We start from the raw sequence: 56485 nt of genomic DNA, 5'->3' as shown, positions 1-56485 counted from the left end.
CCGCGCTGGACGCGGTGGTAGAGGTCCTGAAGCACGTCCCGCGCGGTGGCGACCTGTTCCGCGGTTCCCTCTAGCCCGACCTTGTTGCCCCGGGCGGTGATGTAGACGCCCAAGCGATTTTCCAGTGCCACCAGATTCTGGTCGTATTGGCCGAACAACCGCGCGAGCAGCTGAGGCTTGTCGAACAAAACCTCAACCCGCGAACGCTGGCCGGATTGGGCGGGGACTGGCTTACGGCTCATGCGATCCTTTCGGTGGCGGTGATGACCTCGCGACGCGGCGATCCTCGTCGGTTGCCGATCCTTATCAGGTGAGGGGTCGAGGCGCTCGCTTCAAGCCGCGGCGCAGCGGCCGGGCGGGTCAGGAGTGAGTCGCGCGAGCGAAGCGTCATCGACGACGATTGTGGCAGGCTCGCGCGTCGGAAGACAGCGGTTTCTACCATCGCGTCGCAGTAACGGCCATCATCGGCCTGTTCTAAGCCTTGTTCGGCAATAGTACTGCTATATGTACAGATCGTTGGAAAGCGAGGTCGAAGATGCAGGTCGTCACGTACACCGAAGCCCGTGCTAGATTGAAGGACGTGATGGAGCGGGTCGTCGACGATCATGAGGAAGTCGTCGTTACGCGAAAAAACGGAAAGCCGGTCGTGATGGTGTCGCTGGAGGCCTGGAACGCGATCCGGGAGACGATGCACCTGCTGTCGACGCCTGCGAACGCCCGCGCGCTCCGCGAGTCCATCGCACAACTCGATGCCGGTGAGGGGGTCGAACGCGAACTGGTCAAGATCGCCGCCGCGTGAAGCTGATCTTTTCGGAAATGGCGTGGGAGCAATATGGCCACTGGATCGACACCGACGCCAAGGTGCTGAGCAAATTGAACGACCTGCTGGAAGAATGTCGGCGAACGCCGTTCAAGGGCAGGGGAAAGCCTGAGCCTCTCAAAGGCGATCTGGCCGGGTGGTGGTCTCGACGACTCACCCAGGATGATCGGCTGGTCTATCGCCTATCGGGAAAGGCGCCGGACCAACACCTCGAAATCGCACAATGCCGATTCCACTACTGATCCGTTAGGCCAGGCGCGCCAGCCCAGCCGCCTCGATCCGGTTGCCGATGCTCAAGCCGCCGCCATCACCCGTTCCACGCCCGACAGCGAGTTGGGATCGGCGCGGACCAGATCGACCTCGACGAGATCGCCGATCGCGGCGGCGGTCAGCAGGTGGACCGATTGCAGCCAGGGCGACTTGCCGAGCATCTGCCCCGGCAGCTTGCCGCGACGTTCGATCAGGACCTGGCAGCGACGGCCGACCGTCCCTGCGTTGAATGCCTGCTGATCGCGGTTGAGCGCCGCCTGGAGGCGTTGCAGCCGGTCGTCCATGACGTCCGCGGGGATCTGCGCGGCCATGTCGGCGGCGGGTGTGCCGGGGCGGGGGGAGTATTTGAAGCTATAGGCCTGCGCATAGCCGACCTGGTCGCACAGCCGCACGGTGTCCTGGAACTCTGCATCGGTCTCGCCGGGGAAGCCGACGATGAAGTCGCCGGAAAGCGCGATGTCGGGGCGGGCGGCGCGAACGCGGTCGAGGATGCGCAGATAGCTGTCGCGGCTATGGCTGCGGTTCATCGCGCGAAGCACCCGGTCATTGCCCGACTGCACCGGCAGATGCAGGAACGGCATCAGCGATTCGACGTCGCGGTGCGCGTCGATCAGCCCTTGGGTCATGTCGTTGGGATGGCTGGTGGTGTAGCGGATCCGCGCCAGCCCGGACACGCGATCGAGCGCGCGGATCAGATCGTGGAGACCGTAGTCGCCATCGGTCCACGCGTTCACGTTCTGCCCGAGCAGCGTGATCTCGCGCGCGCCGGCATCGACCAGCGCGCGAGCCTCGTCGACGATCGCGGCGAACGGCCGGCTGACCTCGGCGCCGCGGGTATAGGGCACCACGCAATAGGTGCAGAACTTGTCGCACCCTTCCTGCACGGTGAGGAAGGCGGAGGGCGTGGCGCGGCGGCGGGCGGGCAGCGCCCCGAACTTCGACAACACCGGCATGTCGGTATCGAGCGCCGTCTCCCCTGCGACTGCCCGGGCGACCAGCCCCGGCAAATTATGATAGGCTTGCGGCCCGACGACGATGTCGACCTTGGCCCGCGCCACGATCTCGGCGCCCTCGGCCTGAGCCACGCAGCCCGCGACCGCGATCATCGGGTCCTTGCCGCCCTTTCGCAGGCGCCCGATGTCGGAATAGACCTTGTCGGTCGCGCGTTCGCGGATGTGGCAGGTGTTGAGCACCACCAGATCCGCCGACGCCGCGTCTACGGCCGGCACCAGGCCGTCCGCTGTCATCAATTCGGCCATGCGATCGCCGTCGTAGACGTTCATCTGGCAGCCGAAGGATTTGACGTGAAAGGTTTTCGGGGCGGGCTTCATCCGCGCCCTATAGCGACATGGGGCCGCTACGGGGAGGTCGTAGTTCGCCATCCTGTCACGCTGTCTCGATCCGTTGTCGCGCCTCCGCCGCGATCGCCTTGCGGCCGGGGTGATCGAGCGGGTCGAACGGCTCGAGGAAGGTCAGCGTCGCGACGAAGCTGCCCCGCCGGCGCAGGACGCGCAACGCGTGCGCCTGGCCATGCTCGTCGCCGACCCAGGCGAGCTCGTCGGTAGCCGCGCCGTAATCGATCCGCACCGGCTGGACGCGCGTGCCCGGCGGCGGCGGATCGAGAACCGCGAGCAGCGCCGCCTTGAACGGCAGCAGAACATGGCCGTCGCCGGTGGTGCCTTCGGGGAAGATCGTCACCGGCCACGCCGCGGTCAGCGCGGCGCGGATCCGGTCGATCTGGTCAGCGACCCGCAGCCGATCCTCGCGGCTGACGAAGATGGTGTGGTTGAGCGTGCACAGCCAGCCGACCACCGGCACCCCCCGCAGCTCCGCCTTGGCGACGAACGCGCTGCCGCTCGCCCCGGCGAGGAGCAGGATGTCGATCCAGCTGAGGTGATTCGACACGAACACCACGTCGCGGCGGCGCGGCACACCGACGATCCGCGCGCGCGCGCCGACGATCCGCGCGACGGTGCCGAGGAAGATCCGCGGCCAGGGGGACGGCGCGCGGACGAGGCGCCAGAAACCGTGGAGGGGAAGCGCGGCAAGCAGGGCCGCGACGATCGCGAGGAGGCGGAGGGTCAGGCGGAGGTGGGGCATCGCTTAACCCGTGCTCCCGCGAAGGCGGCCCAGTACTGGGTCACCGCCTTCGCGGGGACACATGAAGCAGGATGGGCCACGCCATTTCCGAACGTCTTGCGGCTGGCCGACATCAACGTGCGAACCCGCTCGCTCAAACCTTGCGGTCGAGGCTGACTCCGTAGAGCTCCATCCGGTGATCGACCAGGCGGAAGCCGAGCTTTTCCGCGATCGATTTCTGCAGCTGTTCCAACTCGGGATCGACGAACTCGATCACCTTGCCGGTCTCGACGTCGATCAGATGATCGTGATGCGCCTCGGGCGAGGGTTCGTAGCGGGCACGACCGTCGCCGAAATCGTGGCGATCGAGGATCCCCGCCTCCTCGAACAGGCGGACGGTGCGATATACCGTCGCGATCGAGATGCCGGGATCGATCGACGAGGCGCGCTCGTACACCTTTTCGACGTCGGGATGATCCTCCGCTTCGGACAGCACGCGTGCGATCACCCGCCGCTGTTCGGTGATGCGAAGGCCCTTTTCGTTGCAAAGGGCCTCGAGGTCGATCTTGCGTGCCATCGGGCAAGCCTAGTCGCTTCCGCTTGTTGCGAAAAGCGAAACCGACTCGCAACAAGCGTTCGGCTTGCTAGAGTGCTCGACGATAGGTGTGCGCATCGTACACTTGGCCGGTATTACCGCGATAATAGCCGCGGCGTTCGCCGACCTTGGCGAAGCCGTGCGCGGTGTAGAGCCTGACCGCGTCGTTGCCGGCGCGGACCTCCAGATGCAGATCGGCGACCCCGCTTGCGCGCCCGTCGTCGACGATCCCGCGGAGCAGCGCGGTGGCGACGCCGCGGCGGCGATACCGCGGATCGACCGCGAGCAGCAGCAGTTCGGCCTCGTCGACGACGCTGCGAACCAGCGCGAAGCCGGCGGGCTCGTCGTCGATCAGCGCCAGCGTCAGGCGGACGCCGGGCATCGCCATCACACCGAGGCTCTGGCTGCGGGTCCATGCCTCGCCGAACCGCGGCTCGAAGGCGGTCGCCATCAGCGCGTCGACCAGCGCGATGTCGCGGGCGTCGCCGGTGCGCAGAAGGATCGAGCGGGTCGCCATCACACCGCCGGCTTGGCGTCGGGCGCGCGGCCATAGATCGGGCGCGGCGGCAGCGCGCAGAGCGCGGGCGGCAGCAGCACCACGTCGGCGGCATCGGGCAGCGCGTCGCGCAGTTCCTGCGCGGGGTGGATCGCCTGGATCCAGCGGAGACCGTTACCGATAGCTGGGCGCCCGTCGATCGCCAGCACGGCGGCCTCGGGCCTGAGCGAGGCGAGGTCGGCGATCGGTGCCGGGCCGGGCGCGAACGACTGCATGAAGACCTCGCCATGCCCGCCTTCGATCACGACCGCAAGATCGTCGGTGGGGCGGTCCGCGAAGCCACGCGCGGCGATCAGCGCGAGCGAGGAAAAACCAGCGACGTCAGCGTCCCAGCCGAGCGCCAGGCCCCGCGCGGCGGCGATCCCGACCCGCAATCCGGTGAAGCTGCCGGGCCCGACATCGACGAGGATCCGATCCGCGCGGCCGCCGTCCGGCAGCGCCGCGATCATCGGCACCAGTCGCTCGGCATGACCGCGGCCGACCACTTGGTGCGCCCGCGCGACCACGGCGCCATCCTCGATCAGCGCGATCGAGCAGGCTGCGGTCGCAGTATCGATGACCAGCGTACGCACGCGATCAGGCGATCCGGTTGAACTTTTCGAACGCCGGCCGCGGGCTGCGCGGGTAGATCGATCCGGGATCGCCATGGCCGAGGGTGGAGATGAAGTTGGTCTTCACGCTCGGCGTGTCGGAGAAAAACGCAGCGTCGACTTTAGCGGCGTCAAACCCCGACATCGGCCCGGTGTCGAGCCCGAGCGCGCGCGCAGCCATGATGAAATAGGCGCCCTGCAGCGACGAATTACGCATTGCCGATTCGCGGCGCAGCGGTTCGTTGCCGGTGAACCACGACTTGGCGTCGGCATGGGGAAACAGTTCGGGAAGATATTCGTGGAAGTCGATGTCCATGCCGATCACCACCGACACCGGTGCGGCGAGGATCTTCGGCTTGTTCTGTGCGGAGCAGGCATCGGCGAGCGTCGCCTTGGCCTCGTCCGACACGCACCAGACGAGCCTGCCGGGAAGCTGGTTCGCGGAAGTCGGTCCCCACTTCATCAGTTCCCAGATCGCATGGAGCCGATCCACGCCCACCGGCTCGTCGGTATAGCCGTTATAGGTGCGCGCGGTGCGGAACAGCGTGTCGAGCGCGCCGTCGTCGAGAGGGTTTGCCATGAGAGACTTTCGCGTGGGGAGCGGCGAGGCGGTCAGACCGCGCGGACTTCGGTGACCTCGGGAACGTAGTATTTCAGCAGCTGTTCGATGCCGTTCTTCAGCGTCGCGGTCGACGACGGACAGCCCGAGCACGCGCCTTGCATCGCCAGGAACACCTTGCCCTTGTCGAACCCGCGATAAACGATGTCGCCGCCGTCGTTCGCCACCGCCGGGCGGACGCGGGTGTCGATCAGCTCGCGGATCTGCGCGACGATGTCGGCATCGGCGGGATCGTCGGTCGGGATCGGATCGTCGCTGCCGACGCTGAACGAGGCGCTGCCCTGGCGGAACAACGGCATGTTGGCGGAGAAATGATCGAGCAGGATCGCGAGCACGTCGGGCTTCAGCGACGACCATTCGGTGCCGGGCGCCGCCGTCACCGAGACGAAATCGCGCCCGAAGAACACGCCTGTTACATCGCCCAGCGAGAAGATCGCCTCGGCGAGCGGACTGACCTCGGCTTCCTCAGGTGTCGCGAAGTCGCGGGTGCCCGCATCCATCACGGTGCGGCCGGGGAGGAACTTGAGCGTTGCCGGGTTGGGCGTGGGTTCGGTCTCGATCAACATGCCCCAGCATGTGGCGCGGGGGAGGGGGCGGCGCAAGGTTTTCGGGGGAAAGGGAGGGTTTCCGGGAGCGAAGGTGAGCTGCGGCCCTCCCCTCTACCTCCGTCAGCCTTGCGCAAACGGGAATGACGGAGAGTTAGAAGCGTCAAGCGTCAAGCAGCTTCACCGCCGCATTCCACTGCGCGATGTTCGAGCGCGCCTCCTGCACGAAGGCCGATCGGCGGACGATCCGCAGGAACAGGTCCGCGATCCACTTGCCCGGGTTGCGCAACGGCCGCTCGAACTGGACGAGCAGCACCACCCGCGTTTCCTCGGTCTCGTTCCACACCTCGTGGCGGTAGGTATCGTCGAATACCAGCGTCTCGCCCTCCGCCCATCGGACCACGCGGTCGTGGACGCGCATGCGCAGATCGCCCGTGCGCGGCACGATCAGGCCGAGATGGCAGGTGATCAGCCCCTTGGTGACGCCACGATGCTCGGGGATGTGCGTGCCCGGCGCGAGGATCGAGAAGAAGGCGCTGTTGAGGCCGGGGATGCGCTCGACAATGTCGCGAGTTTTTGGACAGCGCGCGAGGTTGTCGTCGATCGGGTAGCCATAGCCCCAAAGGAAGAAGGACCGCCATTTGCCGACCTCCGCGATTGCGCGGTGATCGGGGGAGATGGTGGCGAGGCTGGGCGCGGTCTGGCCGTCGAGCGCCACCGCGGCCGCCTCGTCGCGGATCGCCTGCCAATGATCGCGCAGCATCGCGGTCCAGGCGAAATGCCGGACGTCGAGCACCGGATCGTTGGCGACGATCGACGACGCGGCAATGAGCCGGTCGAAGGTGCCGCGCAAATGCTTGCCGAGCCGGATGATCAGCGGCCGATCGGGGTCCGCGGCGAGAGTCGCCACGGCCTGCGCCGGCCCAGCGAACGCCCTGTCTTCCACTCCGACCGTCATCTTCACACCCATCGGCGGAGATCGCCCGCATGCGACCGGTAAGCCGCGTTTTGGTCGAAAACATGGCGATCGCATGGACATGGCGTGATCGCTGGCGGCAGCGCGCTTCCGCCGCTACAAGGCGGGCCATGGCGTTTCCCACCCGCGTACTCGCGTCCGTCCTAGCTTTATCGCTGACCTTCCCCGCCGCCGGCCCCGCGACCGGCCAGGTTCGCAAGCCGCGGCCCGCGCGCCCGGCAAAGCCGGTGCCCGCGCCAGTCGTCGCGACCCCAAAGGTCGACACCACGCCTTGGCTCTACAAGGGCAGCGATCTGCCGCCCGATCCGGCGTGGAGCTTCGGCGCGCTGCCAAATGGCCTGCGTTTCGCGGTCCGTCGCAACCAGGTGCCGCCGGGGCAGGTGTCGATCCGGGTACGGATCGACGCGGGCTCGCTGTACGAGAACGACAACGAACGCGGCTATGCGCATTTCATCGAGCATCTTTCGTTCCGTGGATCGAAATACGTGCCCGACGGCGAGGCCAAGCGGGTGTGGCAGCGCTTCGGCGCGACCTTCGGATCCGATTCGAATGCGTCGACCACGCCGACCCAGACGCTCTACAAGCTCGACCTGCCTTCCGCGACCGAGACCACGGTAGACGAGAGCCTGAAGATCCTGTCGGGGATGATGGAAAGCCCGGTCCTGACCGAGGCGAGCGTCGCGTCCGAACGGCCGATCGTGCTCGCCGAACAACGCGAGCAGCCGGGGGCGCAGGTGCGGCTCGGCGATGCGGTCAACGCGACCTTCTTCGCCGGCCAGCCGCTCGCCGATCGCTCACCGATCGGCACGATCAAGATGCTCGAGGCGGCGACAGGCGCGAGCGTGAAGGCGTTCCACGATCGCTGGTACCGTCCTAGCCGCGCGGTGGTGATCGTCTCCGGCGACATGGATGCGGCGGTGCTGGCGAAGCTCGTCGTCCGCAATTTCGCCGGGTGGCAAGGCGTCGGCCCGGCGCAACCGGCGCCCGATTTCGGCAAGCCCGATCCGACTCAGCCGACCGTCGGGACGCTGGTCGAGCCCGGCCTGCCGCCGCTGGTGATGCTGACGACGCTGCGGCCCTGGGTGTTCAACAACGACACCCGCATCTTCAACCAGAAGCGGATGGTCGACACGCTGGCGACGCGGGTGATCAGCCGGCGGCTCGAGCGCCGTGCGCGGGCCGGAGGCACGTTCCTCCAGGCCGATGTCTCGCTCGACGATCGGTCGCAATCCGCCAACATGACGACGGTCACGGTGCTGCCGGTCGGCGACAATTGGGAAGCGGCGTTGAAGGACGTCCGCGCAGTGATCGCCGACGCCCAGGCGACCCCGCCGACCCAGGCCGAGGTCGACCGCGAATATGCCGATTACGACGCCGCGCTGCGCAACTCCGCCGAGACCGCGCGGGTCGAGGCGAGCGCCAAGCAGGCCGACGACATGGCCGGCGCGCTCGACATCCGCGAGACGGTGACCGCGCCCGACAACCAATACCAGGTGCTGAAGGACGCCAAGGCTGCGGGGATGTTCACGCCCGAGACGGTGTTCGCGTCGACCAAGCGGATCTTCGAAGGCGTCACGACGCGGGCATTCATCAACACGCGCGTCGCCGATGCGGGCGTCGCGGCGAAGCTGACTGCGGCACTCAAGACCGACGTCACCGGGCTGGCGGGCAAGCGCCTCGCGCAGGCCGCGGTCGATTTCACGCGGCTGCCCAAGCTCGGCGCGCCGGGCAAGATCGACAAGCACGTCCAGATCGTCGGGTTGCCGGTCGAAAAGGTGGAGTTCGCGAACGGCGTCAAGATGCTGCTGTTCTCGAACCCCGACGATACCGGGCGGGTGTTCGTCCGGGTGCGGTTCGGGGCGGGGTACAACGCCATCCCCGCCAGCAAGCCGAGCCCGGCCTGGGCGGGCGATCTCGCGCTGATGGAGGGCGGGATCGGCGAGCTCGGCCAGGACGATATCGACCAGCTGGTCGCGGGCCGGCAGATGGGGCTCGACTTCGGGATCGACGACGACGCCTTCTCGATCGCGGCGTTGACCAGCCCGCGCGACTATGCCGACCAGCTGACGCTGATGGCGACCAAGCTCGCCGCGCCGCGTTGGGACCCGGCGCCGGTGCTGCGCGCCAAGGTGGCGGCACGATCGGCGATCCCGGGCTATGTGGCGTCGGCGGACGGCGTGCTGTCGCGCGATCTCGAAGGGCTGCTCCACGACGGCGACCAGCGCTGGGTGACGCCCGACGAGACCAAGATCGCGGCGCTCACGCCGAAGAACTTCAAGTCCTTCTGGAAGCCGCTGATCGAGAGCGGACCGATCGAGATCGACATCTTCGGCGACGTGAAGCCCGACGAGGCGATCGCAGCGGTCGCGCGCAGCTTCGGGGCACTGCCGCCGCGCAAGGCAGCGCGCAACGCGCCGCCCCCGGTCCGCTTCCCCGCGCACGTGACCACGCCGGTGATGCGCACCCACGAAGGCGCCGCGAACCAGGCCGCGGCGGTGATCGCGTGGCCGACCGGCGGCGGCAGCCGCGACCTGGCCGAGAGCCGCAAGCTCGAGGTGCTGGCGCAGGTGTTCAGCGACCGGCTGTTCGAAAAGATGCGCCAGGCGGCGGGTGCGAGCTACAGCCCCGGCGTCGCGAGTTCCTGGCCAAAGGGACTGGCTGGCGGCGGGCGGCTGGCCGCGATCAGCCAGATCGCGCCCGACAAGGTCGACCTGTTCTTCCGCATGTCGCGCGAGATCGCGGCCGACCTCGTCAAGAACCCGGTGTCGGACGACGAGCTGCAGCGTGTGAAGGGGCCGTTACAGGAACTGTACCAGCGCGCCTCCACGTCGAGCCTGTTCTGGCTGCGCGAGCTTTCCGGCGGCGCCTATGACGACAACCGGATCGACGCGACCCGGCGCATCGGCCGCGATTATGGCGCGGTCACGCCGGCGACGCTGCAGGCGACCGCGGCGAAGTATCTGGTGCCGGAGAAGGACTGGACGATGGCGGTGGTGCCGAAGGCGAAGTGAGGGGGCAACGCGCTCGCGTCTTCTTCTACTACCCCGGCGGAGGCCGGGGCCCAGGTGGGAGAGGGTCGTGATGATGGGCACCCTTCCGTTACCACGCGCTCGCACCTGGGCCCCGGCTTCGCCAGGGTGTATGGAGGAAAACCGGCTCACCCCTTGTACAGCGCGTCCAGCCTTTCCCCATAAGCCTGCTTCAGCACGTGCCGGCGGATCTTGAGCGAGGGCGTCAGCTGTTCGTTCTCGATCGTGAACGGGCCGTCGGCGAGGACGAAGCGGCGGATGCGTTCGGTGACCGACAGGTCCTTGTTGACCCGGTCGATCGCGGCCGAAAGCGCGGCGCGGTATTCGGGGTGGGCGGCGAGCGACGCGAAGTCGCATCGATTGCCGAGGCGGGCGCACCATTCCTGGGTCCATTCCGGATCGGGCACGATCAGCGCGACCATATAGGGGCGGCGATCGCCCGCGATCATCGCCTGAACGATCTCGGGCTGCAGGGTGAGCATCCCCTCGACCTTCTGCGGGGCGATGTTGTCGCCCTTGTCGTTGATGATCAGGTCCTTCTTGCGGTCGGTGATCGCGATCCGCCCTGCGGCGTCGATGTCGCCGATGTCGCCGGTGTGGAGCCAGCCGTCCTGCAACACCCGCGCCGTCTCGGCGTCGTTGCGCCAATAGCCGTGCATCACGAGCTCGCCGCGGACCAGGATTTCGCCGTCGTCCGCGATCCGCACCTCGGTATCGATCAGCGGCGGGCCGACCGAATCCATCCGCAACCCGACCTTGGGCCGGTTGCACGAGATCACCGGCCCGGCCTCGGTCTGGCCATAGCCTTGCAGGAAGGTCAGGCCGAGCGCCTGGAAGAACATGCCGACATCGACGTTGAGCGGCGCGCCGCCCGACACCATCGCCTTCAGCCGACCGCCGAACTTGCGCGCGATCTTGGGCTTGAACAGCGCACGTATCGCGAGCTGCTTCGGCCGGTCGATCAGGCGGACGCGGCCCTCATATTCGCGGACGCCGATGTCGAGCGCCTGATCGAGCAGATAGGCGGATGCGCCGCCCTGTTTCTCGATCGTCTTGATGATCCGGGCGCGCAGCACCTCGAACAGCCGCGGCACCACGAACATGATCGTCGGGCGGGTCTCCTCGATATTGGCGGCGAGCTTGTCGAGGCTTTCGGCGTAATAGATCTGGCCGCCGAGGCCGATCGGGAAATGCTGGCCACCGGTGTGTTCATAGGCGTGGCTGAGCGGCAGGAACGACAGGAAGACCTCGTCATCCCAGCCGAAATCCTCCGAGATCACGTTGGCGCAGCCAGCGGCATTGTGGAGGATCGCGCCGTGATGCTGCATCACCCCGCGCGGCGCGCCTCCGGTGCCGCTGGTGTAGATGATGCAGGCGAGGTCCTCGCGCTTGAAATCGGCCTCGGCGGCGGCGGCCTCCGGGCTGGTGGGGTGGTCCGCGATCAGCTTGTGCCAGCTATGGAAATCGAGCCCGGCGGAGGGCGCGCGCATGTCGTCGATGCCGATCACGGTCTGGGTGCGGCTCGACCCCAGCACCGCGGGCAGCAGCGTCTTGGCGAGCTTGGCGGTCGACACGATCACCGCGCTGGCGCCCGAATTCTCGATGATGTGGCGGTGATCGCGTTCGGTGTTGGTGATGTAGGTCGGCACCGTTACCGCGCCTGCGGCCATGATCGCGAGATCGCTCAGGCACCATTCGGGCCGGTTCTCGCTGACCAGCATCACCCGGTCGCCGCGTTGGATACCGATCGCCTTCAGCCCCGCCGCCAGCGACGCGACCTGCCGCGCCGCGTCCGCCCAGCTGGTCGCCCGCCAGCCGCCCTCCCGCTTGATCCACAGAAAGGGCGCGTCCCCCTTCTCGCGCGCCCGCACGAAGAACATCGTGACGAGGTTCGGGAAATATTCGAGCCTGCGCATTGGTCTCTCCTGTTCCCCTTCTTACCCGGCGGCGGAACAGATGCTCGACGGCTGCTCCAGACGAACGGACGAGGGTGTTCTTATTCGGTCAGTGCGGTGCCGACGCTGCGCGGATCCGCAGCACCAACCCAGCCCTTCGCGGTCCTCTCCGCGGCATTGGCTTTCAGCGGCAGGCGGCTGGCGGATACCTTGTGGCCGAGCTTTTCCAGCGCGGGGATCATCGCTTCGAGCCGAGTGCCCTGTTCGACGACCAGCCCGTCGCGATTATAATAGATCACCGGTTCGGCCAGCGCATCGCGGGCCGACAGGCCCCAGTCGAGATGCGCGATGAGCGTCTTGGTGACCTGCATCGGGATCGTCCGCCCGCCGGCGGCGCCGACCGCGAACACCGGCTTGCCCTTCAGGTACACGATCGTCGGCGCCATCGACGACAGCGGCCGCTTGCCGCCCTGCACCCGATTTGCGACCGGCATGCCGTCGCGTTCGGGGGCGAAGGTGAAGTCGGTCAGCTCGTTGTTGAGGACGTAGCCGCCGGCCAGCAGCTGGCTGCCGAACGGACCTTCGACCGTCGAGGTCATCGTCACCACGTCGCCATTGCGATCGGCGGCGATGAAGTGGGTGGTCGCGGGCACCTCCGACGAGGGGGCGCCGGTCCGCGCGGGGGCGCCCGGAGGAGATCCCGCCGCATAGGCCGAGAGCGACGCGTCGGTGCGTAGCGCAGCACTGCGGGTCTTGAGATAGGCGCGATCGGTCAGTCCGGCGACGGGCACGTCGATGAAGTCGGCATCGGCCATGTATTTGTCGCGATCGGCATAGACCTGCTGCATCGCCTCGCCGATCAGGTGCCAGGCGACGGGCGAGTTGCGGCCGAGCTTCTTCATGTCGAAGCGTTCGAGCATCGTCAGCACGCCGATCACCGTGGTGGCGCCGGCGGAGGGCGGGCCCATCCCGCAAATCCGGTATTGACGATAGGCGCCGCACACCGCGGGGCGTTCCTTCGCGCGATAGGCGGCGAGATCGGCGGCGGTCATGTCGCTCGGCGCGACCTTGCTGCCGGTCGCCGCGGCGAGCAGGACCCGCGCATTCTCGCCCGAATAGAAGGCGTCGGCGCCCTGATCCGCGATCATCCGCAGCGTCTTGGCGAGTGCGGGGTTGCGGACCGTGGTGCCCACCGACAGCGGCTTGCCGTCGGCGCTGTACTGCTGGCGGATCGCAGGAAAGTCGCCCCAGAGCGGCGAGGTGGCGTTGGTCGCGTTCGCCATCGGCGGGGTGACGGCGTAGCCGTTCTCGGCCAGCGCGATCGCGGGGGCGAACAGCGCCTTCCACGGCAGCTTGCCCCATTTGCTGGTGGCGAGCGCCATCAGGCGGATGTTGCCCGGCACCCCGACCGACTTGCCGCCTGGAAACGCGTCACGAAACGACAGCGGCTGGCCGGCGGCATCGACCCAGCGGCGATCCGTCGCCGCCATCGGCGCCTTTTCGCGGCCGTCGATCGTGTCGATGCGGTTGGTCTTGCCGTCGTTGTGGACGAGGAAGCCGCCGCCGCCGATCCCGCTCGATTGCGGCTCCACCACGGTCAGCGCCAGCATCATCGCCATGGCGGCGTCGGTGGCGCTGCCGCCCTGCCGGAGGATTGTCCGGCCAGCCTCGGTCGCGCGCGGATCGGCGGAGGTGACCATGCCGGGCGTTCCGGCCGGCGCTTTCGCCGCAGCGATCGTCGGGGCGGCGAGCGGAATCGTGAGCGCGAGCAGCGCGTTGAGCATCTTCATCGCGATCGACCCTAACGGGCTTTGCCGGGCGGGCAAGACGCTACGTCAACCGGCTCCCACCGCGTCGGCGACCTGCGCGAAGCCGTCGCGGGCGAGCAGCGCGTCGAGCTCGCGGATCATCCGCGCAGGTAGACCGGGGCCTTCGTAGGCGAGTGCCGAATAGAGCTGTACCAGGCTCGCCCCGGCGCGAATGCGGGCATAGGCCTCGGCGGCGTCGCCGATCCCGCCCACCGCGATCAGCGGCAGTACGCCGCCGGTCGCGGAGCGGAACTCCGCCAGCTTCTGCCGGGCGAGCGCGGCGAGGGGAGCGCCCGACAGGCCGCCGGCTTGCGACGCGTTGCACGAGACCAGCGTCGCGGGCCGGCCGATCGTGGTGTTGCCGATGATGATCGCGTCGACCCCCGCGTCGATCGCGGCGCGGGCGACCTCGTCGATCGCGGTGGCGTCGAGATCGGGAGCGACCTTCAGGAACAGCGGCGTCGCGCCGCGGACCTCGATACAGGCCGCGAGCAGGTCGGCGAGCGCTGCACCGTGTTGCAGATCGCGCAGCCCCGGGGTGTTGGGCGAACTGACGTTGATCGTCAGGTAATTAGCGTGCGGCGCGGCGGTGCGGACGCCGTGGACGTAATCGGCGACGCGGTCGGCAGCATCCTTGTTGGCGCCGACGTTGATGCCGAGCACGCCGCGCCGTCGCGCCGCGATCGCACGGGGCATAGCGGCGGCAAGGCCGCCATTGTTGAAGCCCATGCGATTGACGATCGCGTCGTCCTCCGGAAGACGGAACAGCCGCGGGGTCGGATTGCCCGGCTGAGCGAGCGGGGTCAGCGTACCGATCTCGACGCTGCCGAAGCCCAGGCCGAACAGCCCGTCGATCGCGCGTCCGTCCTTGTCGACGCCCGCCGCGAGCCCGACCGGGTTGGCGAAGTCGATGCCCGCGACTCGGGTGGCGAGTCGCGGATACGCGTCGGGTGCGTGGGAAAAGGCCGAACCGGTCCGTGCCCAGGCGCCGAGTGCGACGATCGTCATCCGATGCGCTTTTTCCGCATCGATCGCAAAGAGTAAGGGGCGCAACGGGAAGGGCATGGCGGCTCCAATCGCACCACGAGCGCGACACGTCAAAGCGCCCGGTCCGGCCAAATACGTCGCTTCCATGCAATACGTATGCGCAAGGATGCGCGTAATTAGTGCTGCGACCCAGGAAGCGACCTTCGGGAAGCTTTCACCTACGGCCCGGCCCCTACGGCCGGGCCGCTTTTTCCAACGCGGATAATACGCTATGGACATCGTCGACGGGGGTCGGCGACATGGGTGGCATTCAACTCGACTATGTTATTCCGGGAGCCGATCTGGCGCCCTACGTCACCCTGTTCTACCGCTTCCGCGCCGATATCCCGCGGTTCGACGATACCGAGCGGGCCGATCATGCGCAGCTTCGCTTCCGGTTGTCGGGCGGCGAGGCGGGCTATCTGTTCCCCGACGGATCCGACCAGATCGCGGGCAACAACCATATCCTCGGCCCGACCACCGGCGCGGTCCGGACCCGTGCCGACGGGCCGGTGCATGTGTTCGGCATGGGGCTGACCCCGCTCGGCTGGGCGACGATGATCGGCAACAATGCCTCGGTTATGGCGAACCGCGTGCTCGATGCCGATGCGCTGTTCGGGCCGGTGGTGATGCGCACCGCGATGGCGCTGCAGGAGGCGGAGGATGCCGACGCTATGGCAGCGGCGGTGGCGCCGTTGCTGCACATGCTGATCGGCGGGCATGGGCACCAGCCCGCGCTCGCCTTCGTCCGTGCAGTAGACGCCTGGCTGGCGGGCGCCTTTTCGCCCGAGATCGACGACCTGTCCGACCAGACCGGGCTGTCGCGGCGGCAGGTCGAGCGGCGGTGCAATGCGGTATATGGCGCGCCGCCCAAGCTGCTCGCGCGCAAATACCGGGCGTTGCGCGCGGCGGTGGCGCTGGCCTCGCACGATGCCGATATCGACGCGCTGATCGTCGAGGGGTTCTACGATCAGAGCCACATGATCCGCGAAATCAAGCACTTCACCGGGCTCACCCCCGGGCAGGTGCGGGCCGAGATCGCGCCACTGACTCAGCTGACGATGGGCGGGCGCCGGGCGCTCGGCGGGATGGTGCATCCGATCATCAGCGAGACCTGATACGGCAGGCTGCTGCCGCAGCGCAGCAGGTTGACGAAAGGGGCTCGCGCGCCCATCTACAATCGGACTGATCCGATCCGATTGGAACCCATGCGTCTTTCGAGCCTTGCCGACTATGCCGTCGTGATGATGTCAGCCGCCGCTCGCCACTGCGGCGGGCATGCGCGTCTGAACGCGACGTTGCTGGCGGTCGAGACGGGGGTGCCGCTGCCGACCGCGCAGAAGCTGGTCAGCCGATTGTCCGCGGCCGGGCTGCTGGAGAGCGCGCGCGGCACCGGCGGCGGGTTTCGCCTCGCGCGGCCACCGGCGACGATCACACTGGCCGACATCATCGAGGCGGTCGAGGGGCCGATCGCGCTCACTTCCTGCGTCGATGAAGCCAATCACGATTGCGCGATCAATGGCAGCTGCCGGGTCAAGCCGCATTGGAGCGTCGTCAACACCGCGGTGCGCGGCGCGCTTGCCGGGGTTACCCTGGCGAGCCTGTCGTCGGCACCCACGCCGGCCGGCACCCACCTGACACCAGTACACAGGACCCCCGCCTTCGCGGGGGATCGAGGATAATATGGCCACCCGCAACGCCGAAGCCTATGCCGCCGCGAACAAGACCTATGAATGGGGCTTCTCCTCGGACATCGAACAGGAGTTCGCGCCCAAGGGATTGAGCGAGGACACCGTCCGCTACATCTCCGCCAAGAAGGGCGAGCCGCAGTGGATGCTCGACTGGCGGCTGAAGGCGTTCGCGCTGTGGCAGACGATGGAGGCGCCCGACTGGGCCAAGCTCAACGTGCCGCCGATCGATTATCAGGACGCCTATTATTACGCCGAGCCCAAGGCCAAGCCGAAGCTCGGCAGTCTGGACGAGGTCGATCCCGAGATCCTGCGCGTGTACGAGAAGCTCGGCATCCCGATCTCGGAGCAGAAGATGCTCGCGGGCGTGGTCGATCCGGATGCGCCGCCGCCGCGCCGTGTCGCGGTCGACGCGGTGTTCGACAGCGTGTCGGTGGCAACGACGTTCCGCAAGGAGCTGGAGGCCGCGGGCGTAATTTTCCGGTCGATTTCGGAGGCGATCAAGGAGTATCCCGATCTCGTCCGCAAATGGCTGGGCAAGGTCGTGCCGCAGCGCGACAACTACTTTGCGACGCTCAACAGCGCTGTCTTTTCCGACGGCACCTTTGTCTACATCCCCGAGGGCGTCCGCTGCCCGATGGAGCTGTCGACCTATTTCCGCATCAATGCCGAGAATACCGGGCAGTTCGAACGCACGCTGATCGTCGCCGACAAGGGCGCCTATGTCAGCTATCTCGAAGGCTGCACCGCGCCGATGCGCGACGAGAACCAGCTCCACGCCGCGGTGGTGGAACTGGTCGCGCTCGACGATGCCGAGATCAAATATTCGACGGTGCAGAACTGGTATCCCGGCGACGAGAACGGCGTCGGCGGGATCTACAATTTCGTCACCAAGCGTGCGCTCTGCCAGGGCAAGAACAGCAAGGTGTCGTGGACCCAGGTCGAGACCGGCAGCGCGATCACGTGGAAATATCCGTCGTGCGTGCTGGCGGGCGAGAACAGCGTCGGTGAATTCTACTCGGTGGCGGTGACCAACAACCGACAGCAGGCCGACACCGGCACCAAGATGATCCATCTCGGCAAGGGATCGCGCTCGACGATCGTGTCGAAGGGCATCTCGGCGGGGCGCAGCGACAACACCTATCGCGGGCTGGTGCGCGTCGCGCCGAGCGCGGAGGGCGTGCGCAACTTCACCCAGTGCGATTCGCTGCTGCTCGGCGACCAGTGCGGCGCGCATACCGTGCCGTATATCGAGGTTCGCAACCCGTCCGCGCAGATCGAGCACGAGGCGACGACGTCGAAGATCAGCGAGGACCAGATGTTCTACGCGATGTCGCGCGGGCTGGATTCGGAGGCCGCGGTGGCGCTGATTGTCAACGGCTTCGCGCGCGAGGTCCTGCAGCAACTGCCGATGGAGTTCGCGGTCGAGGCGCAGAAGCTGCTGGGGATTTCGTTGGAGGGGTCGGTCGGGTGAGGCCGCAGGACGAAGATCGACGCCTCAACTCCCCTCCCCTTCAGGGGAGGGGTCGGGGGTGGGGACTCTCCGCGGAACGCCTTGCGCTGTTGCATGACCGCGCGGCCGCGATGCGACGTAATCCCACTGAGCCGGAGAAGCGCCTGTGGCGGGTTCTGTCGAGTGCGCAACTCGGCGGTCACAAGTTTCGTCGCCAGTCCGTGGTCGGTCCATTCATTGCGGACTTCCTCTGTCCACAACGGGCACTGATCGTGGAGGTCGATGGCGACACGCATGACGAAGCCAAGGATCGCCTTCGTGACGACGATCTGGCCGGACGCGGCTTTCATGTCGTTCGCGTAGGCAATGGCGATGTCATGAACAATTTGGATGGGGTGGCGCAGACTATCGGCATCGCGCTCGATCGGGCGCCTGCACGCTGGGATAGGCCCCACCCCAACCCCTCCCCTGAAGGGGAGGGGCTTGAAGGATGAACGATGCTCAAGATTGACAACATTCACGCCGAGATCGATGGCAAGGAAATCCTCCGCGGGCTGTCGCTTACCGTCAATGCCGGTGAGGTCCATGCGATCATGGGGCCGAACGGTGCGGGCAAGTCGACGCTGGGCTATGTGCTCGGCGGGCGGCCGGGGTACGAGGTTACTGCAGGGTCGGTGACGTTCGAAGGGCAGGACCTGCTCGCACTCGATCCGCACGAGCGTGCCGCGGCGGGGGTGTTCCTCGGGTTTCAATATCCGGTCGAGATCCCTGGCGTCAGCAACGTCCAGTTCCTGCGCGAGGCGCTGAACGCGCAGCGGACGCAGCGCGGCGAGAAGCCGCTGTCGGGGGCGGAGTTCCTGAAGCTGGCGCGCGCGCAGGCGGACCTGCTGGCGATGGACCACGACATGCTCAAGCGACCCGTCAATGTCGGGTTTTCGGGTGGCGAAAAGAAGCGCAACGAGATGGTGCAGATGGGGATCGTCGCGCCGACGTTCGCGATCCTCGACGAGACCGACAGCGGGCTCGACATCGATGCGCTGCGTGTCGTGGGAGACGGCATCAATCGCATCATGCGCGCGCGCGACAAGGCGGTGCTGCTCATCACGCATTATCAGCGGTTGCTCGACTATGTGCAGCCCGACTTCGTGCATGTTCTTGCCGAGGGGCGGATCGTGCGATCGGGGGATGCCGAGCTGGCCAAGCAGCTCGAAGCCGAAGGCTATGTGGGGATCGCGGCGTGACCACGCTGACGCTGCCCTCTCGCCGCGAGGAATCGTGGCGCTGGGCCGATCCCGAGGCGATCGCGGCGGCGGCGCAATTGCCGTGGTCCGATGCGGAAGCAGATGCGGACGACCATTGGCTCGACCTGCCGGGCGCGCGGCTGGTGTTCGTCGACGGGGTGTTCGATGCGGAACGCAGCACGCTTGGGCGGGTGACGGTCGAGGCGCTGGACGGCGGCGCGCACGCGCTGGGCCAGCATGCGACCGGGCCGGGCTGGGCGCTTCGGATGGCCGCCGATGGCGTCGAGGATCCGGTGCAGGTCGTCCATCTCGCGAGCGGCGGTGCCAATCACGTGCCTGCCGCGATCGAGCTGGCGGCCGGTGCCGCGGCGACGGTGATCGAGACCTTCGTCGGCAGCGGCTGGTCGAATCGCGCGACACGGATCGCGCTGGGTGACGGCGCACGGCTGATGCGCAGCGTGCGGATGCTGCAAGCTGGCGGATTCGTGTCGCTCCGCGAGGAAGCGGAGGTCGGCGCTGGCGCGAGCCTGGTCGCGACCTTCCTCGGTGCGGGCGCTGCGGGGACGCGGGTCGACGGCGCGGTGACGGTAAGCGGGCAGGGCGGCTTCGCGGAGTTCGGCGGGGCGCTGCTGACCCGCGACGACCAGCGGCAGGAATGCGCGGTGACGGTGCGGCATGATTCGGTCGGCGGATCAAGCAAGCAGGTGTGGCGCGCGGTCGCTGCGGATCGTTCCACCGCCAGCCTCGCGGCGCGGGTCGAGGTCGCGCGCGATGCGCAGCAAACCGATGGCGAGCAGAGCCTGCGCGGCTTGCTGCTGCAACGGACCGCGACGATCAATCTCAAGCCCGAGCTCGAGATCTTCGCGGACGACGTCAAATGCGCGCACGGCGCGACGGTCGGCGAGCTCGATGCGCGTGCGTTGTTCTACATGCAGAGCCGCGGGATCTCGCGGGTGCGGGCGCAGGCGCTGCTGACTCGCGCGTTCGTGGCGGATTCGCTGGACCGGATCGGTGACGAGACGGTGCGCGAGGCGTTCGTGGCGGATGCGGATGCGTGGCTGGACGTGGCGCTTGCCGCGCCGGCTGTTTGGGGCACGTCGTCATGACCGTCCTTGCACAGGCCCTTCCCCGAATTCTCCCCCAGGCGGGAGGGGAGCAGGCGCTCGACACGGTGCGTGATTTCCCGGCGATCCCGGATGGCTGGGCGTATCTCGATACCGCGGCGACCGCGCAGAAGCCGCAGGCCGTGATCGACGCCATCGCGCGCGGCTATGGCGAGACCTATGCCACGGTCCACCGCGGGGTCTATCAGCGATCCGCCGACATGACGCTCGCCTATGAAGCCGCGCGCGCCAGGGTCGCCCGCTTCATCGGTGCGGGTACGCCCGACGAGATCGTGTTCGTCCGCGGCGCGACCGAAGCGATCAACCTGGTCGCGCAATGCTGGGCGGGTGAGCAGCTTAAGCCGGGCGACCGCATCCTGCTGTCGATGCTCGAGCATCATTCGAACATCGTGCCGTGGCAGATGGCGGCGCAGCGCGTCGGCGCGGCGATCGACGTGCTGCCGCTGACCGCGGATCATCGCATCGATCTCGACGCGATGGCGGCGATGATCACCCCGGCGCACAAGCTGGTCGCGCTGGCGCATGTCTCCAACGTGCTCGGTTCGGTGCTCGACGCGTCGCGTGCGACCGAGATCGCGCACGGGGTGGGCGCAAAGATCCTGCTCGACGGTTGCCAGGCGGTGCCGCGGATCACGGTCGACGTCGCGGCGATCGGCTGCGACTTCTACGTGTTTTCCGGTCACAAGCTCTACGGCCCGACCGGCATCGGCGCGCTGTGGGCGCGGCCCGAGCTGCTGGAGGCGATGCCGCCCTATCAGGGTGGCGGCGCGATGATCGACCGGGTGAGCTTCGCCAAGACCACCTACGCGCCGCCGCCCGGTCGCTTCGAGGCGGGCACCCCGCACATCGTCGGCGCACTCGGGCTCGCCGCGGCGATCGACTATGTGGAGGGGATCGGGCTGGCGCGGATCCACGCGCACGAGACTGCGCTGGTCGCACGGACGCGAGCGGCGCTGTCGACGGTCAATTCGGTGCGACTCTACGGGCCAGAGGATTCGGCGGGGATCGTCAGTTTCACGATCCAAGGGGTTCATCCCCACGATATCGGCACCATCTTGGACGAAGAGCGCGTCGCGGTGAGGGCCGGGCATCATTGCGCGCAGCCGCTGATGGAGATGCTCGGTATCGATGCGACCGCGCGGGCGAGCTTCGGGGTCTATAACGGCCCCGCCGATGTCGATGCGCTGGTTCGCGGCATCGATCGCGTGACACGGATTTTTGGGTAGGACCGACGAATGAGCGACGCATTCCGCGTGGAAGAAGTGGCAGCAGTCGACGCACCGCCGAAGGCGCGCGTCGAAACGGCGGCGGACACCTTCGAGCGCAAGCGCGACTATCTCGAGGGATTTCTGGCGCAGAAGCCGCAAGGCGACTCGGCGGGCGAGCCGGGCGGGGCGCTGTACGAGAGCGTGATCGATGCGCTGAAGGAGATCTTCGACCCTGAGATCCCGGTGAACATCTACGATCTCGGACTGATCTACGGAGTCGAGGTGTCCGACGAGGGGCACGCGACGGTGATGATGACGCTGACCACGCCGAATTGCCCGGTCGCCGAGTCGATGCCCGCCGAGGTCGAGCTGCGGGTGAGTTCGGTGCCCGGCATCGCGATCGCGGACGTCAATCTGGTCTGGGATCCGCCGTGGGACCCGCAGAAGATGTCGGACGACGCGAAGCTCGAACTGGGGATGCTGTGATGGCGACGACGCTGCGCGAACGCCCCTCGGCGCTCAACCTGACGCCCTCGGCACATGCCCGCATCGCCGACCTGATGGCGCGAGCGCCGGAGGGCTCGATCGGGGTCAAGCTGTCGACCCCGCGCCGCGGGTGTTCGGGGCTGGCCTATTCGGTCGATTACGTCGCCGATGCCAAGCCGTTCGACGAGCGGATCGAGACGCCGGGCGGGGTGTTGTTCGTCGACGGTGCGTCGATCCTGTACCTGATCGGATCGACGATGGACTGGGTCGAGGACGATTTCGCGGCGGGCTTCGTCTTCGCCAACCCCAACGCCAAGGGCGCGTGCGGGTGCGGGGAGAGCTTTACGGTTTGATGGGAAGCCCATCATCCGTCATCCCGGACTTGATCTGGGATCCCGCTAATTCTTCCTTATTCTAGCGTCACCCCGGATCAGGTCCGGGGTGACGGAAGTGGTAGGTCATCGCTTGATTGGGAGACGGGTTGCTCAGTTCGGGCACGTGGTCGCGGGGCCGGGATCGAGATCGAGGCAGCGGCCATCGAGGCCGCTGACCGGCAGGCCGATCGTGGCGGCGAGGGTCGGGACGATGTCGACCGTCTCCACCGACAGTGGCTGTTCGAACGGCGTCATACCCTTGCGCCAGAACAGTAGCGGCACGCGGCGGTCATAGTCCCAGGGGCTGCCATGCGTCTCGACATAGCCGGGCGCGGGGGTCTCGATCGTCGTAACGCGCGGTTTCAGCAGCACCAGCAGGTCGCCCGACCGGTTTGGATCGAACGAGGCGCGGGCGCGCTCGATCAGCGTCCAGGTCTCGGGCGGGGTGGTCGGCATCGCGGTGGCGGCGATCTGCGCGCGGGGGAAGGCGGCGGCGACCTGGGGCATCGCCTGGTAGATGCGCTGCGCCTCTGCCAGCACCTTGGCGCGGGTCGCCGCGGGCAGCTTGTCGTCGATATAGACGTCGCCCTCCGCGCCGATCAGCGGGGCGTCGGTCAGCTTCAGCTTGGCGGCGACGAGCGCGCCGACCGCCTCGATCTGCGCGATCGGGGCGACGTGTGCCTCCATCGGCATCGCGCGCTGTTGCTGGCGCTCGGTCATGTCGTGCGCGCCATGATCGGCGGTCAGCACCACTTCATAGTCGATGCCCCAGCCGTCGAGGGTCGCGAAGAACGACTCGAGCGCCTGATCGAGCTGATCCATCTGGATGCACATCTCGGTGCCCTGGGTGCCGTTCGCATGACCGATATAGTCGGTGGCCGAGGCGCCGATCGCAATGATGTCGGGCTGCGCGCCCTGGCCGAGCTTCATGTCCTGGATCAGGCCCGCAGCGATCGACAGCACCGCGGCGTCGGCGGCGGGGGAGGCGCGGAACGCCTTCAGGTCGCCGGCCGCGCGTTCGAACCGGCCCTGGCCGAGCGTCTGGCCGCCGACCTGGATCGGTCGATCGAGCGGCTTGCACCAGGTCGGCAACGGCAGCGCCGCCTGAGGCCGTCCGACCAACGCGGCGACGACCGCCTTGCCGCGGGTCACCGCGCGCGGCTCGGCGCGGCCGGCGTAGGAGACATAGGTCTTGCCGTCCCACCACCAGAGCTCGTCGACCTTGTGCCCGCCCATCATCACCGCGGCTCGATCCTTGCCCGCGACCGAGACGACCCGGGTTGCGGGGTTGGCGGCCTTCATCATCTCGCCGAGCGTCGGCACCTTCAGATGCTTATCGGAGACGGTGTAGCTTTCGTGGGTGGTGCCGACGACATTCTCGTCCTCCGAACAATAGACGATCTTGTCGCTGCGGCCGACGCGCTGGTCGATCCAGTTGTTGGCGACGATGCCGGTGTGCGCCGGGCGCATGCCCGTGAGGATGGTCGAATGGCCGGGGCAGGTCTCTGTCGCGGCATGGCCCTGATAGGCGGAGGGGAAGACGCCGCCCGACAGCAGCCGCGCGAAGCCGCCGGCGAAGCGGTTGCGATATTGCTGGAACAGGTCGGCGGAGAACTGATCGACCGAGATCGCGACGATCAGCCGCGGCGGAGCCGCGGGAGTTGGCGCGGCCGGTGCGGGCGCCGTGGGCGCCTCGCTCTGGGCCAGGGCAGGTGCGGCGGCTGCGAGCAGCAGGGCGGCGGCGAGCGACTTCATTGGGGTATCCCCTGATGCATTGCAGCGAGGCAGTCGCTATGGCTCCCGTTAATGACCATCGCAAGAATGCGCGTGCTATTGTGCGCCGTGATCACGTTGCTGCTCGCATCGGCGACGCCGGTGTGGGCGCAACCGGCACCCGCGCGTCACCTCGCGATGCGGCTGGTGGCGGAAAGCGACGCGCCGCGTGCCGGCGCGCCGGTGACGCTGGCGATCGAGACGATCCCGGAGACGGGGTGGCACGGTTATTGGCGCAACCCGGGGGACGCGGGCTTTCCGGCGACGCTGACCTGGACGTTACCGAAGGGCGCGAGCGTCGGCGCGGTGGATTGGCCGGTGCCGACGACGCTGTCGATCGCCGGGCTGATGAACTATGTCTACGAGCGGCCCTATGCGCCGCTGGTGACGATGCGGGTGCCGGCGGGGTTGGCGGCGGGAACCAAGCTGCCGCTGTCGGTGGCGATCAGCTATCTCGTCTGCACCGACAAGATCTGCGTGCCCGAGCAGCAGATGCTGTCGCTAGCGCTGACCGTCGGCGACGGCACCGCGACATCCGCCGCCTCGTTCGACCGCTGGCGACGAGCGATCCCGAAGCCGCTCGATGCGGTGGCGCGCTACGCGGCGAGAGACGGGGCGGTGACGATCGCGGTGCCGTATCCGGCCGCGGCTACGGCGGCGCAGGCCTATTTCTTCCCGGTGACCACCGGCGCGATCGACTATGCCGCGGCGCAGACGGTGACGCGGAGCGGCGACGCCCTCACGATCGCGACCAGGGGCAAGCCCGTGGGGACGATCGAGGGGGTGCTGCGGATCGGGCCGGCGCAGGGGCTGGCGGTCCGCGCAGTGCCCGGCGCGGTGGTGGCGGCGCCGGTGGATGGCGGTGCGGCCGCGGCGACGCTGCTCGCGTTCCTCGGGGCGCTGCTCGGCGGGTTGATCCTCAACGTGATGCCGTGCGTGTTCCCGATCCTCAGCCTGAAGGCGCTGAGCCTGGCGCGGAGCGGCGGCAGCGAACGCGACGCGCGGCGCGAGGCGCTGGCTTATACCGCGGGCGTGGTGCTGGTGTGTCTAGGGCTAGGTGCGGTGATCCTCGGGCTGCGCGCGGGCGGATCGACCGTCGGCTGGGCGTTCCAGTTGCAGGATCCGCGTGCGATCGTCGTGCTGCTGTTGTTGTCGGTGGCGATCGCGCTCAACCTGGCGGGGTTGTTCGAGGTGCCGATGCCGCGCTTCGCGGGCGAAGGCGGGGCGAGTGGCGCGTTCGCGACCGGGGCGCTGGCGGCATTCGTGGCGACGCCGTGTACCGGGCCGTTCATGGGCGCGGCGCTGGGCGCGGCGCTGGTGCTGCCGTGGTTCGCGGCGCTCGCGATCTTCGCCGGGCTGGGGCTGGGGCTCGCCCTGCCGTTCCTGCTGATCGGCTTCGTTCCCGCGCTGCGACGGCGGCTGCCCAGGCCGGGCCTGTGGATGGAGACGTTCCGCCACGCGCTGAGCATCCCGATGTGGCTGACCGCGCTGGCGCTCGCCTGGGTGCTGGGGCGGCAGGCGGGGATCGACGGGATGACGCAAGGGCTGCTCGCGGCGCTGCTGCTCGGGCTGCTGCTGTGGGCGGCGGGGCGGCGCCAGCGCAAGGGGCTGGCGATCGGCGTCGTGCTGGGCGCGCTGATCCTCGCGTCGTTCGTCGTGGGGGCGGCGACGATTCGGCGTGCCGCGCCCGGGGCGCAAACGCGCGAGGCGGGGGCGGAGCCGTTCGCGGAGCAGCGCCTCGCCGCGTTGCGCGCGGCGCGGACGCCGGTGTTCGTCTATTTTACCGCGGATTGGTGCCTGACCTGCAAGGTCAACGAGAAGGCGGCGATCGAGACGCAGGGGGTCCGCGACGCCTTCGCGCGCAACAAGGTGGCGGTGCTGCTGGGCGACTGGACCGATGGCGACGCCGCGATGGGCAAGTTCATCCAGGCGCACAACCGCGCGGGGGTGCCGCTGTACCTCTATTATGCGCCCGGCGCGGCCGATCCGGTGGTCCTGCCGCAGATCCTGACCCCCGGCATGCTCGAGAAGCTCGGCACCTGAGCTTTGTTCGCATGGTTCCTTGTGCGGCGCAGCAAAGCCGGGCAGCATGGAACTTGCACACCGAGCAGGACTTTAGCCGAGGATGGAGAAGACCCCCGCTTTCGACGAGATCATGGGCCAGATCGGCTCGACCACCGCGCGCGACGAACTCGCCGCGCTGGGACGCTGGCTCGACGAGACCCCCGACGCGGAATTGCGGCGGCGGCAGGAGGCGGCGGAGACGACCTTCCGCCAGCTGGGGATCACCTTCGCGGTGTACGGCGAAAGCGAGGCGAGCGAGCGGATCATCCCCTTCGACATCGTGCCGCGGGTTTTCCTGGCCGATGAATGGGCGCGGTTGTCTGAAGGGCTTGTGCAGCGCGTCGACGCGATTAACGCATTTCTCGAGGACGTCTACGGCGAACGCCGGATCCTGAAGGACGGGATTCTTCCCGAGGATCTGGTGCTCGGCAACGCGCAGTTCCGGCCCGAGATCGCGGGCATCCGCCCGCCGCACGGGATCTGGGCGCATATCTGCGGGATCGATCTGGTGCGGACCGGGCCCGACGAGTTCTACGTGCTGGAGGACAATGCGCGGACGCCGTCCGGGGTCAGCTATATGCTCGAAAACCGCGAGGCGATGCTGCGGCTGTGCCCCGAGCTGTTCCGCGAGTTCCGGGTGGCGGCGGTCGACAGCTATCCCGACCGGCTGCTGGAGACGATGAAGTCGGTGGCGCCGCACGGATCCGGATCGGGCGCGACCTGCGTGGTGCTGACGCCGGGCCACTATAACTCGGCCTATTACGAGCACAGCTTCCTGGCCGATTCGATGGGCGTCGAGCTGGTCGAGGCGGCGGATCTGGTCGTCGACGAGGACTTCGTCTGGATGCGGACGATCGGCGGACGGGTGAAGGTCGACGTGATCTATCGCCGGATCGACGACGACTTCCTCGATCCGCTGGTGTTCCGGCCCGATTCCGCATTGGGGGTGCCGGGCCTGATCGCGGCCTATGCGGCGGGCAACGTCGCGATCCTCAACGCGCCCGGCAACGGCATCGCCGACGACAAGGCGATCTACAGCTACATGCCGGAGATCGTGCGATATTATTCGGGGGGCGAGCCCAAGCTGCCGAACGTCGAGACCTGGCGGTGCCGCGAACCGCAAGCATTGAAGTACGTGCTCGACAATCTCGAACGGGTGGTGGTGAAGCTGGTCGACGGATCGGGCGGCTACGGCATGCTGGTCGGGCCGACCGCATCGAAACAGGAGATCGAGGATTTCCGCGCCGCGCTGATCGCCGAGCCGCACCGCTATATCGCGCAGCCGACCTTGGCGCTTTCGACCGTCCCGACGCTTGCCGACAGCGGGCTGTCGCCGCGTCACGTCGATTTCCGCCCGTTCGTGCTGAGCGGGTCGAAGGGCGTGCAGGTGGTACCTGGCGGCCTTACGCGAGTGGCGCTGCGCGAGGGATCGTTGGTGGTCAATTCCAGCCAGGGCGGCGGCACCAAGGACAGCTTCGTGCTGATGCCCGACCTGCCCGGCCAGACCCAGACGATGGGAACGATGAGCCAGTCGCAGGGCATGCGCACGGGCGGTGCGGCATGATGCTCTCGCGCACCGCGGCGTCGCTCTACTGGCTGGGTCGCTATATCGAGCGCGCCGATTTCCTTGCGCGGCTGATCGAGGCCACGGTGCGGCTCGACGTTATGTCGTCGCGGCCGGCGGGCGAGGCGGCGTGGCAATCGGCACTGGCGGTCAGCGACACCGAGGAAGCATTTTCGGCCGGCGGCGCGGCGTTGACCCAGAGCGACGTGGTGCGATTCCTGACGCTCGACAAGTCGCACCCGGGATCGGTGGCGCGCTGCCTCGGCCGGGCGCGCGACAATGCGCGCGCGGTGCGCACTGCGTTGACGCGCGAATCGTGGACTGCGATCAACCGCGCTTGGCTGGTGTTCGAGAACCGCGCGAGCATCGACGGCACCTCGGCGACGCTGAACCTGGTCGAGGCGGTGAAGAACGAGGCGCGCAGCTTCGAAGGCGCGGTGCACCGGATGCTGCGCAATCAATCGACCTGGTTCATCCGGCTCGGCCAGGCGATCGAACGCGCGGACAACACCGCACGGCTGCTCGACGTCAAATATCACATCCTGCTGCCGGAGGGCGAGCAGGTCGGCGGCGTCGTCGACCGCGATCAATGGACCACGATCCTACAGACGGTGTCGGCGGTGACCGCGTATCGCTGGATGTACAATGATGGGTTGCGCCCGGCGAACGTCATCGACCTGTTGATCGCGCGCAGCGAGTTGCCGCGCAGCCTCGCCGCGTCGGTGGAGGAGACGGTCGAGCTGCTCGGCCTGCTGGCGAGGCGGACGGGCACGCATGGGGAGGCCGACCGCATGGCGCGGATGCGCTCGGCGCGGTTGGGCCGGACGCGGTCGGGCGAGGTGATCGCATCGGGGCTACACCAGTATCTGGAGGCGTTCATCCGCGAAAACGATCAACTTCACGGCGCCATCGGCCGCCAGTTCAAGTTCCACTGATGCGGCTGTCGGTCGACCATCGCACGATCTATCGCTTCTCCACGGCGCAGAGCCGGCTCGTGCAGATGTTGCGGATGACACCCGAGAACCACCACGACCAGACCGTGGCGACGTGGCAGATCCATATCGATTGCGACGCGAAGATGCGGCCGGGGCGCGACGGCTTCGGCAACGCGGTCACGATGCTCTATGTCGAAGGGCCGGTGAACGCGATCGAGATCGAGGTGTCGGGGGCGGTGCTGACCAGCAACTCGCACGGCGTGCTGAACGGCGTCGCCGAGGTGCTGCCGCCCGCGGTGTTCCTGCGCGAAACCGCGCTGACGCCGCGCGACGCGGCGATCCGGGACTGGGCCGCCGAGGTGGCGCACGGGGGGGAACGCGCGGCGGCGTTGCGGTCGATCAACACAGCCCTCCAGCGGCGGTTCGCGCATGATCTCGGTCGGCCGACCGGCGGGCTCGATGCCGGTGCCGCGTTCCGGCGCGACAGCGGTACGTCGCGCGATCTGGCCCATATCTTCGTCGTCGCGGCGCGGTCGCTGGGCGCGCCGGCGCGGTTCGTATCGGGCTATGCGCTGATCGACGGCGAGCATCGCCCGACGCCGCATGGCTGGGCGGAGGCGTTCGTCGACGGCGTCGGCTGGGTCGGGTTCGATCCGTGTACCGGCCGGTCGCCCGAGGAAGATTATGTCCGCGTCGCCACCGCGCTGGATGCCGCAGGCGCAGCGCCGGTCGCGGGATCGCGGCTGGGCGAGGGCGAAGAGGAACTGGATGTCGACGTGAGTGTGTCGGTCGTTTCCTGAGGCGTGGGCGCGAGCCGAACTTGCTTGACCCTGTTTGCTGTTCCCGGAACGAAGCTAACTTGCGTCGACGTGGAAGCACGCGATCTATTTCCGTCACCCCGGACTTGATCCGGGGTCCCGCTATTCGCAATCGCAAACAACGTCTCGAGCTCCAGCTTCTTAGCGGGACCCCGGATCAAGTCCGGGGTGACGGGGAAAGTTGGGAGTGGTTGAGCTCGGATCGCAATGGATGCAAACGGATCCGTTCGATAGCTCCCGCTCTTATCCGAACGCGCCGATCTGCGGCGTGTCGTCGTGCAACAAACGCCAGCCTTCCGGCCCCAGAACCTCGATCGGGCGGTAGCGGGTCTTGTAGGCCATTCGGGGTGAGCCTTTCACCCAATAGCCGAGATAGACATAGGGCAGGCCGGCGTCGCGGGCGCGCATGATGTGGTCGAGGATGATGTAGTTGCCGAGACCCGGACGGCTGTCGTCGTCGGCGGCGAAGAAGCTGTAGATCATCGACAGCCCGTCCGCCTGGCGATCGGTGAGGCAGGCCCCGACCAGCTTACCGCGTTCGCCCGAGCGGGAGCGCGTGCGGTATTCGATGATCATCGAATTGACCGGCGAATGTTCGACCATGTCGGCATAATCGTCTTCGTCCATCCCGGCCATGCCGCCGCCGGGGTGGCGGGTGGCCAGGTAGCGGCGGAGGAGCTGGAACTGTTCGTCGGTCGCCCAGGGGCGGCAGGCGACGACATCGATATCGTCATAGCGTTTGACGAGCTTGCGCTGGGTGGCGTTGGGAGTGAATTCCTGCGTCACCACCCGCACCGACACGCAGGCCGCGCAGCCGGCGCAGCTCGGACGATAGGCGACCCGCTGGCTGCGGCGAAAACCGATGCGCCCGAGCGCGTCATTCAGCTCGCTGGCGTGCGGCCCCGTCAGCTCGGTGAACACCTTTCGCTCCTGCCGACCCGGAAGATAAGGGCACGGCGAGGGGCTGGTGACAAAGAAGCGCGGAAATCTGAAGGGCGCAGTCACCGCCGGCCGACCTTTCGAACGAGTGCCGCAAACGCGACGACCTGACGGTTATGAATAAAATAAGCGCTACTGAAAAGCTCGTTTACCATCTATAAGGGTTAAGCGTGCTGCGATGATCTTTGTCGTGGGGGTAACGTCTCGTTAGGTAGAGGTACGTATAGCCAGCGCGCAAAGCAGGAACCATAATGAACAGGCTGCGTTGCGAGAGCGCACGTAAGTGAGGGAGTTTCTATGTACAAGAAGTTGATTGGCATCGTGTCCGCGATGGCCCTGAGCACGATCCCGGTGATGGCATCGGCCGCATCGTCCGCAAACCCGGCGAGCTCGCTGTCGGTTGCCAAGGCTCGCGCCGGAACGCCGACCACGGGCAAGAACAAGCTCGGCGGCGGCGGCGCGATCTTCGCAGCGCTGATCGCAGCCGGCGTCGTTGCCATCGTCGCGGTCGCCGCGACGAAGGACGACAATTCCGACTCGAACTAATGACGACGGGGCCGCGAGCGATCGCGGCCCCCGACTTATCTGCCTCAGGCGAGCTCCACCGGGCTCGTATCATATCCTGCCTCGCGCAAGGCAGCGATCAGCCGGTCGAGATGAGCCCGGTCGCGTGCCTCGCACTCGATATCGGTGATCAATCCCTTGGCCGGCAGCGTCGTGAAGACGCGCTGATGATAGACCTCGATGATGTTGACGCGTTGCTGATCGAAGATCCGCGCGACGTTGAACAGTGCCCCGGGCTGATCCTGTAACCGGATCCGCAGCCGGGCGAGCCGCCCGGAGCGGGCGAGATCGCGCAACAACACGTTTGCGAGCAGCCGCGTGTCGATGTTGCCGCCGCACAGCACGACCCCGACGGTGCGCCCCTTGAAGCGCTCGGGATGCTGGAGCAGCGCGGCCAGGCCGGCGGCGCCGGCGCCCTCGACGACTGTCTTTTCGATCTGGAGCAACAGGCTGACCGCCTGTTCCAGGCTGCGTTCGGTGACCAGGACGATGTCGTCGACCAGTCCGGCGACCATGCGCGAGGTAATCCCGCCCGGCTCCTTCACCGCGATCCCCTCCGCCAGCGTGTCACCGGCGCAGGGCATGTCGGTGCCGTTGATGCGGTTGTACATCGACGGGAACAGTTCCGCTTCGACCCCGATGACCTCGATCGGGTGATCTGCGGCGCGCGCGACGGTGGCCATGCCGCTGATCAGCCCACCACCGCCGATCGGGGTGACGAAAAGGTCGATTTCGGGAACGTCTTCGAGCATCTCGATCGCGACGGTACCCTGGCCGGCGATGACGCGCGGATCGTCGAACGGGTGGACGAAGGTGTAGCCGCGCTCGGCCTCCAGCACGCGGGCATGCGCATAGGCGGCGTCGAAGGTCTCGCCCTCCAGGATCACGGTGGCGCCGTGCCCTTCGGTCTGGGTGATCTTGATCGTCGGGGTGGTGCGCGGCATCACGATCGTCGAAGGGATGCCTAGGCGGTTGGCGTGATAGGCGAGGCCCTGCGCGTGGTTGCCCGCTGATGCCGCGATCACGCCCTTGGCACGCGCCTCGTTCGACAGCTGCAAAAGCGTGTTGAGCGCGCCGCGTTCCTTATAGGCTGCGGTGAACTGCAGGTTCTCGAACTTCAGATACACCGTAGCGCCGGTCATCTCCGACAGCGTCAGGCTGATCAGCGTCGGCGTCCGCACGATCGATGCGCGAATGCGGTCGTGCGCGGTGCGGACATCGGCGATCGAGACCGGCATGGCCGGTGCGGTGGTTATAGGATGGGTAGCCATCCGGTGGCGCTAGACCATCTGGCGCGGTGGGGGAACACCGCTTATGCGCTGGCGCTTGGCAGGCTTGGGAGCAGCGCGTGGTGGTTCGTAGTTGGTTCGCTTGCATGCTCTTGATGATGCCGGCGCCTGCGCTGGCGGATGCGCTGATCGACAACGTCAACGGGATGACGCTGGATAAGGAGCGGAAAGTGATCCGCTTCAACGGCTTGCTGATGTCGGCGGACGGCAAGGTGGTTCGCCTACTGACCGCGAAGGACAAGCGGCCGGAGAAACTCGACTGGCGCGCGGACATGAAGGGCAGGGTGCTGCTGCCCGGATTCATCGATGCGCACGGCCATGTCGCCGAACTAGGATTTCGCGCGCTCGAGCTCGATCTGTCGGGCACCAAGTCGCTCGACGAGGCGAAGGCGCGGATTCGCGCCTATGTCGCGGCGAATCCGGAGCGGCGCTGGATCCTTGGCGGCGGCTGGAACCAGGAGAGCTGGGGACTGGGCCGGTTCCCGACGGCGGCCGATCTCGACGACGCCGTCGGCGATCGCCCGGTGTGGCTGTCGCGCGCCGACGGGCATGCGAGCTGGGCGAACACCGCGGCGATGACCGCCGCAGGGGTCAATGCGAAGAGCGTGTCGCCGCCGGGGGGGCGGATGGAGAAAACCGGCGCGGCGCCTTCGGGGGTGTTCGTCGATTCGGCACAGGATCTGGTGCAGAAGGTGGTGCCGCAGCCGCTGGGCAAGGATCGTACCGCGGCATTTCTGAAGGCGCAGTCGATCCTGCTGAGCTACGGCGTCACCGCGGCGGCGGACATGGGCACCTCGCTCGACGACTGGCTCACCTTTCGCCGGGTCGGCGATGCCGGGGCGCTGCGGGTCCGGATCATGAGCTATGCCGCCGGCGTCGATACTGCCATCCGGGTCGGCGGATCGGGGCCGACGCCGTGGCTCTACGGCGATCGGCTGCGGATGGGCGGGGTCAAGCTGTATGGCGACGGCGCGCTGGGCTCGCGCGGGGCGTGGCTGAAGGCGCCCTATGCCGATGCTCCCGGGCAGAGCGGGGCGGGGTTCATGAGCGACGACGTGATCCGCAACCTGATGAGCCGCGCGTCGATGGACGGATATCAGGTGGCGGTGCACGCGATCGGCGACCGCGCCAACGCGCAGGTACTCGGCGCGATCGAGGAATTGGCCGAGACCTACAAGGGCGATCGGCGCTGGCGCGTCGAGCATGCCCAGATCGTCGATCCGGTCGATCTGCCGCGGTTCGCGCGCAACGGCATCGTCGCGTCGATGCAGCCGACCCACCAGACCAGCGACCGGACGATGGCGGAGGCGCGGCTCGGTGCGGCGCGGTTGGCCGGCGCCTATGCCTGGGCGACGATGCTGCGGCAGGGCACGCCGCTCGCCTTCGGATCGGACTTCCCGGTCGAGAAGCCCGATCCGTTCGCAGGCTGGGCGGCGGCGTTCACCCGGCAGGATGCCGACGGGCAGCCGTTCGGCGGGTGGCGGCCGGAAGAGGCGGTGACCCGCGAGCAGGCGTGGTGGGCGTTCACCGGGGGGGCCGCCTATGCGGGCTTCGCGGAGGACAAGTTCGGGCGGCTGGCGCCGGGGCAGCGGGCGGACTTCATCATCGTCGACCGCGATCCGCTGCTGGCATCGCCGACCGACCTGCGTGCGACCAAGGTCGAAGAGACCTGGGTCGGCGGGCAGAAGGAATATGAGCGAAAGTAGCGCTCACGCGGGAGCGAAAGTCACAAGAGTCTCATCATCATGCGTGCGCGCTTGCAGCTGCGGCTGCGGCTGCGGGCACGTCCGAGGGGGTGAGGAGTATAGCGATGAGAAACAGCGAGGTTTTGGTCCCGCGGTTTCTCCTACATTGCAATCCCGATCGGTGCGGTCGGTGGGGACTGTGGTTCCGCGACGACGGAACCTCTGCGACACTACTCCGTCACCCCGGACTTGATCCGGGGTCCCGCTGAGGCCGAAATTACAACGGCTGGTGCTTCGACGACTAAGCGGGACCCCGGATCAAGTCCGGGGTGACGAGAATGGATTGAATCTGGTGAGACTCGCAGAGGTCTCGAAAGGGCGGAACCCCAGTGCGGGGCTTCCGCCCTCGGGCAGACACACCGGAAGTGACGTCCAAACCGTCATGAACCGAAAGAAGGCCGCGACGCCCCCCGACGTCGCGGCCTTTGCCTCCGGTTCTGCCGGAAGGAAGCGATCAGGCGACCTGGACGACCTCTTCGGGTTCGCGCAGCACGTAGCCGCGGCCCCAGACGGTCTCGATGTAATTCTCGCCGTCGCAGGCGAGGCTGAGCTTCTTGCGCAGCTTGCAGATGAAGACGTCGATGATCTTGAGCTCAGGCTCGTCCATGCCGCCGTAGAGGTGGTTGAGGAACATTTCCTTGGTGAGCGTGGTGCTCTTGCGGAGCGAGAGCAGCTCCAGCATCGCATATTCCTTGCCGGTCAGGTGGACGCGGCTGCCGTCGACCTCGACGGTCTTGGCGTCGAGATTGACCGCGAGCTTGCCGGTGCGGATGACCGACTGCGAATGACCCTTCGAGCGACGGACCACGGCGTGGATACGGGCGACGAGTTCTTCGCGGTGGAAGGGCTTGGTGACGTAATCGTCGGCGCCGAAGCCGAACGAACGGACCTTGCTGTCCATCTCGTTGATCCCCGACAGGATCAGCACCGGCGTCGAGACACGCGCGACGCGCAGCTTCTTCAGGACGTCGTAGCCGTGCATGTCCGGCAGGTTCAGATCGAGCAGGATAATGTCGTAATCATACAGCTTGCCGAGATCGAGGCCCTCTTCGCCGAGATCGGTAGTATAGATGTTGAACCCTTCGGTGGTCAGCATCAATTCGATGGCCTTGGCCGTGGTCGGCTCGTCCTCAATCAGCAGAACCCGCATCGCTTATTCCCCCGTTGGCGCACCCACGAACACCCCTGCTCGCGACCGACCTGGATCCATTAACCAAACAACCTCTGAAGGCAAAAGGTTAATTTCTGTTTAATCCAGTGGTTACGGGGAGTCGTTTGGATGTGGTGAGTGGCTGCCTGGGTAGTGTCCGGCGCGAAGGGGAAGCCCCGCAATTTAGGAGTGGCGCCGGCCGCGCCACCAGATCAACAGCGCCAGCACGACGCCGATCGCGGTGCCGATGAGAAACCCCGGCGTCGGCTGATCCATCGAGAGCCCGACCGCGGCGCCGACGATCGCGCCCAGGGCGATGAGGACGCCGCCGGCGGCGGGGGTGGGGGAAGTGGCCATGGCTGCGTGTGGCATGTCCCCGCCCGGGACGCCAGCGTCTCCGCATGGGACGCGTGGCACAATCAGGAAGGCGCCCGAATAGAGGCATTTACCATCGATCGTCGCGGCTCGCCGCCGATCCGGCGGTGCTGGCACGCGACGTGTAAGGGGCGGGGGACTTCAGTGGAGTATCAAATGGTCGAACTATATCTCGCCGATGCGAAGCAGGTCCGCGAAGCCGCCGATCTGATCGCCGGTTTCGGTGAGAGCGCGGCGATGGAGGCAATGGTGCGCGCGGATCGCAGCCGCAACATCGGCAACCACGTGCATTTCTGCCGCTGGCGCCAGACCCGCCGGCTGATCGACCTGCTGGCGTCGGAGGACGTGATCGGGACGGTGCACTGAGCCGACGCGGGCGCCGACCGGGGCGCCGACCCGGGCGGGGCGTACGATCACCGCCGGGCGGAGGATTGCGGGCGGTGAATCGACCGCCTAGGACGGCCGCATGGTGTCCTGCGTAGGGTGGCTCGCTCTTGGTGGGTCCGCCGCGTTCCTTCTTGCCGATCCGATCGCTGCGCAAGCAATTGGGCAGCAGGAAGCGCCGTCTTCGGAGCCGGTGCCGCTCGATCCGACCGCACCGCTGGCGCCGCTGCCCGGCATCGGGGTCGACTGGCCCGATCTGGGCGCCGCCGCGACCGGCGAGACCGCGACGACGACGCGGACAGACGGTGCCGCGGAGCTGCGCTACAGCTGGAAGATCGAAGGCATCGATGCCGTCGCGACGCCGTTGCTGCGCCAGCGTTTCGACGACCTGTCGACGCTCAACGCCAACGACGGCAGCCCCGCCAATGCGGCGCAGCTCGATCGCCGGGCGCGCGAGGATGCCGAGCTGCTGACCACCCTGCTGCGCGGCGAGGGCTATTATGATGCGCGGGTGGCGACGCGGGTCGAGCCCGGCACCAAGCCGATGGTGGTCGTCGCGGCGGAGCCCGGCACGTTGTACCGCTTCACCGACGTTACCGTGAAGGGGCTGGCCGCGGCGGGCGACCGTGCGGCGGGGTTCCGCGACGCGTTCGGGATCAGCGCCAACGATCCGGTCAACGCCGACGCGATCGTCGCGGGCGAGGCAGCGCTGACGACGAAGATCGGGCGCGAGGGCTTTCCGTTCGCGACGGTCGGCGAGTCGGCGATCGTGGTCGATCGTGCCGCGCACACCGCGACGCTCGACCTGGCGGTGGCGCCGGGCGGGCTGCGCCGGTTCGGGAGCATCGTGGCGCTGCCGGGCAACCGCGTGTTCGATGCAGGGCACGTCCGCGAGATCGCGCGATTCACGACGGGCGATCCGTACGACGCGATCTCGCTCGACGACTTGCGACGGGCGTTGATCCAGACCGGGCTGGTGTCCTCGGTCGAGGTGCGCGCGGTGCCGGGGGCGACTCCGGACATCGTCGACGTCGGGGTGAAGTTGGAGCCCGCGCCGCCGCGCACCGTTGCCGGCGAGCTCGGCTACGGGACGGGCGAGGGCGCGCGCGCGGAGCTATCGTGGACCCACCGCAACCTGTTCCCGCCCGAAGGCGCGCTGACGCTGCGCAGCGTGCTCGGGACGCAGGAACAGCTCGGCAGCGTGGTCTATCGGCGCAGCAATTTCCACGGGCGCGACCGGGTGCTGACGATGCAGGTCGCGGCGGCGCATACCCAGCGGACCGCCTATGATGCGAAGACCTTCTCGTTGGCGGCGGGGCTGGAGCGGCAGACCAACATCTTCTTCCAGAAAGCCTGGACGTGGTCGCTGGGCGGCGAGCTGGTGGCGTCGGACGAGCGCGACGTGATCCTGGCGACCGGCGCGCCGCGGCGGCGGACATTCTTCATCGGCGCGCTGCCGACGACGCTCAACTATGACGGGTCTGACGACCTGCTGAACCCGACCCGCGGGTTCCGGCTCGGCGGGCGGGTCAGCCCCGAGCTGTCGCTGCAGGGCAAGGTGTTCGGCTACACACGGGTGCAGCTGGATACGAGCGCGTACCAGCCGGTGTCGACCAGCGTGGTCGTTGCCGGGCGGCTTCGGTTCGGGACGATCGTCGGCGCACCGCGGGACCAGATCGCGCCGTCGCGGCGCTTCTATGCGGGCGGCGGCGCGTCGGTGCGCGGCTATGCCTATCAGGCGATCGGGCCGCGCGACGTCAACAACGACCCGATCGGCGGGCGCAGCCTGACCGAATTCTCCATCGAGACGCGGGTGAAGGCGTTCGGCAATTTCGGGATCGTGCCGTTCATCGACGGCGGCAACATCTACACGTCGCCGCTGCCCAAGCTGTCCGACTTCCAGCTCGGCGCCGGGGTGGGCGTGCGATATTATTCCAATTTCGGGCCGATCCGCATCGATGTCGGCACGCCGCTGAACCCGCAGCCGGGCGACAGCCGGATCGCGGTTTACGTTTCGCTGGGACAAGCGTTTTGACGCGGGCTTGGGCGCGGTGGCTGCTCGGTGCGCTGACGGTGCTGCTGGCGATCTTCGGACTGGCGCTGATCGCGGTCGACACCGGCGTCGGGCACCGCTTCGTCGCGGAGCGGATCGCGACGATCCGGACGCCGACCGGCTTGCGCTTCACGGTGGGCCGGATCGACGGATCGCTCTATCACGAGACGCGGCTGGTCGACGTCCGGGTGTACGATCTCGACGGGCTGCTGCTGCAGGCGCCGTCGGTGGCGCTCGACTGGGCCCCGCTTCGCTGGTTCCGCAACGAGCTGTCGATCGAGCGGCTGGCGATCCGCCAAGCGACGCTATTCCATGCGCCGAAGACCCGGAAGACGGCGCGGAGCGGGCCGATCCTGCCCGATTTCGACATCCGGCTGGACGCGGTGTCGATCGACCGGCTGTTGCTGGCGAAGCCGGTGATCGGGACCGAGCGGGTGGCGCGGCTCGCCGGGCGGGCGGATATCCGCGCCGGGCGCGCGCTGGTCGATCTGACCGCGACGGTGGCGGGAAGCGATGCGCTGCGGGTCGCAATCGATTCGGCGCCGGATCGTGACCGCTTCGACATCGACGTACGGGCGCGGGGTGCTGCCGGCGGTGTGCTGGCGCGCAGCATCGGCTTCGGACGCGCGGTGACGCTCGACATCGCGGGCGACGGGCGGTGGGCGCAGTGGCGCGGCCGGGCGGTCGGGCGGATCGCGGGGGCGCGAGTGGCGGACCTCGCGCTGGCGGCGCAAGCGGGGCGCTACACGCTGTCGGGATCGCTCGCGCCCGCGCCGTACCTGACCGGCAAGCTGCAGCGGCTGACCGCGCGGCGCGTGCTGGTGAACGGCAGCGCGGGTTTCGCGGACCGGCGGCTCGACGGCACGGTATCGCTGCGGTCGGACGCGGTGGCGGCGACCGCGACGGGAGCGATCGACCTGGCGACGAGCGCCTATCGCAACGTGCGCGTCGACCTGCGGCTGCTGCGCCCGCCCGCGCTGTTCGGCAACATGACCGGGCGCGACATGCGGCTGCGCTCGATCCTCGACGGTGGCTTCGGGACGGCCCGGTTCGACTATCGGATCGACGCGGCGCGGATGGCGTTCGACAATACCGGCTTCGAGGACGCCCATCTGGTCGGACGCGGGCGGCTGTCCGCGCCGCCGGTGATCGTGCCCGCGCGCTTTACCGCGGCACGGGTGACCGGCGTCGGCGACGTCGCGGGCGGGATCCTGCGCGGGCTGAGCGTCGATGGCGTGCTGCGCGTGACGTCGCGGCTGGTGACCGGGGACGCGCTGCGGCTGCGATCGGACAAGCTCAGCGGGCAGATCAACCTGACGCTCGACCTGAAGACCGGCGAGTTCCAGGTCGGCATCAACGGCGCGCTGGGGCGCTATCTGATTCCCGGGCTCGGCATCGTCGATGTCAAATCGACGCTGCGGGTGGTGCCCGGCCCAAACCGCCGCGGCACCCGCGTGATCGGGCAGGGCAGCGCGCAGATGGTGCGGCTCGACAATGCCTTCTTCCGCAGTCTGGCGGGCGGGCTGCCGCGCGTTACCGCCAATCTGGAGCGCACGCCCGACGGGATCCTGCACTTCACCAACCTGGTGCTGACCGCGCCGCAGATCGCGTTGCGCGGGGCGGGCTACCGGCGGCGCGACGGCAGCTTCCATTTCGAAGGCGGCGGGCGGCAGGCGCAATATGGGCCGGTGACGCTGGTGCTCGACGGGCGGATCGAGAAGCCGACGCTCGACCTGGTGTTCGCAGCGCCCAATGCGGCGATGGGCCTGTCGCAGGTGCGCGCGCACCTCGACCCGACGCCGCGGGGGTTCGCGTTCCGCGCCGCGGGCGGATCGCGGCTCGGGCCCTTCACGACCAATGGCGAGATCCTGTTGCCGCGCGGCGCCGGCGGGACGATCGCGGTGGCCGATCTGGCGGTCAGCGGCACGCGTGCATCGGGCGACCTCGCGATCGTCGACGGCGGGTTCGAGGGCAAGCTGACGGTGGCCGGCGGCGGGGTCGGGGGCGTGTTGCTGTTCCGCCCGGTCGGCACGGTGCAGCGGATCGAGGCCCATCTGACCGCGCGGGGCGCGACGCTGGGCCGGGCGACGCTGCGGCGGGGGCAGCTCGATCTGGTCGCGCTGCTGGATCCCGCGGGCACCTCGATCGAGGCGAGCGCGAACGGGCAGGGGGTCCGGCAGGGGCGGCTGAGCCTCGCGCGGTTCGCGGGCACGGCGCGGCTGCGCGGCGGGATCGGCGAGGTACGCGCCTCGATTGCGGGATCGCGCGGGCGCGCCTTCTCGGTGCAGACCGTGACCCAGGTCTATGCCGACCGCTATGTCGCCAATGCGGAGGGGACGCTCGACCGGCGGCCAATCAAGTTGCTGACCCCGGCGGTGATCACCCGCGACGGCTCCGACGGCTGGGCGCTGGCGCCGACGCGTTTGAGCTTCGCCGGCGGCACCGCGCAGGTCGGCGGCCGCTGGTCCGATGCCGGCGCGGCGATCGATGCGTCGCTGACCGCGATGCCGCTCGCGATCCTCGACATCGGCTATCCAGGGCTGGGGCTGGGCGGCACCGCGTCAGGCAAGATGACCTATGCCACGGTCGCAGGCGGCAGACCGACCGGGCGGGTCGACGTCACCGTTCGGGGCCTGAGCCGCGCCGGGCTGGTGCTGTCGTCGCGGCCGATCGATGTCGGCGTCGCGGGCGTGCTCGCGGCGGACCGGCTCGGGGTGCGCGCGGTGATGGCGTCGGGGGGCAAGACGATCGGGCGCGCGCAGGCGTTGATCACGCCGCTCGGCAACGGCGACCTTGCGACGCGCATCGCCGATGCGCCGCTGATCGCGCAGCTACGCTATGCTGGGCCGGCGGATTCGCTGTGGCGGCTGACCGGGGTCGAGCTGTTCGACCTTTCCGGGCCCGTATCGATCGGGGCCGACGTGTCGGGCCGGATCTCGGCGCCGGTGATTCGCGGCGTGGTGCAGGCGAACGGCGCGCGGATCGAGAGTGCGACGACCGGCACGGTGCTGACCGACGTGCAGGCGAGCGGCCGGTTCGCCGGATCGCGGCTGCGGATCGACCGCTTCGCCGCGGCGGCGGGCAAGGGCGGTCGGGTGACCGGCAGCGGCAGCTTCGATTTCGCCGCGGCGAACGGACTGGGGCTCGACCTGACGTTGCAGGCCGACAAGGCGGTGATGATCAACCGCGACGACATCGCGGCGACGGTGACCGGGCCGCTCTCCTTCACCTCCGACGGGCGCGGCGGGCGGATCGCGGGGGACGTGGTGCTGGATCGCAGCCGGTATCGGTTGGGGCAGGCGGCTGCGGCGGCGGCGCTGCCGCAGCTCAACGTCCGCGAGATCAACCTGCCCGAGGGCGGCGACGAGGAGGACACGCCGGCGACGCCGTGGACGCTCGCGATTCACGCCCGCGCGCCGAACCGGGTGACGGTGAGCGGGCTCGGGCTGTCGAGCGAATGGACCGCGGACCTCCAGATCGCCGGCGCGCCGGACAATCCGGCGATCACCGGGCGCGCGACGATGATCCGCGGCAATTACGAGTTCGCGGGGCGCGAATTCCAGCTGGCGCGCGGGATCATCCGGTTCGCCGGGGAGGTGCCTGCCAACCCGGCGCTGGACATCGAGGCGAATGCGGATTCGACCGGGCTCAACGCGACGATCCGGGTGACCGGCAATGCGCAGAAGCCCGAGATCAACTTCGCCAGCGTTCCGGCGCTGCCGCAGGACGAGCTGCTGTCGCGACTGTTGTTCGGGACCTCGATCACCAATCTGTCGGCACCCGAGGCGCTGCAGTTGGCGGCGGCGGTCGCGGCATTGCAGGACGGCGGCAACGGCATCAACCCGATCAACGCCGTGCGGCGCGCGGCGGGGCTGGACCGGTTGCGGATCCTGCCGGCGGATCCGCAGACCGGGCAGGGCACCTCGATCGCGGCGGGCAAATACGTGACGCGGCGATTGTATGCGGAGATCGTGACCGACGGGCAGGGGTATAGCGCGACGCAGATCGAGTTTCAGGTGACGCGGTGGCTGTCGTTGCTGTCGAGCATCTCGACGCTGGGGCGGCAGAGCGCGAACGTACGGGTTTCGCGGGATTATTGAGGGGGAGCGCGTTTGGCTGATTGCATTACCACCCCGGCGGAGGCCGGGGCCCAGCAGGGGTTAGAAGGTAACAGCGCGCAGCCTGCAGTTATAGCAGCCTGTCTATCTGGGCCCCGGCCTCCGCCGGGGCGGTAGGGGGGTGGCGGCGTCCACCTCCACCTCAAATCAAACTGGCCCGCCGATGATCGCTTTCAGTTCCATAAAGTCCGCCAGCCCGTATTTGCCGCCTTCGCGACCATTGCCCGATTGCTTGTAGCCGCCGAACGGCGTGCCGCCGCCGCCGCTCCAGGCGTTGATCGTGACCATGCCGGCGCGCAGGCGGGGTGCGACCTTGGCGGCCGCGGCGGGATCGCCCGAGATCGTCGCGGAAAGGCCATAGTCGGTGTCGTTGGCAAGCTCGACCGCCTGTTCCTCGCCGTCATAGGTGGTGATCGTCGCGACCGGGCCGAAGGTTTCCTCGCGCCAGATGCGCATCGCCGGGGTGACGTCGGCGAACAGCGTCGGCTTGACGTAATAGCCGCTGTTGCGGCCGTCGGGACGGCCGGTGCCGCCGGTGACGAGCGTCGCGCCTTCGTCGATCGCGGACTGGATAAGGTCCTGGATCTTGTCGAACTGCGCCTTGTTGACGACCGGGCCGATATGGGCGCCCATCTCCGCTGGATCGCCGACCTGCACGGCTTCCATGATCGTGCGGACCACGTTCGTCGCCTCGCCGGCCTGACTGGCGTGCACCAGCAAGCGGGTCGGGGCGATGCAGCTCTGGCCCGAATTGGCGAGCACCCCCTGCACGGTCGGCGGCAGCACCGTGGCCAGATCGGCGCCCTCGAGCACCAGATTGGGCGCCTTGCCGCCGAGTTCCTGGTGGACCCTCTTAACCGTCGCCGCGGCGGCCTGCGCCACCGCGATGCCGGCACGGGTCGATCCGGTGAAGCTGACCATGTCGACGCCCTTGTGGCTCGACAGCGCGGCGCCGACCCCGGGTCCGTCGCCATTGACCAGGTTGAAGACGCCCGCGGGGACGCCCGCCTTGTCGAGGATCTCGGCGAGAATGATCGCGTTCGACGGCGCCTCCTCGGACGGTTTAAGGATCATGGTGTCGCCCGCGGCGATCGCGGGGGCGACCTTCGCGCAGATTTGGTTGAGCGGCCAGTTCCACGGGGTGATCATCGCGACGACGCCGAGCGACTCGTGCACGACCCGCGCCTTGCCGACGGTCTCCTCGAACGTGAATTCCTGCAGCGCCTTCAGCGTGCCCATGAAATAGCCGAGCCCGGCGGGCGCCTGCGCCATCGTCGCGAAGCCGACCGGCGCGCCCATCTCCTCCGACGTCGCCTTGGCGAGATCGGGGATGCGGGCCTTGTACTCCTCGATGATGCGTTCGAGCAGCGCGACGCGATCGGCGACGCTGGTCTGCGAGAAGCCGACGAACGCCTTGCGGGCGGCGGCGACCGCCTTGTCGACATCGGCGGCGCTGCCGAGCATGATCTCGGTCACCGGCTGTTCGGTGGAAGGATCGATGACGTGGTGGCGGGTGCCGCCGTCGCTGTCGATCCACTGGCCGTCGATATAATGTTGCAGATGGCTTTTCATGCGCGTCTCTCCGGACCCGGTTCGAACCTTGGGTTTGTGCCTGCTTTGCGACCGGTGGTGGAGCGTTGCAAGATGAAACGCGTTGATCGCCGCAGGCGATGGCCACGAAACGGGAGTCGGGTATGGCGCGGACGGCATTGATTAGGGCGACGGGCGGGCCTGAGGTGATCGAGTGGATCGACGTCGATCTGCCCGCGCCGGCGGCGGGCGAGGTACGGATGCGGCACACCGCGGTCGGGCTCAACTATATCGATACCTATCAGCGCCGCGGGCTGTATCCGCTTTCGCTGCCCTCGGGGCTCGGCAGCGAGGCGGCGGGGGTGATCGAGGCGGTCGGCGACGGGGTCGACGGCTTCGCAGCCGGTGACCGGGTCGCGACCTTCGGGCCGGCGCCGGGGGCGTACGCGACCGCGCGCAACGTCCGGGCGGCGCAGCTGGTGAAGCTGCCCGACGATATCGACGATCGCACCGCGGCGGCGCTGATGCTGAAGGGCTGCACCACCGAATGCCTGATCGAGCGCTGCGCCAAGGTCGAGCGCGGGCAGACCGTGCTGGTCTGGGCGGCGGCGGGCGGGGTCGGGCATCTGATGGTCGGCTGGCTGAAGGCGATCGGCGCGACGGTGATCGGCACGGTCGGGTCGGAGGCCAAGGCTGAGCAGGCGCGGTCGGCGGGTGCCGATCATGTGCTGCTCCACAAAAGCGACGACGTCGCCGCGAGGGTTCGCGCGATCACCGGCGGAGCGGGGGTGCCGGTGGTGTTCGACGGCGTCGGCATGGCGACCTGGGAGGTGACGCTGGCCGCAACCGCGCGGCGCGGGCTGATCGTCAGCTACGGCAATGCCGGCGGTCCGGTGACCGGGATCGGGCTGGGCGTGCTCGCCGCCAAGGGATCGCTATTCGTGACGCGGCCGACGCTGTTCGACTATTACGTGACGCCGGAGGAGCGGCAGGCCGGGGTCGAGCGGGTGTTCGCGATGCTGCGCAGCGGCGCGATCGTGCCGGAGATCGGGCAGACCTTTCCGCTGGAGGAAGCCGCGGCGGCGCACCGGGCGCTGGAGGCGGGCGAGACGTCGGGGAGTAGTTTGTTGGTGCCGTGAGGTGGTAGCTCCAGGCTGACGCAAGGAAAGGCACGGTCGAGCCCTCGATCCACTCCCCAAAACCCAGTGGCTTTCACCAGCCGCGCGTTATAGCCACGGTTCAACTCGCGGAGGGCTGTTCGCATGCGTTTTCTCGCCGGGCTGCTGGCGCTCATCCTGATGGCGGCGCCCGCGGCTGCGCAGCGCGCGCCGTTGGTGCTGGCGGCGGCGAGCCTGCAGGAATCGATGAGCGCAGCGGCAAATGCCTGGGCGCGGCGCGGTCACCCGCGGCCGGTGGTGTCGTTCGCGTCGTCGGCAGCGCTCGCACGGCAGATCGGGGCGGGGGCGCCGGCGGATGTCTTCGTGTCGGCGGATGCGGCCTGGATGGATGAGCTCGCGGCGAAGCGGCTGATCGTGCCGGGCTCGCGCGCCGCGTTTCTCGGCAACCGGCTGGTGGTGATCGCGGCCGCGGGGAACCCAGCGCGGATCCCGCTGCGACCCGCCGCCGCGCTGGCGCGCGTGCTTGGGGCAGGGCCGCTGGCGATGGCCGATCCCGTCACGGTGCCCGCCGGGCGCTACGGCAAGGCGGCGTTGGAGCGGCTCGGCGCGTGGCGGGCGGTGGCGCCGCGGGTAGTGCGCGCGGAGAATGTGCGCGCCGCCTTGGCACTGGTGGAGCGTGGGGCGGCGCCGCTGGGGATCGTCTACGCGACCGATGCACGGGCATCGCGCGCGGTGCGGGTCGCGGGGGTGTTTCCTGCTGCGACGCACCCCGCGATCACCTACCCGATCGCGCTGATCGCCGCGTCAAGCAATCCGGAGGCAGCGGCGTTCAGGCGGTTCCTGCTGTCGCGCGAAGGCAAGGCGATCTTCGTCCGGTTCGGGTTTTCGGCACGCTGATGCTCGGTGCGGCGGAGTGGGAGATCGTCGCACTGTCGCTGAAGGTCGGCGGCGTCGCGATGCTGGTGACACTGCCGCTCGCCTTCGCGCTCGCCTGGCTGCTGGCGCGGGTGCGCTTCCCCGGACGGATCCTGGTCGACGCATTGGTCCACCTGCCGCTGGTGGTGCCACCGGTGGTCACCGGCTGGGTGCTGCTGATCCTGTTCGCGCCGGGGGGGGCGATCGGTGCGCCGTTGCAGGCGCTGTTCGGGACGAGCGTCCTGTTCCGCTGGACCGGGGCGGCGATCGCGGCGGGGATCATGGCGCTGCCGCTGATGGTGCGGGCAATGCGGCTGTCGATCGAGGCGGTCGATCGGCGGCTGGAGGATGCGGCGCGGACGCTCGGCGCGGGGCGGTGGCGAGTGTTCCTGACGGTGACGCTGCCGCTGAGCGTGCCGGGCGTATTGGCGGGGGCGGTGCTCGGCTTCGCGCGGTCGATCGGCGAATTCGGCGCGACGATCACCTTCGTGTCGAACATCCCGGGCGAGACCCAGACGCTGCCGCTGGCGATCTACGCGGCGCTCCAGCAGCCCGGCGGCGAGGCGACGGTATGGCGACTGTCGGCAGTCTCGGTCGCGCTGAGCCTGGCGGCGTTGATCGCGGCGGAATTGCTCGCGCGGCGCGCGGGGCGGGGGCTGCATGGGGTTTGAGATCGATGTCGAACGGCGGCTGGGCGAGACCGAGATCGCGCTGCGGCTCAGCGCAGGCGACGGCGCAACGGTGCTGTTCGGGCCGTCGGGGGTCGGCAAGACCAGCGTGCTCAACATGGTCGCGGGGCTGCTGCGGCCAGATCGCGGGCGGATCTCGGTCGGCGGCACGACGCTGTTCGGCGACGGCGTCGACCTGCCCGCGGAGCGCCGCCGCGCCGGCTATGTGTTCCAGGAGCCGCGGCTGTTCCCGCACCTACGGGTGCGCGCCAACCTGCTGTACGGCGCGCGGGGGGACGCGGATCGGCTGGCGGAAGTCGCGGAGACGCTGGACATCGCGCATCTGCTGGACCGCTGGCCGCGGCACCTGTCGGGCGGGGAGGCGCGGCGAGTCGCGATCGGGCGGGCACTGCTGTCGTCGCCGCGGTTCCTGTTGCTCGACGAGCCGCTGTCGTCGCTGGACCGCGCACGGCGCGAGGAGGCGATGCGCGCGATCGAACGCGTGCGCGACGAGACCCGTCTGCCGATGCTGGTCGTGACGCACGATCCGGAGGAGGCGGAGCGGCTCGGCACGCGGGTGGTGCGGATGTGAGGGTGAGGTTTAGCCCATTAATGTAATTAATTTCCGTCCCCGGACTTGATCCGGGGTCCCGCTGGCCGCTCGAGCCTAACGCCTGAATCGGCCGAGAGCGGGACCCCGGATCAAGTCCGGGGTGACGGAGAAAAATCATCCGCTCAGCATTAGGGCGGCCCGTTGCCGGACCGCCCCTTCGATACGCGAACTGTAGAAGGATCAGCGCTTCGAGAACTGGAAGCTGCGGCGTGCCTTGGCGCGGCCGTACTTCTTGCGCTCGACGGTGCGGCTGTCGCGGGTCAGGAAGCCGGCGGCCTTGACGGGCGCGCGCAGGATCGGCTCGTACTTGGTGAGCGCCTGGCTGATGCCGTGCTTGACCGCGCCGGCCTGGCCCGAAAGCCCGCCGCCCTTCACGGTGCAGATCACGTCGTACTGGCCTTCGCGCTCGGTCACGCCGAACACCTGGTTGATGACGAGACGCAGCGTCGGACGCGCGAAATAGACCTCCTGATCACGACCGTTGACGGTGATCTTGCCGGTGCCGGGCTTGACCCAGACGCGGGCGACCGCGTCCTTGCGGCGACCGGTGGCATAGGCGCGGCCCTGCTTGTCGATGATCTGCTCACGCAGCGGCATCGTCGACACGACGGGGGCAGGCGCTGCGGCCGGAGCCTCGCCGCCGGCGGCGTCGGTGGTCGGCGTGGCGGCTACCGGCTGATTCGCCAGCGCGGCGAGATCGGACAGGGACTGGCGATTGTCGGACATCAGTTGCCCACCTTGTTCTTGCGGTTCATGCTCGCGATGTCGAGAACCTGCGGGTTCTGCGCTTCATGGGGGTGTTCGCCGCCCTTGAAGATGCGGAGGTTGCGCATCTGCTCACGGCCTAGCGGACCGCGCGGGATCATGCGCTCGACGGCCTTTTCCAGGACGCGCTCCGGAAAGCGACCCTCGAGAACCTTGGCGGCGGTGATGCCCTTGATGCCGCCGGCATAGCCGGTGTGCCGATAATAGACCTTCTTCGCGGCCTTGTTGCCGGTGAAGCGGATCTTGTCGGCATTGATCACGACGACGTTGTCGCCGCAATCGACGTGCGGGGTGAACGACGTCTTGTGCTTACCGCGCAGGACGTTGGCGATGATCGACGCGGCGCGACCGACCACCAGGCCGTCGGCGTCGACGATATGCCACTTCTTGTCCACCTCGTGCGGCTTGGCCGACTTGGTGGTCTTCATGAGCGCCTTCATGGGCGAGACCTTCCAGATTGAAATGCAACGCGCCAGCCGTTGCGGGCTGGCGCGAATGCCGGCCTAATGCGCAGGAAGGGCCGGCAAGTCAAGCATTCCGCGGCGTTGCTGACGGGTATCTCTATACCTGAAGGGTCGTGGCACGTCGCCGGCCGACCGCGTGCGCGGCGAACACGGTCGCTATCAGCAGCAGCGCGGCATTGGCCTGATGCGCCTCGGCGACCTCGATCTTTACGCCCGTCATCAGCGTCGCGACGCCGAGGAACAGCTGGAGCGTGACCAGCCCGACCACCCAGAAGCCCGCGCCTGAGCCCGAGCGGGTTGCTTTCGCCGCGAGCCAGACCAGCCCGGCCGCGGCGGCAAAGGCCCACCAGCGGTGGATGAACTGGACGACGATCGGGTTGTCGACCGCATTGGCCCAGGCGGGATCGGTCATCGGCACGCCCGCGGGGAACAAGGAGTCGCCCATCAGCGGCCAGCTGGCAAAGGCATAGCCGGCGTTGAGCCCCGCAGTGAAGGCGCCATAGACGAGCTGGACGAACAGCAGCGCGAACGCGATCGCCGCCACCCGATCGAGCCGGGCGGGCACCGCCATCGGATCGCGGGCGAGCGCGCGCAGGTCGAGCGCGGTCCAGACGATCCCGGCGAGCGTGACCAGCGCGGTCATCAGGTGCACCGCGAGCCGGACATGGCTGACGTCGGTGCGCACCGACAGGCCCGACATCACCATCCACCAGCCGATCACGCCTTGCAGTCCACCGAGCATCAACAGCGCGATCAGCCGCGGGCCGTAGCCGGCGGGGATCCGGCCGCGCACCCAGAACCACAGCAGCGGCAGCGCGAACGCCATCCCGATCGTCCGCGCGAGCAGCCGGTGGATATATTCCCAGAAATAGATCGTCTTGAACCCGTCGAGCGTCATCGCGCTGTTGATCGCGGCATATTCGGGAATGCGCTTGTAGGCGTCGAACTCGGCCTGCCACTGCGCGGTACCGATCGGCGGGACGATGCCGCGGATCGGCTTCCATTCGGTGATGGACAGGCCCGATTCGGTCAGCCGGGTGATCCCGCCGACGACGACGATCGCGACGATCATCGCGGCGACGACGAACAGCCAGATGGCCACGGCCCGAGGCCGCGCGCGCGACATGAAGGCGCTGCTGGGTTGAAGCATGCCGCGCGGTACTCCCTGCGCAAGCGTTCGCCAAGCGGGACGTTTCAGGATTGATGCCACCCCGGCGGAGGCCGGGGCCCAGGTCAGAGACGCGACTTGTCGGGTGCTGCGCTCGGCAACAGCCACCTTCCCGACTGGGCCCCGGCCTTCGCCGGGGTGGTGGAAGCGATGGTCGTCGTTAAGCCCCTCTTCGCTTACCCAAATGTGATGTTGTATCTTGTCGTCGGCCCGCTTACATCCGGGTCGACCATGACGATTACGACTCGCCTCGGCTGGCCCGGCCTCGATCGACTGGCGATCGCCTTGTCGGGGCTGTGCCTGGTGCATTGCATCGCGAGTGCGGTGTTCCTGGCGATGCTGTCGACGGTCGGCGGAATGCTGCTGAGCCCGATCTTTCACGAGGTCGGATTGACGCTGGCGATCGCGCTCGGCGCGGTGGCGCTCGGCAAGGGCGTGTTGGAACATGGGTATCTGATGCCGGCATCGATGGGTGCGTTCGGGCTCGGGGTGATGGCGGGCGCGATGTCGCTGCCGCATGACGGTGGTGGTGGCGAGGCGCTTTGGACCGTGATCGGCGTCGGCCTGCTCGCGTTCGGGCACGATCTCAACCGGCGCGCGCTGTCCTAGGCGCTTGCCGGGGGGGTCGCGGCGTCCTACCTCTTCGTCATGGCGCACGCGCACGATCACCACGAGCCGCAGGGCGCCGAACTGGCGCTGGCCGCGCAGACCACGCTCGAGAAATCCGGCGAGCAATGGACCACGATGCGCGCGAGCGTATACGAGGCGCTGGCGGGGTTCGCCAAGCCGGCCTCCGCCTATGACATCGCCGATGCGGTATCAAAGAGCGAGGGGCGGCGGGTCGCGGCGAACAGCGTGTACCGGATCCTCGACCTGTTCGTCGGCGCGAACCTGGCCCACAAGGTCGAGAGCGCCAACGCTTATATCGCCAACGCGCATCCCGACTGCCTGCACGACTGCATCTTCCTGGTGTGCGACCATTGCGGGCAGACCACGCATCTCGACGACGACCGGATCACCGGCGGCGTCCGCAACGCCGCCCGCGCCGCGGGGTTTTCGCCGGTGCGCCCGGTGATCGAGGTTCGCGGCGCCTGCGCCGCGTGCGAGCCGGCTCTCTCGGCCTGACGCACTCGCCGCGACGCGGGCCAGCGATGCACATGATGTGCAGCCGATATGGTGAATCGACTGCAACACTCTGACAAGTTGTCGGATGCAATCGACACGTGCCGACGGCGCGGGTAAACGGGGTGATGGCCGATCTACCCGCTACGCCGTTGCTCGACACCGTCGCGACGCCCCAGGACCTCCGCACGCTCAAGCCCGAACAGCTGCGCGACCTTGCCGACGAACTCCGGGCGGAGGTGATCTCCGCCGTCGGCACCACCGGCGGGCATCTCGGCTCCGGGCTTGGTGTGGTCGAGCTGACTACCGCGATCCATTACGTGTTCGACACGCCGCGCGATCGGCTGGTGTGGGACGTCGGGCATCAATGCTACCCGCACAAGATCCTGACCGGACGGCGCGACCGGATCCGCACGCTGCGCCAGGGCGGGGGGCTCAGCGGCTTCACCAAGCGCAGCGAGAGCGAATACGACCCGTTCGGCGCGGCGCATTCGTCGACCTCGATCTCGGCGGCACTGGGCTTCGCGATCGCCAACAAGCTGGCGGGGACGCCGGGCAAGGGCATCGCGGTGATCGGCGACGGCGCGATGTCCGCGGGGATGGCGTACGAGGCGATGAACAACGCCGAGCAGGCGGGCAACCGGCTGGTCGTGATCCTCAACGACAACGACATGTCGATCGCGCCGCCGGTGGGTGGCCTGAGCGCGTATCTGAGCCGGATCGTGTCGAGTCGCGAGTTTCTGGGCCTGCGCGAGCTCGCCAAGAAGTTCGCGCGGCGGCTGCCGCGGCCGTTCCACAATGCCGCACGCAAGACTGACGAGTTCGCGCGCGGGATGACGATGGGCGGCACGTTGTTCGAGGAGCTCGGCTTCTATTATGTCGGGCCGATCGACGGGCATAATCTCGATCACCTGATCCCGGTGCTGGAGAATGTCCGCGATGCCGAGGAGGGCCCGATCCTGGTCCATGTCGTGACCAAGAAGGGCAAGGGCTATGCCCCCGCGGAAGCGTCCGCGGACAAATATCACGGCGTGCAGAAGTTCGACGTGATCACCGGCGCGCAGGCGAAGGCGCCACCGGGGCCGCCGGCATACCAGAACGTGTTCGGCCAGCAGCTGGTCGCGGAGGCCGCGCGCGACAACCGGATCTGCGCGATCACCGCGGCGATGCCGTCGGGGACGGGGCTCGACGCGTTCGCCGCGGCGTATCCCGATCGCTTCTTCGACGTCGGCATCGCCGAGCAGCACGGCGTGACCTTCGCGGCGGGGCTGGCGGCGCAGGGGATGCGGCCGTTCTGCGCGATCTATTCGACGTTCCTGCAGCGTGCCTATGACCAGGTCGTCCACGACGTCGCGATCCAGAACCTGCCGGTGCGCTTCGCGATCGACCGCGCGGGGCTCGTGGGGGCCGACGGCGCGACGCATGCGGGGGCGTTCGACGTCACCTATTTGGCGACCCTGCCCAATTTCGTGGTCATGGCCGCGGCGGACGAGGCCGAGCTGGTGCACATGACGCATACCTGCGCGATGCACGACAGCGGCCCGATCGCGGTCCGCTATCCGCGTGGCAACGGCACCGGGGTGGCGCTGCCCGCGCATCCCGAGCGGCTGGAGATCGGCAAGGGGCGGGTGGTGCGCGAGGGCAAGACCGTCGCGATCCTGTCGCTCGGCACCAGGCTCGAGGAGGCGCTGAAGGCGGCGGAGGTGCTGGAGGCGAAGGGGCTGTCGACCACGGTCGCCGACCTGCGCTTCGCCAAGCCGCTCGACGTGGCGCTGATCCGGCGGCTGCTGACCACCCACGAGGTCGCGGTGACGATCGAGGAAGGCGCGGTCGGGGGGTTCGGCGCGCACGTGCTGACGCTGGCGAGCGACGAGGGGCTGATCGACGCGGGGCTGAAGCTGCGCACGCTGCGGCTGCCCGACGCGTTCCAGGATCAGGACAAGCCCGAGAAGCAATATGCCGATGCCGGGCTGGACGCCGATCACATCGTCGCGACGGTGCTGACGACGCTGCGCCACAACAGCGCCGCGGTGAGCGAGGGCGCCTACGCCTGAGGGCGGTTCGGCCGTGTCACGAGCGTGGCGCGCGGGACGTACATGCATGACGGGGCCGGCAAGGGCCGTAAGCCGCGTGGGGTGATTCCTGGGCCGGGCGATCGCGCCGACGGGCCGCGGACTGGACCCGCGAGATCTTGCAAGTGTCGGCTCGGAACAACAGCCTTCCATGTATAGATGCGAACGATATGGATCATATTCTTAACTATATTGCCATGCCCAGCTGAGCGTCGGTATTAATTCTTTGTTAATTGCCGGTTTTGAGTTATCTTCCGATTCGACAAGTCTGTTCAGGCTGATTGAATTGGGGAAAGTGGCATGGTGGGATTAGTTTCGAAAGCATTGTTACTATCCGCTGCGATCTCGGCATCGACTATCGCGACATCGGCGGACGCGCTGGTGATCAACAACTACTTCACCTATGATCTTAAAAACCACGCCCGGTCGGTCGAGATCATGAACGCGATCGACTATTCGTCGCGAGCATTCGAGCGGGCGTTCAGCAACGACGTAACGGTCAACATCCAGTATCAGCTGGGCTATTCGAGCTCTTACGGCCTCGGTCAGTCGGCGACGTCGGGCGACCGGGTCCGCAAGGATCGTTACGCGGATTGGCTGCGTGCCAGTTCGGCGGCCAATCCGGCAAACACCGTGCTGGCACAGGCGGTCGCAAGCCTTAGTGTCGGCAACCTCGCCAACCCCGATGTCGAATGGATCCAGTTCGAGAGCGCGCAGGCTCGCGCTCTCGGGATTGCGATCCAAGGCGATCTCGAGACCTGGGGTCCGCCGGACGACCCCTATTTCGCAGATTTCGGTGGCGACTCGCTGCCCGAGGGGCAGGGGCTGGATGGATCGGTGAAGCTGATGAGCCTCGACGACGCGCTGTTCGGGACGGACATCCCGTGGTCCGAGATGCCGAAATACGACGAGAGCGTGGGCCTCGCCTCCTGGCGCTTCGCCGCGATCAACACGATCCAGCACGAGATCATGCACGTCCTCGGTGGCGGCAATGCCCTCGTCCTGCCCGGCGTGGATCAGATCACGGGGCTCGACCTGTACCGCTACACGGCGCCGGGCGTGGCCAACGACGGCAACGAGCACGACACGGCTTATTTCTCCGTCGATGGCGGCAAGACCAATATCCAGTATTTCAACAGCGATAACTTCGGGGATCCCGGCGGCTGGGGGCCGACGCTCCGTTGCCCGACCGGCTACGGCCGGGGCGGGCCGATCGGGTTGTTCATGGACGCGGTGTCGTGCGGCAACCAACCGACGGTGACGTTGAGCCTGGATTCGCCCGAGGGCATCCAGATGATGGCGCTCGGCTGGAACCCACGGGTCGCCGCGGTGCCGGAACCCGCGACCTGGACGATGATGCTGCTCGGCTTCGGCGGCATCGGCGCGGCACTGCGCCGGCGGCGTCCGCGGGTGGCGGTGCGGATCGACCTCGCCTGACAGGTTGGCGGTCGGCCCCCAAGGGGGGGTAACATTGGATGGCGTTGGAGATCGAGATGGTTGGACTATTCGCGAAGCGATTGCCGGTGCTGACGGCTGCCGTCTTGCTGACGATGACGGCAAGCTCTGCCGATGCGCTGGTGATCAACAACTACTTTACCTATGATCTGAAGAACCACGAACGCGCGATCGAGATCATCGACGCGATCAACTATTCGTCTAGAGCATTCGAAAATCTGTTCTCGAACGATGTCACCGTGAACATCCAGTATCAGCTGGATTACTCGGTCGGTGTCGGCCTCGGGCGTGCGGCGGGCGGAAGCGAGCGGATCCGGAAAGACGTCTATGGCGACCTGTTGATCGCGAGCTCGGCGGCAAACCCGGAAAACGCCGTGCTGGCGAAAGCGGTCGAGAGCCTGGGGCAAGGGAACTTCGCCAATCCCGGTATCGAGTACATTGAGGTTACCAGCGCGCAGATTCGAGCGATCGGTGTGCCCATCCAGGGCGATGTCGAGACCTGGGGAAACGGGGAGTGGTACAGCGATTTCGGCGGCGACTCGCTGCCGGAGGGGCAGGGACTGGACGGATCCGTGATATTGATGAGCGTCAGTGAGATGTTGTTCGGCATGGACATCCCCGCATACGACAAAAGCATCGTGGGCGCCCCCGTCCGCTTCTCCGCGATCAATACGATCCAGCACGAGATCATGCACATCCTGGGTGGTGGCAATTCCATCATCATCGAGATGTACGAAGATGATCTGCAGGAGCTCCGGGTAACCAAGCAGGTGACGCCGCTCGACCTGTATCGCTACACCGCACCGGGCAAGCCACACGACGGCGGTGCAACGGACTTCGCTTATTTCTCGGTCGATGGTGGCAAGACCAACATCCAGCAGTTCAATACCGGCGACCGATGGGAAGCCGGGGGCTGGGGCCCCATGGCGCCCTGTCCGAGCGGGATCGGCAGGGGCGGGCCGATCGGGTTGTTCATGGACGCGGCGTCCTGCAGCAACCAGCCGACCGTGACGTTGAGCCTGGATTCGCCCGAGGGCATCCAGCTGATGGCCCTCGGCTGGAACCCGCGAGTGGCCGCGGTGCCGGAGCCTGCGACCTGGACGATGATGCTGCTCGGCTTCGGCGGCATCGGCGCGGCACTGCGCCGGCGGCGCCCGCGTGCGGCGGCGTGCATCGCCGCGACCTGATCGGGTGACGTAGCTGGACGAGCCGAGGCGCGTCGTGTCGATGACGGGAGGTTACGAATGATCGGATTGGCGTCGAAGAGTTGGTCGTCGGTGTCGGCGGTGTCGCTTTCGGTCGTATCGCTGTCGGCCACGGCAGTCCCGGCGGACGCGCTGGTGATCAACAACTACTTTTCGAAGACGTTGACGGCAAATCCGCGCGCCACCGAAATCATCGCCGCGATCAACTATTCGTCGAACGCATTCGCGTCTTTGCTGTCCAACGATGTCACGGTGAACATCCGCTACGATCTCGATCTCGACGCCTACAATTTTCTCGGTGTTTCCGGCGCCTCGGGAGACGGGAAGTACAAGGAAACCTACGTCGACATGCTCCGCGAAAACGCGGCGGCGCATCCCGAGAATGTCGTGCTGTCGGAGGCGGTGAAGTACCTTGAAAAGGGCAATTACGGCAATCCCGACCTCAGCTATGTCGGCGCGAGCAGTGCGCTGCTGCGCGCCAACGGGTTCGACACGATGGGCGATTTCGAACGATATACCAACGACGACGGGACGCCGGTCTACGATCTCTATGGCGCCCAGTTGGACGGTGGCCTCGACGGGGTGATATCGCTGGCCAGCATTGACGAGATGCTGTTCGGCTTCGACATCCCAGAATGGGATGGGACGGAGGCCAGGCTTTATTCGGCGATCAACACGATCCAGCACGAGATCATGCACGTTCTCGGCGGCGGCAACTCCAATGTCGGGTCGGACTACATGATGCAAGCGCTCGACATGTACCGCTATGCGGCGCCGGGCACGCCCGAGTTCACCGAGGACGGATCGGCATATTTCTCGATCGACGGCGGGGTGACCAAGATCCAGCAATTCTCCCGGACCGGCACCGACCGCAATGGCTGGGGGCCAGACGCCCCCTGTTCGACCGGGGCCGGCTCCGGCGGGCCGATCGGGTTGTTCATGGATTCGACCTCGTGCCCCAATCAGCCGACGGTGACCTTCAGCCTCGCGTCGCCCGAGGGCATCCAGCTGATGGCGCTCGGCTGGAATCCGCGCGTCGCGGCGGTGCCGGAACCCGCGACCTGGTCGATGATGCTGGTCGGCTTCGCTGGCGTCGGCGCGGCGTTGCGGCGGCGGCGGACGGTTGCGGAGGTGGCTGCGGGGGGCGGGTGAGCCGAGGGGCCCGAGCCGGTGATCCATTCGTCGCGCCGGGGAGGGCACCTAATATCATGTGTTCCCGCGAAGGCGGTGACCCGGT

General features: G+C 67.9%; 52 protein-coding genes (1 of these 52 running past the window's edge). 31 read left to right on the top strand and 21 right to left on the bottom strand.

The annotated features are described in order from the left end of the window. Positions 1-242: the start of a PhoH family protein gene (locus ACT009_RS06215; RefSeq protein WP_445193469.1), read on the bottom strand. The gene continues 757 nt to the left of window position 1, outside the view; the window shows 242 of its 999 coding nt (coding positions 1-242); the start codon lies at positions 240-242; the stop codon falls past the left edge of the window. Positions 243-535: 293 nt separating this feature from the next. Here ACT009_RS06215 and ACT009_RS06210 point away from each other — a divergent pair, with 293 nt between their 5' ends. Next, complete coding sequence (locus ACT009_RS06210) at positions 536-799, top strand: type II toxin-antitoxin system Phd/YefM family antitoxin (RefSeq protein ID WP_445193468.1); 264 nt, start codon at positions 536-538, stop codon at positions 797-799. Beyond that, a complete protein-coding gene (locus ACT009_RS06205) occupies positions 796-1062 on the top strand; it encodes a Txe/YoeB family addiction module toxin (protein WP_445193467.1) in 267 nt (88 codons plus the stop codon). Before ACT009_RS06210 ends, ACT009_RS06205 begins: the two co-directional genes overlap by 4 nt. Before the next feature lie 51 nt (positions 1063-1113). On the opposite strand, the gene miaB is transcribed toward ACT009_RS06205, so the two are convergent. The 8 genes from miaB to ACT009_RS06165 all read right to left on the bottom strand — a co-directional run bounded on the left by miaB (position 1114) and on the right by ACT009_RS06165 (position 7032). After that, positions 1114-2421 (bottom strand): tRNA (N6-isopentenyl adenosine(37)-C2)-methylthiotransferase MiaB, encoded by a 1308-nt coding sequence (gene miaB, locus ACT009_RS06200; RefSeq protein WP_445193466.1) that lies wholly within the window; start codon positions 2419-2421, stop codon positions 1114-1116. A gap of 55 nt (positions 2422-2476) precedes the next feature. Further along, positions 2477-3190 carry a lysophospholipid acyltransferase family protein gene (locus tag ACT009_RS06195; RefSeq protein WP_445193465.1) on the bottom strand — a complete coding sequence of 238 codons (714 nt, stop codon included), beginning with the start codon at positions 3188-3190 and terminating at the stop codon, positions 2477-2479. Positions 3191-3323: 133 nt separating this feature from the next. Beyond that, the gene (locus ACT009_RS06190) at positions 3324-3746 is read right to left on the bottom strand and encodes a Fur family transcriptional regulator (RefSeq protein ID WP_375421944.1); all 423 of its coding nucleotides are present in this window, start codon (positions 3744-3746) and stop codon (positions 3324-3326) included. Between the two features lie 67 nt (positions 3747-3813). Next, entirely contained in the window at positions 3814-4281 is a 468-nt protein-coding gene (locus tag ACT009_RS06185; protein WP_445193464.1) for a GNAT family N-acetyltransferase, read from the bottom strand. After that, positions 4281-4892 (bottom strand): tRNA (adenosine(37)-N6)-threonylcarbamoyltransferase complex dimerization subunit type 1 TsaB, encoded by a 612-nt coding sequence (tsaB, locus tag ACT009_RS06180; protein WP_445193463.1) that lies wholly within the window; start codon positions 4890-4892, stop codon positions 4281-4283. The genes ACT009_RS06185 and tsaB overlap by 1 nt, the downstream gene beginning before the upstream one ends. A 4-nt stretch (positions 4893-4896) precedes the next feature. Then, positions 4897-5490 (bottom strand): malonic semialdehyde reductase, encoded by a 594-nt coding sequence (locus ACT009_RS06175; RefSeq protein ID WP_445193462.1) that lies wholly within the window; start codon positions 5488-5490, stop codon positions 4897-4899. A gap of 32 nt (positions 5491-5522) precedes the next feature. Further along, positions 5523-6095, bottom strand: coding sequence for a NifU family protein (locus tag ACT009_RS06170; RefSeq protein ID WP_445193461.1), 573 nt, complete (start codon positions 6093-6095; stop codon positions 5523-5525). A 142-nt stretch (positions 6096-6237) separates the two neighbouring features. Next, positions 6238-7032 (bottom strand): aspartyl/asparaginyl beta-hydroxylase domain-containing protein, encoded by a 795-nt coding sequence (locus tag ACT009_RS06165; RefSeq protein WP_445193460.1) that lies wholly within the window; start codon positions 7030-7032, stop codon positions 6238-6240. A gap of 128 nt (positions 7033-7160) precedes the next feature. Between ACT009_RS06165 and ACT009_RS06160 the strand changes: the two genes are divergently transcribed. Beyond that, positions 7161-10061: a M16 family metallopeptidase gene (locus tag ACT009_RS06160; RefSeq protein ID WP_445193459.1), complete on the top strand. Its 2901-nt coding sequence runs from the start codon at positions 7161-7163 to the stop codon at positions 10059-10061. 146 nt (positions 10062-10207) lie between these two features. Here ACT009_RS06160 and ACT009_RS06155 read toward each other — a convergent pair whose 3' ends face one another. The 3 genes from ACT009_RS06155 to ACT009_RS06145 all read right to left on the bottom strand — a co-directional run bounded on the left by ACT009_RS06155 (position 10208) and on the right by ACT009_RS06145 (position 14847). Next, positions 10208-11995, bottom strand: coding sequence for an AMP-dependent synthetase/ligase (locus tag ACT009_RS06155; RefSeq protein ID WP_445193458.1), 1788 nt, complete (start codon positions 11993-11995; stop codon positions 10208-10210). An 80-nt stretch (positions 11996-12075) separates the two neighbouring features. Beyond that, positions 12076-13758 carry a gamma-glutamyltransferase gene (gene ggt, locus ACT009_RS06150; RefSeq protein WP_445194031.1) on the bottom strand — a complete coding sequence of 561 codons (1683 nt, stop codon included), beginning with the start codon at positions 13756-13758 and terminating at the stop codon, positions 12076-12078. Positions 13759-13809: 51 nt separating this feature from the next. Continuing rightward, on the bottom strand, positions 13810-14847 hold the full coding sequence (locus ACT009_RS06145) for a quinone-dependent dihydroorotate dehydrogenase (protein ID WP_445193457.1): 1038 nt from the start codon (positions 14845-14847) through the stop codon (positions 13810-13812). Between the two features lie 221 nt (positions 14848-15068). Here ACT009_RS06145 and ACT009_RS06140 point away from each other — a divergent pair, with 221 nt between their 5' ends. From ACT009_RS06140 to ACT009_RS06100, 9 genes are all read left to right on the top strand, one after another. Further along, positions 15069-15926 (top strand): helix-turn-helix domain-containing protein, encoded by an 858-nt coding sequence (locus ACT009_RS06140; protein ID WP_445193456.1) that lies wholly within the window; start codon positions 15069-15071, stop codon positions 15924-15926. Positions 15927-16016: 90 nt separating this feature from the next. Next, a complete protein-coding gene (locus ACT009_RS06135; RefSeq protein ID WP_445193455.1) occupies positions 16017-16490 on the top strand; it encodes an SUF system Fe-S cluster assembly regulator in 474 nt (157 codons plus the stop codon). Between the two features lies 1 nt (position 16491). Continuing rightward, on the top strand, positions 16492-17970 hold the full coding sequence (gene sufB, locus ACT009_RS06130) for a Fe-S cluster assembly protein SufB (protein ID WP_445193454.1): 1479 nt from the start codon (positions 16492-16494) through the stop codon (positions 17968-17970). Between the two features lie 89 nt (positions 17971-18059). Then, complete coding sequence (locus tag ACT009_RS06125) at positions 18060-18443, top strand: endonuclease domain-containing protein (RefSeq protein ID WP_445193453.1); 384 nt, start codon at positions 18060-18062, stop codon at positions 18441-18443. A 3-nt stretch (positions 18444-18446) separates the two neighbouring features. Next, positions 18447-19190, top strand: a complete 744-nt coding sequence (gene sufC / locus ACT009_RS06120; RefSeq protein WP_445193452.1) for a Fe-S cluster assembly ATPase SufC — start codon at positions 18447-18449, stop codon at positions 19188-19190. After that, positions 19187-20296, top strand: a complete 1110-nt coding sequence (locus tag ACT009_RS06115; protein ID WP_445193451.1) for a SufD family Fe-S cluster assembly protein — start codon at positions 19187-19189, stop codon at positions 20294-20296. Before sufC ends, ACT009_RS06115 begins: the two co-directional genes overlap by 4 nt. Further along, positions 20293-21540: a cysteine desulfurase gene (locus ACT009_RS06110; RefSeq protein WP_445193450.1), complete on the top strand. Its 1248-nt coding sequence runs from the start codon at positions 20293-20295 to the stop codon at positions 21538-21540. Before ACT009_RS06115 ends, ACT009_RS06110 begins: the two co-directional genes overlap by 4 nt. Positions 21541-21549: 9 nt before the next feature. Beyond that, on the top strand, positions 21550-22008 hold the full coding sequence (locus tag ACT009_RS06105) for an SUF system Fe-S cluster assembly protein (protein ID WP_445193449.1): 459 nt from the start codon (positions 21550-21552) through the stop codon (positions 22006-22008). After that, a complete protein-coding gene (locus ACT009_RS06100; protein WP_445193448.1) occupies positions 22008-22361 on the top strand; it encodes a HesB/IscA family protein in 354 nt (117 codons plus the stop codon). The genes ACT009_RS06105 and ACT009_RS06100 overlap by 1 nt, the downstream gene beginning before the upstream one ends. A 132-nt stretch (positions 22362-22493) precedes the next feature. Here ACT009_RS06100 and ACT009_RS06095 read toward each other — a convergent pair whose 3' ends face one another. Then, on the bottom strand, positions 22494-24137 hold the full coding sequence (locus ACT009_RS06095; RefSeq protein ID WP_445193447.1) for an alkaline phosphatase family protein: 1644 nt from the start codon (positions 24135-24137) through the stop codon (positions 22494-22496). Positions 24138-24203: 66 nt separating this feature from the next. Between ACT009_RS06095 and ACT009_RS06090 the strand changes: the two genes are divergently transcribed. The 4 genes from ACT009_RS06090 to ACT009_RS06075 all read left to right on the top strand — a co-directional run bounded on the left by ACT009_RS06090 (position 24204) and on the right by ACT009_RS06075 (position 29518). Continuing rightward, positions 24204-26198: a protein-disulfide reductase DsbD family protein gene (locus ACT009_RS06090; protein ID WP_445193446.1), complete on the top strand. Its 1995-nt coding sequence runs from the start codon at positions 24204-24206 to the stop codon at positions 26196-26198. A gap of 82 nt (positions 26199-26280) precedes the next feature. Beyond that, positions 26281-27783 carry a circularly permuted type 2 ATP-grasp protein gene (locus tag ACT009_RS06085; protein ID WP_445193445.1) on the top strand — a complete coding sequence of 501 codons (1503 nt, stop codon included), beginning with the start codon at positions 26281-26283 and terminating at the stop codon, positions 27781-27783. Continuing rightward, a complete protein-coding gene (locus ACT009_RS06080; RefSeq protein WP_445194030.1) occupies positions 27783-28718 on the top strand; it encodes an alpha-E domain-containing protein in 936 nt (311 codons plus the stop codon). The genes ACT009_RS06085 and ACT009_RS06080 overlap by 1 nt, the downstream gene beginning before the upstream one ends. After that, positions 28718-29518 (top strand): transglutaminase family protein, encoded by an 801-nt coding sequence (locus ACT009_RS06075; protein ID WP_445193444.1) that lies wholly within the window; start codon positions 28718-28720, stop codon positions 29516-29518. Before ACT009_RS06080 ends, ACT009_RS06075 begins: the two co-directional genes overlap by 1 nt. A 261-nt stretch (positions 29519-29779) precedes the next feature. Here the strand turns inward: ACT009_RS06075 and ACT009_RS06070 are convergent, their stop codons facing one another. Further along, positions 29780-30541 carry an arginyltransferase gene (locus tag ACT009_RS06070; protein ID WP_445193443.1) on the bottom strand — a complete coding sequence of 254 codons (762 nt, stop codon included), beginning with the start codon at positions 30539-30541 and terminating at the stop codon, positions 29780-29782. A 264-nt stretch (positions 30542-30805) separates the two neighbouring features. Between ACT009_RS06070 and ACT009_RS06065 the strand changes: the two genes are divergently transcribed. Beyond that, entirely contained in the window at positions 30806-31021 is a 216-nt protein-coding gene (locus tag ACT009_RS06065; RefSeq protein WP_445193442.1) for a hypothetical protein, read from the top strand. A 44-nt stretch (positions 31022-31065) separates the two neighbouring features. Here ACT009_RS06065 and ACT009_RS06060 read toward each other — a convergent pair whose 3' ends face one another. Then, positions 31066-32310 carry a threonine ammonia-lyase gene (locus tag ACT009_RS06060; protein WP_445193441.1) on the bottom strand — a complete coding sequence of 415 codons (1245 nt, stop codon included), beginning with the start codon at positions 32308-32310 and terminating at the stop codon, positions 31066-31068. A 104-nt stretch (positions 32311-32414) separates the two neighbouring features. Between ACT009_RS06060 and ACT009_RS06055 the strand changes: the two genes are divergently transcribed. Next, complete coding sequence (locus tag ACT009_RS06055; RefSeq protein ID WP_445193440.1) at positions 32415-34034, top strand: amidohydrolase; 1620 nt, start codon at positions 32415-32417, stop codon at positions 34032-34034. Positions 34035-34527: 493 nt separating this feature from the next. On the opposite strand, the gene ctrA is transcribed toward ACT009_RS06055, so the two are convergent. After that, on the bottom strand, positions 34528-35223 hold the full coding sequence (gene ctrA, locus ACT009_RS06050) for a response regulator transcription factor CtrA (RefSeq protein ID WP_375420960.1): 696 nt from the start codon (positions 35221-35223) through the stop codon (positions 34528-34530). A 183-nt stretch (positions 35224-35406) separates the two neighbouring features. After that, complete coding sequence (locus ACT009_RS06045; RefSeq protein ID WP_445193439.1) at positions 35407-35580, bottom strand: hypothetical protein; 174 nt, start codon at positions 35578-35580, stop codon at positions 35407-35409. 174 nt (positions 35581-35754) lie between these two features. Here ACT009_RS06045 and ACT009_RS06040 point away from each other — a divergent pair, with 174 nt between their 5' ends. From ACT009_RS06040 to ACT009_RS06030, 3 genes are all read left to right on the top strand, one after another. After that, on the top strand, positions 35755-35964 hold the full coding sequence (locus ACT009_RS06040) for a hypothetical protein (protein ID WP_445193438.1): 210 nt from the start codon (positions 35755-35757) through the stop codon (positions 35962-35964). Positions 35965-36064: 100 nt separating this feature from the next. Further along, the gene (locus ACT009_RS06035; RefSeq protein ID WP_445193437.1) at positions 36065-38017 is read left to right on the top strand and encodes an autotransporter assembly complex protein TamA; all 1953 of its coding nucleotides are present in this window, start codon (positions 36065-36067) and stop codon (positions 38015-38017) included. Beyond that, positions 38014-42135 carry a translocation/assembly module TamB domain-containing protein gene (locus tag ACT009_RS06030; protein WP_445193436.1) on the top strand — a complete coding sequence of 1374 codons (4122 nt, stop codon included), beginning with the start codon at positions 38014-38016 and terminating at the stop codon, positions 42133-42135. The genes ACT009_RS06035 and ACT009_RS06030 overlap by 4 nt, the downstream gene beginning before the upstream one ends. Before the next feature lie 165 nt (positions 42136-42300). On the opposite strand, the gene ACT009_RS06025 is transcribed toward ACT009_RS06030, so the two are convergent. Then, a complete protein-coding gene (locus ACT009_RS06025) occupies positions 42301-43725 on the bottom strand; it encodes an aldehyde dehydrogenase family protein (protein WP_445193435.1) in 1425 nt (474 codons plus the stop codon). 122 nt (positions 43726-43847) lie between these two features. Here ACT009_RS06025 and ACT009_RS06020 point away from each other — a divergent pair, with 122 nt between their 5' ends. The 4 genes from ACT009_RS06020 to ACT009_RS06005 all read left to right on the top strand — a co-directional run bounded on the left by ACT009_RS06020 (position 43848) and on the right by ACT009_RS06005 (position 46976). Next, positions 43848-44822 carry a quinone oxidoreductase family protein gene (locus tag ACT009_RS06020; RefSeq protein ID WP_445194029.1) on the top strand — a complete coding sequence of 325 codons (975 nt, stop codon included), beginning with the start codon at positions 43848-43850 and terminating at the stop codon, positions 44820-44822. Between the two features lie 123 nt (positions 44823-44945). Continuing rightward, positions 44946-45698, top strand: coding sequence for a molybdate ABC transporter substrate-binding protein (modA, locus tag ACT009_RS06015; protein ID WP_445193434.1), 753 nt, complete (start codon positions 44946-44948; stop codon positions 45696-45698). Further along, positions 45698-46387, top strand: coding sequence for a molybdate ABC transporter permease subunit (gene modB / locus ACT009_RS06010; protein ID WP_445193433.1), 690 nt, complete (start codon positions 45698-45700; stop codon positions 46385-46387). The genes modA and modB overlap by 1 nt, the downstream gene beginning before the upstream one ends. Further along, the gene (locus ACT009_RS06005) at positions 46377-46976 is read left to right on the top strand and encodes an ATP-binding cassette domain-containing protein (RefSeq protein WP_445193432.1); all 600 of its coding nucleotides are present in this window, start codon (positions 46377-46379) and stop codon (positions 46974-46976) included. Before modB ends, ACT009_RS06005 begins: the two co-directional genes overlap by 11 nt. A gap of 201 nt (positions 46977-47177) precedes the next feature. Here the strand turns inward: ACT009_RS06005 and rpsI are convergent, their stop codons facing one another. From rpsI to ACT009_RS05990, 3 genes are all read right to left on the bottom strand, one after another. After that, a complete protein-coding gene (rpsI, locus tag ACT009_RS06000; protein WP_445193431.1) occupies positions 47178-47723 on the bottom strand; it encodes a 30S ribosomal protein S9 in 546 nt (181 codons plus the stop codon). Next, positions 47723-48202, bottom strand: a complete 480-nt coding sequence (gene rplM, locus ACT009_RS05995; protein WP_375420972.1) for a 50S ribosomal protein L13 — start codon at positions 48200-48202, stop codon at positions 47723-47725. Before rplM ends, rpsI begins: the two co-directional genes overlap by 1 nt. Before the next feature lie 121 nt (positions 48203-48323). Further along, positions 48324-49376 carry a COX15/CtaA family protein gene (locus tag ACT009_RS05990; protein WP_445193430.1) on the bottom strand — a complete coding sequence of 351 codons (1053 nt, stop codon included), beginning with the start codon at positions 49374-49376 and terminating at the stop codon, positions 48324-48326. Between the two features lie 249 nt (positions 49377-49625). Between ACT009_RS05990 and ACT009_RS05985 the strand changes: the two genes are divergently transcribed. From ACT009_RS05985 to ACT009_RS05960, 6 genes are all read left to right on the top strand, one after another. After that, positions 49626-50003: a MerC domain-containing protein gene (locus ACT009_RS05985; RefSeq protein ID WP_445193429.1), complete on the top strand. Its 378-nt coding sequence runs from the start codon at positions 49626-49628 to the stop codon at positions 50001-50003. A 39-nt stretch (positions 50004-50042) separates the two neighbouring features. Next, positions 50043-50519 (top strand): Fur family transcriptional regulator, encoded by a 477-nt coding sequence (locus ACT009_RS05980; protein ID WP_445193428.1) that lies wholly within the window; start codon positions 50043-50045, stop codon positions 50517-50519. A gap of 125 nt (positions 50520-50644) precedes the next feature. After that, entirely contained in the window at positions 50645-52570 is a 1926-nt protein-coding gene (gene dxs / locus ACT009_RS05975) for a 1-deoxy-D-xylulose-5-phosphate synthase (RefSeq protein WP_445193427.1), read from the top strand. Positions 52571-52969: 399 nt separating this feature from the next. After that, entirely contained in the window at positions 52970-54025 is a 1056-nt protein-coding gene (locus ACT009_RS05970; protein ID WP_445193426.1) for an NF038122 family metalloprotease, read from the top strand. Between the two features lie 44 nt (positions 54026-54069). After that, positions 54070-55230, top strand: a complete 1161-nt coding sequence (locus tag ACT009_RS05965) for an NF038122 family metalloprotease (protein WP_445193425.1) — start codon at positions 54070-54072, stop codon at positions 55228-55230. Positions 55231-55287: 57 nt separating this feature from the next. Beyond that, positions 55288-56400 carry an NF038122 family metalloprotease gene (locus ACT009_RS05960; protein ID WP_445193424.1) on the top strand — a complete coding sequence of 371 codons (1113 nt, stop codon included), beginning with the start codon at positions 55288-55290 and terminating at the stop codon, positions 56398-56400. Positions 56401-56485 lie beyond the last annotated feature (85 nt).

Source organism: Sphingomonas sp. Tas61C01 (genome assembly GCF_052567495.1).
This window is presented reverse-complemented; position numbering and strand designations above follow the sequence as displayed.

Excerpts from the sequence above, each read along its gene's own strand:
- ACT009_RS06210 (WP_445193468.1), top strand. The coding sequence starts at position 536 with ATGCAGGTCGTCACGTACACCGAAGCCCGTGCTAGATTGAAGGACGTG.
- miaB (WP_445193466.1), bottom strand. The coding sequence starts at position 2,421 with ATGAAGCCCGCCCCGAAAACCTTTCACGTCAAATCCTTCGGCTGCCAG.
- ACT009_RS06195 (WP_445193465.1), bottom strand. The coding sequence starts at position 3,190 with ATGCCCCACCTCCGCCTGACCCTCCGCCTCCTCGCGATCGTCGCGGCC.
- ACT009_RS06190 (WP_375421944.1), bottom strand. The coding sequence starts at position 3,746 with ATGGCACGCAAGATCGACCTCGAGGCCCTTTGCAACGAAAAGGGCCTT.
- ACT009_RS06185 (WP_445193464.1), bottom strand. The coding sequence starts at position 4,281 with ATGGCGACCCGCTCGATCCTTCTGCGCACCGGCGACGCCCGCGACATC.
- ACT009_RS06175 (WP_445193462.1), bottom strand. The coding sequence starts at position 5,490 with ATGGCAAACCCTCTCGACGACGGCGCGCTCGACACGCTGTTCCGCACC.
- ACT009_RS06170 (WP_445193461.1), bottom strand. The coding sequence starts at position 6,095 with ATGTTGATCGAGACCGAACCCACGCCCAACCCGGCAACGCTCAAGTTC.
- ACT009_RS06165 (WP_445193460.1), bottom strand. The coding sequence starts at position 7,032 with ATGACGGTCGGAGTGGAAGACAGGGCGTTCGCTGGGCCGGCGCAGGCC.
- ACT009_RS06160 (WP_445193459.1), top strand. The coding sequence starts at position 7,161 with ATGGCGTTTCCCACCCGCGTACTCGCGTCCGTCCTAGCTTTATCGCTG.
- ACT009_RS06155 (WP_445193458.1), bottom strand. The coding sequence starts at position 11,995 with ATGCGCAGGCTCGAATATTTCCCGAACCTCGTCACGATGTTCTTCGTG.
- ggt (WP_445194031.1), bottom strand. The coding sequence starts at position 13,758 with ATGCTCAACGCGCTGCTCGCGCTCACGATTCCGCTCGCCGCCCCGACG.
- ACT009_RS06145 (WP_445193457.1), bottom strand. The coding sequence starts at position 14,847 with ATGCCCTTCCCGTTGCGCCCCTTACTCTTTGCGATCGATGCGGAAAAA.
- ACT009_RS06140 (WP_445193456.1), top strand. The coding sequence starts at position 15,069 with ATGGGTGGCATTCAACTCGACTATGTTATTCCGGGAGCCGATCTGGCG.
- ACT009_RS06135 (WP_445193455.1), top strand. The coding sequence starts at position 16,017 with ATGCGTCTTTCGAGCCTTGCCGACTATGCCGTCGTGATGATGTCAGCC.
- sufB (WP_445193454.1), top strand. The coding sequence starts at position 16,492 with ATGGCCACCCGCAACGCCGAAGCCTATGCCGCCGCGAACAAGACCTAT.
- sufC (WP_445193452.1), top strand. The coding sequence starts at position 18,447 with ATGCTCAAGATTGACAACATTCACGCCGAGATCGATGGCAAGGAAATC.
- ACT009_RS06110 (WP_445193450.1), top strand. The coding sequence starts at position 20,293 with ATGACCGTCCTTGCACAGGCCCTTCCCCGAATTCTCCCCCAGGCGGGA.
- ACT009_RS06105 (WP_445193449.1), top strand. The coding sequence starts at position 21,550 with ATGAGCGACGCATTCCGCGTGGAAGAAGTGGCAGCAGTCGACGCACCG.
- ACT009_RS06100 (WP_445193448.1), top strand. The coding sequence starts at position 22,008 with ATGGCGACGACGCTGCGCGAACGCCCCTCGGCGCTCAACCTGACGCCC.
- ACT009_RS06095 (WP_445193447.1), bottom strand. The coding sequence starts at position 24,137 with ATGAAGTCGCTCGCCGCCGCCCTGCTGCTCGCAGCCGCCGCACCTGCC.
- ACT009_RS06090 (WP_445193446.1), top strand. The coding sequence starts at position 24,204 with ATGCGCGTGCTATTGTGCGCCGTGATCACGTTGCTGCTCGCATCGGCG.
- ACT009_RS06085 (WP_445193445.1), top strand. The coding sequence starts at position 26,281 with ATGGAGAAGACCCCCGCTTTCGACGAGATCATGGGCCAGATCGGCTCG.
- ACT009_RS06080 (WP_445194030.1), top strand. The coding sequence starts at position 27,783 with ATGCTCTCGCGCACCGCGGCGTCGCTCTACTGGCTGGGTCGCTATATC.
- ACT009_RS06075 (WP_445193444.1), top strand. The coding sequence starts at position 28,718 with ATGCGGCTGTCGGTCGACCATCGCACGATCTATCGCTTCTCCACGGCG.
- ACT009_RS06065 (WP_445193442.1), top strand. The coding sequence starts at position 30,806 with ATGGCCCTGAGCACGATCCCGGTGATGGCATCGGCCGCATCGTCCGCA.
- ACT009_RS06060 (WP_445193441.1), bottom strand. The coding sequence starts at position 32,310 with ATGGCTACCCATCCTATAACCACCGCACCGGCCATGCCGGTCTCGATC.
- ACT009_RS06055 (WP_445193440.1), top strand. The coding sequence starts at position 32,415 with ATGCTCTTGATGATGCCGGCGCCTGCGCTGGCGGATGCGCTGATCGAC.
- ctrA (WP_375420960.1), bottom strand. The coding sequence starts at position 35,223 with ATGCGGGTTCTGCTGATTGAGGACGAGCCGACCACGGCCAAGGCCATC.
- ACT009_RS06045 (WP_445193439.1), bottom strand. The coding sequence starts at position 35,580 with ATGGCCACTTCCCCCACCCCCGCCGCCGGCGGCGTCCTCATCGCCCTG.
- ACT009_RS06040 (WP_445193438.1), top strand. The coding sequence starts at position 35,755 with ATGGTCGAACTATATCTCGCCGATGCGAAGCAGGTCCGCGAAGCCGCC.
- ACT009_RS06035 (WP_445193437.1), top strand. The coding sequence starts at position 36,065 with ATGGTGTCCTGCGTAGGGTGGCTCGCTCTTGGTGGGTCCGCCGCGTTC.
- ACT009_RS06025 (WP_445193435.1), bottom strand. The coding sequence starts at position 43,725 with ATGAAAAGCCATCTGCAACATTATATCGACGGCCAGTGGATCGACAGC.
- ACT009_RS06020 (WP_445194029.1), top strand. The coding sequence starts at position 43,848 with ATGGCGCGGACGGCATTGATTAGGGCGACGGGCGGGCCTGAGGTGATC.
- modA (WP_445193434.1), top strand. The coding sequence starts at position 44,946 with ATGCGTTTTCTCGCCGGGCTGCTGGCGCTCATCCTGATGGCGGCGCCC.
- modB (WP_445193433.1), top strand. The coding sequence starts at position 45,698 with ATGCTCGGTGCGGCGGAGTGGGAGATCGTCGCACTGTCGCTGAAGGTC.
- ACT009_RS06005 (WP_445193432.1), top strand. The coding sequence starts at position 46,377 with ATGGGGTTTGAGATCGATGTCGAACGGCGGCTGGGCGAGACCGAGATC.
- rpsI (WP_445193431.1), bottom strand. The coding sequence starts at position 47,723 with ATGTCCGACAATCGCCAGTCCCTGTCCGATCTCGCCGCGCTGGCGAAT.
- rplM (WP_375420972.1), bottom strand. The coding sequence starts at position 48,202 with ATGAAGGCGCTCATGAAGACCACCAAGTCGGCCAAGCCGCACGAGGTG.
- ACT009_RS05990 (WP_445193430.1), bottom strand. The coding sequence starts at position 49,376 with ATGCTTCAACCCAGCAGCGCCTTCATGTCGCGCGCGCGGCCTCGGGCC.
- ACT009_RS05985 (WP_445193429.1), top strand. The coding sequence starts at position 49,626 with ATGACGATTACGACTCGCCTCGGCTGGCCCGGCCTCGATCGACTGGCG.
- ACT009_RS05980 (WP_445193428.1), top strand. The coding sequence starts at position 50,043 with ATGGCGCACGCGCACGATCACCACGAGCCGCAGGGCGCCGAACTGGCG.
- dxs (WP_445193427.1), top strand. The coding sequence starts at position 50,645 with ATGGCCGATCTACCCGCTACGCCGTTGCTCGACACCGTCGCGACGCCC.
- ACT009_RS05960 (WP_445193424.1), top strand. The coding sequence starts at position 55,288 with ATGATCGGATTGGCGTCGAAGAGTTGGTCGTCGGTGTCGGCGGTGTCG.